Annotated in this window: 53 protein-coding genes, 1 tRNA gene, 1 rRNA gene and 1 pseudogene (1 of these 56 running past the window's edge); 23 read left to right on the forward strand and 33 right to left on the reverse strand. The window is 52.6% G+C overall.

What is annotated here, in order from left to right:
- Nucleotides 1-306: 306 nt before the first annotated feature.
- The 3 genes from CEE36_02380 to CEE36_02390 are packed head-to-tail and all read right to left on the reverse strand — an operon-like array spanning nucleotide 307 to nucleotide 1,306.
- A complete protein-coding gene (locus tag CEE36_02380) occupies nucleotides 307-651 on the reverse strand; it encodes a hypothetical protein (GenBank protein TKJ43986.1) in 345 nt (114 codons plus the stop codon).
- Nucleotides 648-902, reverse strand: coding sequence for a hypothetical protein (locus CEE36_02385; GenBank protein ID TKJ43987.1), 255 nt, complete (start codon nucleotides 900-902; stop codon nucleotides 648-650). Before CEE36_02385 ends, CEE36_02380 begins: the two co-directional genes overlap by 4 nt.
- The gene (locus CEE36_02390; protein TKJ43988.1) at nucleotides 902-1,306 is read right to left on the reverse strand and encodes a hypothetical protein; all 405 of its coding nucleotides are present in this window, start codon (nucleotides 1,304-1,306) and stop codon (nucleotides 902-904) included. Before CEE36_02390 ends, CEE36_02385 begins: the two co-directional genes overlap by 1 nt.
- A gap of 168 nt (nucleotides 1,307-1,474) precedes the next feature.
- Here CEE36_02390 and CEE36_02395 point away from each other — a divergent pair, with 168 nt between their 5' ends.
- From CEE36_02395 to CEE36_02405, 3 genes are all read left to right on the forward strand, one after another.
- Nucleotides 1,475-2,071, forward strand: coding sequence for a hypothetical protein (locus CEE36_02395; GenBank protein TKJ43989.1), 597 nt, complete (start codon nucleotides 1,475-1,477; stop codon nucleotides 2,069-2,071).
- A gap of 211 nt (nucleotides 2,072-2,282) precedes the next feature.
- A complete protein-coding gene (locus CEE36_02400) occupies nucleotides 2,283-3,716 on the forward strand; it encodes a hypothetical protein (protein ID TKJ43990.1) in 1,434 nt (477 codons plus the stop codon).
- Between the two features lie 62 nt (nucleotides 3,717-3,778).
- Complete coding sequence (locus tag CEE36_02405) at nucleotides 3,779-6,121, forward strand: hypothetical protein (protein ID TKJ43991.1); 2,343 nt, start codon at nucleotides 3,779-3,781, stop codon at nucleotides 6,119-6,121.
- A 384-nt stretch (nucleotides 6,122-6,505) separates the two neighbouring features.
- Here CEE36_02405 and CEE36_02410 read toward each other — a convergent pair whose 3' ends face one another.
- Nucleotides 6,506-7,249, reverse strand: a complete 744-nt coding sequence (locus CEE36_02410) for a hypothetical protein (protein TKJ43992.1) — start codon at nucleotides 7,247-7,249, stop codon at nucleotides 6,506-6,508.
- Between the two features lie 101 nt (nucleotides 7,250-7,350).
- On the opposite strand from CEE36_02410, the gene def reads away from it, so the two are divergent.
- A complete protein-coding gene (gene def / locus CEE36_02415; GenBank protein TKJ43993.1) occupies nucleotides 7,351-7,839 on the forward strand; it encodes a peptide deformylase in 489 nt (162 codons plus the stop codon).
- 15 nt (nucleotides 7,840-7,854) lie between these two features.
- Entirely contained in the window at nucleotides 7,855-8,760 is a 906-nt protein-coding gene (gene fabD / locus CEE36_02420; GenBank protein ID TKJ43994.1) for a [acyl-carrier-protein] S-malonyltransferase, read from the forward strand.
- 237 nt (nucleotides 8,761-8,997) lie between these two features.
- Here the strand turns inward: fabD and CEE36_02425 are convergent, their stop codons facing one another.
- The 11 genes from CEE36_02425 to hutU form a co-directional block, all read right to left on the reverse strand.
- Nucleotides 8,998-9,573, reverse strand: a complete 576-nt coding sequence (locus tag CEE36_02425; protein TKJ43995.1) for a gliding-motility protein MglA — start codon at nucleotides 9,571-9,573, stop codon at nucleotides 8,998-9,000.
- A 234-nt stretch (nucleotides 9,574-9,807) separates the two neighbouring features.
- The gene (locus tag CEE36_02430; protein TKJ43996.1) at nucleotides 9,808-10,383 is read right to left on the reverse strand and encodes a gliding-motility protein MglA; all 576 of its coding nucleotides are present in this window, start codon (nucleotides 10,381-10,383) and stop codon (nucleotides 9,808-9,810) included.
- A gap of 168 nt (nucleotides 10,384-10,551) precedes the next feature.
- Complete coding sequence (locus CEE36_02435) at nucleotides 10,552-11,169, reverse strand: gliding-motility protein MglA (protein TKJ43997.1); 618 nt, start codon at nucleotides 11,167-11,169, stop codon at nucleotides 10,552-10,554.
- A gap of 209 nt (nucleotides 11,170-11,378) precedes the next feature.
- Entirely contained in the window at nucleotides 11,379-11,954 is a 576-nt protein-coding gene (locus CEE36_02440) for a gliding-motility protein MglA (GenBank protein ID TKJ43998.1), read from the reverse strand.
- A gap of 6 nt (nucleotides 11,955-11,960) precedes the next feature.
- Nucleotides 11,961-12,455 (reverse strand): dynein regulation protein LC7, encoded by a 495-nt coding sequence (locus CEE36_02445; protein ID TKJ43999.1) that lies wholly within the window; start codon nucleotides 12,453-12,455, stop codon nucleotides 11,961-11,963.
- Nucleotide 12,456: 1 nt separating this feature from the next.
- Nucleotides 12,457-13,389 (reverse strand): pyruvate ferredoxin oxidoreductase, encoded by a 933-nt coding sequence (locus tag CEE36_02450; protein ID TKJ44000.1) that lies wholly within the window; start codon nucleotides 13,387-13,389, stop codon nucleotides 12,457-12,459.
- 1 nt (nucleotide 13,390) lies between these two features.
- The gene (gene porA / locus CEE36_02455; GenBank protein ID TKJ44001.1) at nucleotides 13,391-14,569 is read right to left on the reverse strand and encodes a pyruvate ferredoxin oxidoreductase; all 1,179 of its coding nucleotides are present in this window, start codon (nucleotides 14,567-14,569) and stop codon (nucleotides 13,391-13,393) included.
- Nucleotides 14,566-14,868, reverse strand: a complete 303-nt coding sequence (locus CEE36_02460) for a ferredoxin (protein TKJ44002.1) — start codon at nucleotides 14,866-14,868, stop codon at nucleotides 14,566-14,568. Before CEE36_02460 ends, porA begins: the two co-directional genes overlap by 4 nt.
- Entirely contained in the window at nucleotides 14,865-15,443 is a 579-nt protein-coding gene (locus CEE36_02465) for a pyruvate synthase (GenBank protein TKJ44003.1), read from the reverse strand. The genes CEE36_02460 and CEE36_02465 overlap by 4 nt, the downstream gene beginning before the upstream one ends.
- 379 nt (nucleotides 15,444-15,822) lie before the next feature.
- Nucleotides 15,823-16,914, reverse strand: a complete 1,092-nt coding sequence (locus CEE36_02470) for a hypothetical protein (protein ID TKJ44004.1) — start codon at nucleotides 16,912-16,914, stop codon at nucleotides 15,823-15,825.
- 77 nt (nucleotides 16,915-16,991) lie between these two features.
- The gene (hutU, locus tag CEE36_02475; protein ID TKJ44005.1) at nucleotides 16,992-18,653 is read right to left on the reverse strand and encodes a urocanate hydratase; all 1,662 of its coding nucleotides are present in this window, start codon (nucleotides 18,651-18,653) and stop codon (nucleotides 16,992-16,994) included.
- 473 nt (nucleotides 18,654-19,126) lie between these two features.
- On the opposite strand from hutU, the gene CEE36_02480 reads away from it, so the two are divergent.
- The 3 genes from CEE36_02480 to CEE36_02490 all read left to right on the forward strand — a co-directional run bounded on the left by CEE36_02480 (nucleotide 19,127) and on the right by CEE36_02490 (nucleotide 21,134).
- Complete coding sequence (locus CEE36_02480) at nucleotides 19,127-19,390, forward strand: hypothetical protein (GenBank protein ID TKJ44006.1); 264 nt, start codon at nucleotides 19,127-19,129, stop codon at nucleotides 19,388-19,390.
- Nucleotides 19,391-19,592: 202 nt separating this feature from the next.
- Nucleotides 19,593-20,654, forward strand: coding sequence for a hypothetical protein (locus CEE36_02485; GenBank protein ID TKJ44007.1), 1,062 nt, complete (start codon nucleotides 19,593-19,595; stop codon nucleotides 20,652-20,654).
- A gap of 24 nt (nucleotides 20,655-20,678) precedes the next feature.
- Nucleotides 20,679-21,134, forward strand: coding sequence for a hypothetical protein (locus CEE36_02490; GenBank protein TKJ44008.1), 456 nt, complete (start codon nucleotides 20,679-20,681; stop codon nucleotides 21,132-21,134).
- 113 nt (nucleotides 21,135-21,247) lie between these two features.
- Here CEE36_02490 and CEE36_02495 read toward each other — a convergent pair whose 3' ends face one another.
- A complete protein-coding gene (locus CEE36_02495; GenBank protein ID TKJ44009.1) occupies nucleotides 21,248-21,505 on the reverse strand; it encodes a hypothetical protein in 258 nt (85 codons plus the stop codon).
- 287 nt (nucleotides 21,506-21,792) lie between these two features.
- Between CEE36_02495 and CEE36_02500 the strand changes: the two genes are divergently transcribed.
- Nucleotides 21,793-22,572 carry a methyltransferase type 11 gene (locus CEE36_02500; GenBank protein TKJ44010.1) on the forward strand — a complete coding sequence of 260 codons (780 nt, stop codon included), beginning with the start codon at nucleotides 21,793-21,795 and terminating at the stop codon, nucleotides 22,570-22,572.
- A gap of 78 nt (nucleotides 22,573-22,650) precedes the next feature.
- On the opposite strand, the gene CEE36_02505 is transcribed toward CEE36_02500, so the two are convergent.
- The 13 genes from CEE36_02505 to CEE36_02565 form a co-directional block, all read right to left on the reverse strand.
- A complete protein-coding gene (locus CEE36_02505) occupies nucleotides 22,651-24,066 on the reverse strand; it encodes a hypothetical protein (GenBank protein ID TKJ44011.1) in 1,416 nt (471 codons plus the stop codon).
- Nucleotides 24,059-25,543 carry a peptidase M16 gene (locus CEE36_02510; GenBank protein TKJ44012.1) on the reverse strand — a complete coding sequence of 495 codons (1,485 nt, stop codon included), beginning with the start codon at nucleotides 25,541-25,543 and terminating at the stop codon, nucleotides 24,059-24,061. The genes CEE36_02505 and CEE36_02510 overlap by 8 nt, the downstream gene beginning before the upstream one ends.
- Before the next feature lie 348 nt (nucleotides 25,544-25,891).
- Nucleotides 25,892-26,479 (reverse strand): hypothetical protein, encoded by a 588-nt coding sequence (locus CEE36_02515; GenBank protein TKJ44013.1) that lies wholly within the window; start codon nucleotides 26,477-26,479, stop codon nucleotides 25,892-25,894.
- 19 nt (nucleotides 26,480-26,498) lie between these two features.
- A complete protein-coding gene (locus CEE36_02520; GenBank protein TKJ44014.1) occupies nucleotides 26,499-27,728 on the reverse strand; it encodes a hypothetical protein in 1,230 nt (409 codons plus the stop codon).
- 211 nt (nucleotides 27,729-27,939) lie between these two features.
- Nucleotides 27,940-28,013: transfer RNA gene (locus tag CEE36_02525), tRNA-Met, on the reverse strand.
- Between the two features lie 188 nt (nucleotides 28,014-28,201).
- The gene (locus CEE36_02530; GenBank protein TKJ44015.1) at nucleotides 28,202-29,779 is read right to left on the reverse strand and encodes a hypothetical protein; all 1,578 of its coding nucleotides are present in this window, start codon (nucleotides 29,777-29,779) and stop codon (nucleotides 28,202-28,204) included.
- Between the two features lie 94 nt (nucleotides 29,780-29,873).
- On the reverse strand, nucleotides 29,874-30,446 hold the full coding sequence (locus CEE36_02535; protein TKJ44016.1) for a hypothetical protein: 573 nt from the start codon (nucleotides 30,444-30,446) through the stop codon (nucleotides 29,874-29,876).
- Nucleotides 30,447-30,690: 244 nt separating this feature from the next.
- A 16S ribosomal RNA gene (locus CEE36_02540) occupies nucleotides 30,691-32,260 on the reverse strand.
- A gap of 527 nt (nucleotides 32,261-32,787) precedes the next feature.
- Nucleotides 32,788-33,477 (reverse strand): hypothetical protein, encoded by a 690-nt coding sequence (locus CEE36_02545; GenBank protein ID TKJ44017.1) that lies wholly within the window; start codon nucleotides 33,475-33,477, stop codon nucleotides 32,788-32,790.
- A gap of 378 nt (nucleotides 33,478-33,855) precedes the next feature.
- Nucleotides 33,856-35,004, reverse strand: a complete 1,149-nt coding sequence (locus CEE36_02550; protein TKJ44018.1) for a hypothetical protein — start codon at nucleotides 35,002-35,004, stop codon at nucleotides 33,856-33,858.
- A 357-nt stretch (nucleotides 35,005-35,361) separates the two neighbouring features.
- Nucleotides 35,362-37,320 carry a hypothetical protein gene (locus CEE36_02555; GenBank protein ID TKJ44019.1) on the reverse strand — a complete coding sequence of 653 codons (1,959 nt, stop codon included), beginning with the start codon at nucleotides 37,318-37,320 and terminating at the stop codon, nucleotides 35,362-35,364.
- A 97-nt stretch (nucleotides 37,321-37,417) separates the two neighbouring features.
- Nucleotides 37,418-38,911 carry a bifunctional phosphoribosylaminoimidazolecarboxamide formyltransferase/IMP cyclohydrolase gene (locus tag CEE36_02560; protein ID TKJ44020.1) on the reverse strand — a complete coding sequence of 498 codons (1,494 nt, stop codon included), beginning with the start codon at nucleotides 38,909-38,911 and terminating at the stop codon, nucleotides 37,418-37,420.
- Between the two features lies 1 nt (nucleotide 38,912).
- On the reverse strand, nucleotides 38,913-40,109 hold the full coding sequence (locus CEE36_02565) for a phosphoglycerate mutase (GenBank protein TKJ44021.1): 1,197 nt from the start codon (nucleotides 40,107-40,109) through the stop codon (nucleotides 38,913-38,915).
- A 562-nt stretch (nucleotides 40,110-40,671) separates the two neighbouring features.
- On the opposite strand from CEE36_02565, the gene CEE36_02570 reads away from it, so the two are divergent.
- The 6 genes and pseudogenes from CEE36_02570 to CEE36_02595 all read left to right on the forward strand — a co-directional run bounded on the left by CEE36_02570 (nucleotide 40,672) and on the right by CEE36_02595 (nucleotide 46,050).
- Nucleotides 40,672-40,860, forward strand: a complete 189-nt coding sequence (locus tag CEE36_02570; protein TKJ44022.1) for a hypothetical protein — start codon at nucleotides 40,672-40,674, stop codon at nucleotides 40,858-40,860.
- Between the two features lie 45 nt (nucleotides 40,861-40,905).
- Nucleotides 40,906-41,334 (forward strand): transposase, encoded by a 429-nt coding sequence (locus CEE36_02575; GenBank protein ID TKJ44023.1) that lies wholly within the window; start codon nucleotides 40,906-40,908, stop codon nucleotides 41,332-41,334.
- Nucleotides 41,335-41,576: 242 nt separating this feature from the next.
- Nucleotides 41,577-42,332: a 4Fe-4S ferredoxin gene (locus tag CEE36_02580; GenBank protein ID TKJ44024.1), complete on the forward strand. Its 756-nt coding sequence runs from the start codon at nucleotides 41,577-41,579 to the stop codon at nucleotides 42,330-42,332.
- Nucleotides 42,333-42,340: 8 nt separating this feature from the next.
- Nucleotides 42,341-43,982, forward strand: a pseudogene (locus CEE36_02585) (succinate dehydrogenase/fumarate reductase flavoprotein subunit).
- A gap of 282 nt (nucleotides 43,983-44,264) precedes the next feature.
- The gene (locus CEE36_02590; protein ID TKJ44025.1) at nucleotides 44,265-44,873 is read left to right on the forward strand and encodes a hypothetical protein; all 609 of its coding nucleotides are present in this window, start codon (nucleotides 44,265-44,267) and stop codon (nucleotides 44,871-44,873) included.
- 151 nt (nucleotides 44,874-45,024) lie between these two features.
- Nucleotides 45,025-46,050, forward strand: coding sequence for a hypothetical protein (locus CEE36_02595; protein TKJ44026.1), 1,026 nt, complete (start codon nucleotides 45,025-45,027; stop codon nucleotides 46,048-46,050).
- A 124-nt stretch (nucleotides 46,051-46,174) separates the two neighbouring features.
- On the opposite strand, the gene CEE36_02600 is transcribed toward CEE36_02595, so the two are convergent.
- The 3 genes from CEE36_02600 to CEE36_02610 all read right to left on the reverse strand — a co-directional run bounded on the left by CEE36_02600 (nucleotide 46,175) and on the right by CEE36_02610 (nucleotide 47,908).
- The gene (locus tag CEE36_02600) at nucleotides 46,175-47,059 is read right to left on the reverse strand and encodes a hypothetical protein (GenBank protein TKJ44027.1); all 885 of its coding nucleotides are present in this window, start codon (nucleotides 47,057-47,059) and stop codon (nucleotides 46,175-46,177) included.
- A gap of 86 nt (nucleotides 47,060-47,145) precedes the next feature.
- Nucleotides 47,146-47,355: a hypothetical protein gene (locus CEE36_02605; protein ID TKJ44028.1), complete on the reverse strand. Its 210-nt coding sequence runs from the start codon at nucleotides 47,353-47,355 to the stop codon at nucleotides 47,146-47,148.
- Nucleotides 47,356-47,434: 79 nt separating this feature from the next.
- Nucleotides 47,435-47,908, reverse strand: coding sequence for a cysteine methyltransferase (locus CEE36_02610; protein TKJ44029.1), 474 nt, complete (start codon nucleotides 47,906-47,908; stop codon nucleotides 47,435-47,437).
- 74 nt (nucleotides 47,909-47,982) lie between these two features.
- Between CEE36_02610 and CEE36_02615 the strand changes: the two genes are divergently transcribed.
- Genes CEE36_02615 through CEE36_02645 form a run of 7 tightly spaced genes read left to right on the forward strand, consistent with a single transcriptional unit; the run spans nucleotide 47,983 to nucleotide 54,323 of the window.
- A complete protein-coding gene (locus CEE36_02615; GenBank protein TKJ44030.1) occupies nucleotides 47,983-48,894 on the forward strand; it encodes a 4-hydroxythreonine-4-phosphate dehydrogenase PdxA in 912 nt (303 codons plus the stop codon).
- Entirely contained in the window at nucleotides 48,895-49,749 is an 855-nt protein-coding gene (locus tag CEE36_02620; protein TKJ44031.1) for a transketolase, read from the forward strand. It abuts the gene before it with no gap.
- Nucleotides 49,722-50,672 carry a transketolase gene (locus CEE36_02625; protein TKJ44032.1) on the forward strand — a complete coding sequence of 317 codons (951 nt, stop codon included), beginning with the start codon at nucleotides 49,722-49,724 and terminating at the stop codon, nucleotides 50,670-50,672. Before CEE36_02620 ends, CEE36_02625 begins: the two co-directional genes overlap by 28 nt.
- Nucleotides 50,669-51,319: a cell division ATP-binding protein FtsE gene (locus tag CEE36_02630; protein TKJ44033.1), complete on the forward strand. Its 651-nt coding sequence runs from the start codon at nucleotides 50,669-50,671 to the stop codon at nucleotides 51,317-51,319. The genes CEE36_02625 and CEE36_02630 overlap by 4 nt, the downstream gene beginning before the upstream one ends.
- On the forward strand, nucleotides 51,316-52,173 hold the full coding sequence (locus CEE36_02635; protein TKJ44034.1) for a hypothetical protein: 858 nt from the start codon (nucleotides 51,316-51,318) through the stop codon (nucleotides 52,171-52,173). The genes CEE36_02630 and CEE36_02635 overlap by 4 nt, the downstream gene beginning before the upstream one ends.
- A complete protein-coding gene (locus CEE36_02640) occupies nucleotides 52,170-53,282 on the forward strand; it encodes a hypothetical protein (GenBank protein TKJ44035.1) in 1,113 nt (370 codons plus the stop codon). The genes CEE36_02635 and CEE36_02640 overlap by 4 nt, the downstream gene beginning before the upstream one ends.
- Nucleotides 53,283-54,323, forward strand: coding sequence for a hypothetical protein (locus tag CEE36_02645; GenBank protein ID TKJ44036.1), 1,041 nt, complete (start codon nucleotides 53,283-53,285; stop codon nucleotides 54,321-54,323).
- 113 nt (nucleotides 54,324-54,436) lie between these two features.
- Here the strand turns inward: CEE36_02645 and CEE36_02650 are convergent, their stop codons facing one another.
- Complete coding sequence (locus CEE36_02650) at nucleotides 54,437-57,358, reverse strand: hypothetical protein (GenBank protein TKJ44037.1); 2,922 nt, start codon at nucleotides 57,356-57,358, stop codon at nucleotides 54,437-54,439.
- Between CEE36_02650 and CEE36_02655 the strand changes: the two genes are divergently transcribed.
- A protein-coding gene (locus tag CEE36_02655) for a hypothetical protein (GenBank protein TKJ44038.1) crosses the window boundary here: on the forward strand, nucleotides 57,295-57,671 show its start. Its footprint extends 1,318 nt past the window's final position; only the first 377 of its 1,695 coding nucleotides appear in the window; it begins with the start codon at nucleotides 57,295-57,297; its stop codon lies off the right edge, out of view. The two genes, CEE36_02650 and CEE36_02655, sit on opposite strands and share 64 nt — an antisense overlap.

Below are 57,671 nucleotides of genomic sequence, written 5' to 3' on the forward strand. Positions count from 1 at the left end.
AACCGTGTTGTCGCGATGTCCAATTATTGCAATGACACGGTCATTGCACTCCAAACTTTTCGTTATTTGTCATTGCGAGCCCGCTTGTCTTTTCGGGCCGACTTACGCGAAGTTTCTTTATGGAGTGCGACAACCGTGTTGTCGCGATGTCCAATTATTGCAATGACACGGTCATTGCACTCCAAACGAGTCATTAAACGTAGGGGCTGACGTTCGTAGCGCTTGGCTGCGTGCTTTGCGTCAGGTCCGCCCGATTCTTTTTACTAGTGGACTTTATTTAGAAGCTAGGCCAAGAATATTTCTTATCTAGCCGTAGATTTTCTTCATCAAAGGACGGGGAGCTTTCCCCAGCCTGTCTACTATTCTTTCTAACGACAAAGTGGTGATGAGGTTCGGTCTCGCAACAGATTCCTTGATAAGTCCACATTTAACGCTTTCTTGTGTGCTTATGTGGACATCATAATTATCCATTCGGTCTATACGCGAACTGATAGGAACCACTACAAAAGCAGATTCTCTGGTATTGAATTCTACGGTCGAAATGACTAATACCGGTCTTTCTTTGACAGGAACAGTTTTGATATATCCCTCATGGATGTCCCTGGTATAAGGCACCTTCGCTATAAGGACATCTCCAGGGGATACGTTCATAGGGGTCTGCGTTTTTTGTGGTCAATAATGTCTTCTTCTTCTAGCCAAGACTCATAAGCTTTGCTGCTGATTGAGGCGATAAAAAATTCCTCGTCGGTGGCTTCTTCATAGATAACATCCTGCGAGAGTGTGATGTTGAATTCGCAATACGTTTCTGCTGCTATGTATTGAAGTTCTGACGTTTCTAACCCAGATTCTGGGATCGTTTTGCTGTTCACTAATTGAGTTACAGTCGTTCCCGAAGGAGGCATCACTTTTCCTTTCTTGTGATCTCAATTTTACGTGAACCTACTAATTGATGGGAAACTAAGAACTCGATTGTATACACACCGGGTTTTGGGAAAACCATGCCATTTATAACAAAATTGAGTTCAATTGTGGCGAATTTATCTTGAAAAACAACCGGTTCTTGAATTTGAGCAAGCACGTTTCCCTCTGGATCCAAAAACTTAAGCATCCCTTTTGTCTCTCCTATGTAGTTCGTTAATGAGACATAAACGTGCATACGGGCGTGGCGAGTGGGGAAAGCAGACACTTTAATCGAGTTAAATAGCCCCATCAGAGATAGCTTGCGAGTGTTTTCCTCTCTAATAATATTATCACAAATCACAATCGCCTGGCAAATTGGCGCCATACTGGACTTCTTTTTAGGCATCGTGAAAAAGTATAGTGGCTTCGAGTTCACTGTCAAGCCCCACTTTCATGGCTCAAGAAGCATTCTTTCATGCATGGTTAAAATCTAGTCAAAACCGTGAAGAGTGCAATATAAACCTGACGATTTGTTTCCTATTGACTACAGCCGTTTGCTCCGTAAACTGCGTAAGTGAAGCCTTCGGTTCTTTTAATCAACACCTACAAAGCGGCGGACGATAAACGGATGCCCAACTATGTTACCTGGTTGGAACCTCACTTTGGGGTTACGACCGTTTACGTTGATGAACTTAAATCCCCGGATGTCTCCGAAGACGCCATCGTTGTCACCGGCTCGGAGTGGCAGATTGCGAGCGATCCTATCCCTGAGATAATCACCAAGCTCTATCTTGAGACGCAGAAACCACTCCTCGGCATCTGCTGGGGGCACCAGACCCTTGCTTATGCCTGGGGTGCCAAGGTCATCCGCAAGAACCGCTTCATCGAGCGCGATGAGGTCATCCGGGTCATGAAGACCGAGGAGCTGCTTGAAAACATGGGGCTTTTCTTCACCGCCAACGAGTCGCACTACGAGCACGTGGTGAAGGATAAGAACCTTGCAAAACACTTCGAGGTTTTAGCCTACTCAGACAGCTGCAAGGTTGAGGTCATAAGGCATAAGGAGAGACCTCTTTGGGGGGTGCAGTTTCACCCGGAGCGCTCAGGTGCTACAGGCCGTCGGCTTGCCGCCAACTTTGCGCGGATCGTGGCGAATCCCCTCGGTCTCTAAGGGACAAAGAAACCGCAGATTGAAACTCGTTTCACTCGTTTCCCTTCGGGACGCCGATTACACGGATTGAATTGAATCCTTTTAGTCCTGGATTAATCTGTGTCATCTGTGTACTCCTACGGAGAGAACGACTCCCAGGAGTTCTCATCTGCGGTTAAGAATCAATCTGTGGTTTGCCTTGACACGTCCCAAGGCGCTCATATACTCCCTCATGCGTAAGAAATCAATTCCGTTCGTACTTTTCGTACTTGCCCTCGGTTCACTTGCCTGCGGGGGTAAGCTGGGGATTAAGGATGCACGGATTGCGCCGTCCGAGGACTGGATGGGCATATATATAAATAATGCCAAGATCGGCTACGTCTACTCCAGGCAGGAGATCAAGGGGAATAGCTACCGGTTTACCCAGAAATCCACGATGAGGTTTGAGCTTTTAGGCTCGGACGAGACGTTCGCCACCACACTGGAAGCCGTGACCGATAAGGATCTGAACCTTGAGGAGTTTACCTTTGACATCTCTTCGCGGCAGCACACGTTCTACGCGGAGGGTAAACGCGAAGGCGAGGTGATAAAGGTGAAGATCGAGACCGCTGGACGTGTAGAGACCAAAGAGATTCAGGCAAAATACGCCCTTATCTCGCCTGCGCTTGCCCCCTGGGTGACGACACGCTCGCCAAAGCCCGGGGACAAGCTGACCGTTACCGTATTCGAGCCTACCTTGCTTAAGACCCTGCCTGTCTCGATCAAGGTGATTGCACCAGAGACCCTTCTGCTCGATGGTGTCCGGGTTCCCACCTTGAAGATGGAGATGCGTATGATGGGGCTTTGCTCAGAGGTGTGGCTGGATTCTACAGGTGCGAGTGTGAAGGAGATCCAGCAGCCCGGGATCGTTATGGTGCGCGAGCCTCGCGAGAAGGCGCTTGAAGCTGTCTCCGGCGCTGCAAAGCTTGATCTCTTAAGCTTCTTCGCGGTAAGGTCTGATTCGGCTATCGCGGGCCCGCGTGGTCTGAAGGAGCTTAAGCTGCGAGTCGAGGGTCTAACCCGGCGCGAAGACCTTATAGTCTCTTCAACTACACAGAAGGCAAAATGGATTGAGGAGGGTGTGGAGCTTACCATAACCCGGCCTGATACTGTCAAGATTGGACGATCCAGCATACCCCAGAAGTCGCCTCGTGAGTTCCTTGGCTCCAGCTTCTACATACAAGCAGAGGATCCTCAGATCAAACGAACAGCCAGCCGGATCGTGGGAGATGAAACTGACGCGATGAGTGCTGCTGCAAAGCTAGTGAACTGGGTCTATGCGAATCTCAGAAAGCGCGCCACTGCATCGGTCCCCTCAGCAGTCGAAGTATTAGAAACTCGTGAAGGCGACTGCAACGAGCACGCCATACTTCTGGCCGCCCTAGGAAGAGCCGCAGGAATCCCGACAAAGATCAATGTAGGACTTGTCTATCTTGACGGAGCCTTCTACTACCACGCCTGGAACTCCTTCTGGATCGGCGAGACCTGGGTTCCGGCAGACGCCACCTACGGTCAGTTGCCTGCAGACCCCACCCATGTTCAACTGCACGAGGGCGAGCTGGGCGAGCAGGCACGGGTGCTCTCGGTGGTTGGCGAGATTGAAATAGACGTTATCTCTTACAGGTAGCCTTGGTTCTCATATTCCTTCTCTTTGCTCAGCCTCTGCAAAAACCCGCGAGGCAGGAGGTTGTGAGGGAGGCGGTGGGACGGGACTCGGTTGATCAGGACACGGCTTATCAGGATACGATCAGAGGTGGGGTGTCTCAGGTCAGGTTCAAAGCCGATACGATCATCTTCTACACCGATACAAAGAACGTGCTTCTATTGCATAACGGTGAGGTAACCTATGGCGATTTGACTGTTTACTCCGACTCCATACGGTTTTCAACCCAGAAGAGACTCCTTTCCGCATTCAAGGGAGCAAAGCTTAGATCTTCAAGCGACAGCCTGATAGGCGAGCAGCTGGACTACGCGGTCGAGACCCAGAAAGGGGTAATGACTGAGGGACGCACGCAGATAGAGAAGGGCTACTTCGCAGGTCAAGGCGTCTGGCTTGTCGAGGAGAACACCATCCACATCACCCGCGGCTATTACACGACCTGTGAGCGCTACCCGCCGCACTATGATTTCTATGGCAGCGAGCTTAAGGTGATTTTGAATGATATGGTCATCTCCCGACCTATCATTCTGCGTGTCCGGCGTATCCCGGTGCTGGCCGCACCATTCTGGTATCTACCCATCGGCAATAAGCGTAAATCAGGACTTATGCCCTTCAAGTTCGGTCACAGCGATGAGGAAGGCTGGTTTACCAAGATGATCCGCTACTACTGGGTAACGAACGACTACTCGGATGCCTTGTTTTCGCTTGATATCTTTACTCGCAAGGGATTCAGGCCCGGCGTACTCTTTCAATGGCGCTACGGTCCCAGGGGCGCGGAGTACGCGGCTGGAAGGTTTAGCGCCAATTACATCAACGAAACAGACACCCGGAAGCAGCGCTGGACGCTTGCCTTAAACAACACAAGCTACATCCCCGACGGGACCAAGATTACTGCCGTCATAAACTTCCGCAGCGATCAGAGTTACATCATCGAATATATAGAAGACGAGGACAGCCTGACTATGCTTTTGGATCAAAGGACCCGCTCGGATGTATCAATCTCACGAAAGCTCCTTGGCAGACCTACGACCATTTCTGCGTCCCGCGAGGATGACTTAAGAACAGGCTCCTACACAATGACCTTGCCTATCTTCAACTTCTCATGGCCAACTGCAACGCTCTGGGATTTCTTTACCGTAAATTTTGGAAGCTTCGGCGTCAATAACCAGTACCGTCATGACGTAACCCAGATTATAGACACCCTTGGAGATACGTTGGAGACCATCGAGGATTTTCGAACAACCAGGTTCTCACAACCGCTTACCCTGTCATGGAGCTATAATCTCCTTGGTGCCTACACCTTTGGCCAAACCTGGAACGCAGGGCAGAGCCTTACATGGACTCAGGACAGCCTTATCCGAGAAGCTGACTACTCGCTCTCCAACTCCATGGGGACGGAGCTTTCGCGTATCTTCGGGATATACATCCTTGGGATGAACGGGATGCTGCACTCGATAAGACCCACAATCACACACACGATCACCCCGGCAAAGGGGACGATCCATCCCTGGCTGGTGTACCCGCGTTTTGATACCACCCTTGCCTCTCACAGGGTCAATCTGAATATCGCCCAGTCCTTGCAGGCAAAGTTCCGTGCTCGTGGGGATACAACGAGATTCAGGAAACAGGATCTCCTGACTCTCTCAACAGGCATCGGTTACAATCTTCTTACCGACAGCCTGACACCGGCCACGGCCACTATCTATTTGCCTTCAGGTTTACCTGTTCAGGCCAATGTTAACATGAGTTATAACCTCTATACCGACAGCTTCGCCCTTAAAACCTCAGCCAGCGCCAGTGTTGACAAGCTGCTGTTCCCCTTATTCGGGTTGCGGGAAAGGGGAGTAGTAGAAGAAGATACCATAGCCTGGGACAGTCTGGGGATTGAACGTGGGGATACGGCAGCATTTGACAGCATAATGAGGCTGCAGCCCCCGGATAGTATGGTCATAAGTGAGGATTCCCTTTATCGCCCTTACGAGAAGAAGGAGACGTTCCTGGAACGATTCTCAAAAAGCAAGCTTTCACTTGAGAATAGTTGGGGTATTCGTAGCGACTCCCTGGGAGGGGTGGGCAAGTCCGACCACATGGTATCTGCCAGGACCCAGCTGTTCTTACCGTTTGAGATTGAGTTGAATCTGAGCGTGGCTACGAATCTTACCGAGCCAAAGGCCCGCTGGCAGGACTACATAGCGAGCTACAACCTTTCTCTGGTCAAGGGGTTGCACTGCTGGGAGGCGGTGTTCGAGGTTACGCCAAGGGACGGCTTAAGTATGGCACCGGATAACCTCGAGTGGAATTTTTACGTGCGCGTCAAGGAGCTGCCCGACATCCAGTTCGGCAAAGGCATGCTCAGGCAGCTGGGTGAGTAGATAGCGTTGCCAAGCAACGCCGCGGGAACCCCGAATTCAACACCTCTTTGCCACTGAGTAAAAAATCGCAAAGAAGAAATCTCAAGGCACCGTTGCCAACCAAGAGCGGCCTTGCCTCGTCGGTGCAAACTTTAAACCTTGTAAGATTTACTTCTCGAATAGCGAGGCGAAGGCGCCGGGCAACTCCACTATGAACCCCAGATGCCCCTTGCCATTGGTCTCAAAACCTGCTGAGACTATGCCTTTTAACTGCACGTGACTCATGTGAAAATATAAACCCAGCGCGGCTTTTGTCAAGGACACTGATCACCAGCCTTTTCTTAACACCACCAATCTGGCACCTATAATCAAACCCTATGAGCATAAAGACTTACGGAGAAGGTTTTATCCGTTGGTCGTCTTCATAAAATGGAACGGATCATCGTAGGCATCAATTATTCCCAATTGTCTTTGGCGCTCCAGGATTCTTGTTATCGCCTTGGCGTGTATCCTGTCGTGCCAGATGAATCTCCTAAGCACCTTCTTAAGGGTCCAGAGTTCACCATTCTCCTCAAACATCGCTAGATTGTTGTTTTCCATGTAGAAGGCACCCAGCTTTTCCAGACAGCGCTCTCTCGTATCTGCAAAATCTCCATCCATCTCTTCCGTTATTCCTATCCGGGACAAGTAATAGAATTGACAGTTCCTTACATGGTCAAATATTCGTTGTATGGTCGCAGGGTTGTCTCCGTAGAAGGTCTTTCTGATTCTTGATTCATCTATCCAATCCTTGTGCTGAGTGCTGGTGTAAAGTTTGACGAACGTCTCTTTTGAATATCGAGCCAGATCAGCCAGTCTTTTAAACTCCTCCACTCTAATTTCACCCCTATCCGCCTCCAGCAGGATCGCGGTATCCGCGTCCTCGACCACTGCGTTGCTTTTATGTCTCTGGACGATTCGAATCTCATAATCATGTTTTGGTTCCATTCCCAGCCATTTCAAATACAGATCCACTTCCTTCTTAACCTTGTCGAGGGCTTGCCTTTCGGTCTTCCCTCGCACGAAGGCGCCTGGCAACTCCACTATGAACCCCTGATGCCCCTTGCCATTGGTCTCAAAACCTGCTGAGACTATGCCTTTTAACTGCACGTGACTCATGCGAAAATATAAACCCTGCGCGGCTTTTGTCAAGGACACTGATCGCCAGCCTTTTCTTGACACCACCAATCTGGCACCTATAATCAAACCTCATGAGCATCAAGACTTACGGAGAGGCAATACTTCGCAAGAAGGTCGAGCCGGTGACCTCTTTCGATGGAGAGCTTGCCCACATCGCAGCGCAGATGAAGAAGACGATGCAAGAGGTCAACGGTGTCGGTCTGTCGGCAAACCAGGTTGGTTTCGATAAGGCTCTGTTTATTGTGAAGTTGAGTGATGAGACGTACGCATTCGTAAACCCTGAGCTTACCCCCCTATCAAACGAGACCAATAAGACAGAGGAGGGATGTCTCTCCATCCCCGGGGTGTGGGTTGATGTCGAGCGCTACCTTAAGGTGCGTCTTAGCGCCAAGAACCTTGAGGGCGAAACCATAGAGCTGGAGCTTGAAGGACACCTAGCACGGGTGATACAGCACGAGGTGGATCACCTTGCAGGGGTGTTGATCATTGATCGGATCGGGCCGGACGAGCGGCGTCGCATCGCCGATCAGTTGGAAGAGATCAAGAACAAAGCGTCATAAGATCTTGGAGGGTTGATGGCCAAAGCGTTTCTTTTCCCGGGACAGGGCTCACAATACGTGGGGATGGGTGCCGATCTATACGAGACTAACGAATCACTGAGATCGATATATCACTCAGCAGACCAAGTAAGCGGTCTGGAGATCACAAAAACCATGTTCGAGGGTCCTGAGGAGGCGCTCAGAAAGACCCAGATCACCCAGCCTGCGCTTTATGTGCATTCGCTTGCAGTTTATCGGCTGGTTACAGATAAGGGATTAATCGCGGACGTCTTTGCAGGCCACAGCCTTGGCGAGTTTTCAGCACTTGCTGCGGCAGGGGTGTTTTCGGTGGAAGACGGGATGAAGTTTGTTGCAAAGCGCGGTGCGCTTATGGCCCAAGCCAAAGAGGGCAGTATGGCTGCGATCATAGGGCTATCCGACGATGCAGTTATCTCCATCTGCAGTGAGATAGAGAACATCTGGCCCGCCAACTTCAACTCCCCTGGTCAGGTGGTGATCTCCGGTGCGCCCGAGGGTATCAAGAAAGCGATCGAGAAGGCCAAGGAGGCGAGTGCCAAGCGTGCATTGCCCTTGGCAGTATCCGGTGCGTTCCACACCCCGTTCATGCAGCGAGCGGCCTCCGAGTTCCGCGCCTTTCTTGATCAGTTCGAATTCAAGAAGCCCAAGGGTAAGGTTATACCCAACGTGACAGGCGAGGTAACCAACGATCCTGGCCAGATCAAGGAATTCTTGGCGAAACAGCTTACCTCGCCCGTGCTCTGGGCCAAGACCATGCAGACTTTGACCGCTTTGGGTGTTAGAGAACTCTACGAGCTTGGCTCTGGCAAGGTGCTCTGCGGTCTGGCCAAGAGGGGTATGAGTGATGTAACATGCATCTGGGTCGGCACGGTTGAGGAGATCAACGGGCTATTTAACTCCTAAACAGAGTTTTGATCCCATAGGATTTTTAATGCTCTGTCCGAGATGCAAGATCGGTATGAAAGAAGAGAAGCGCTCCTTCCATAAGAGGCGCAAGTGGATATGCCCACGCTGCGGCAGGGTTAAGATGCAGAGGGTGTGGGCAAGAGGTGAGAGAAAATCCAGACGTAAGGATAAGTCAATAGAGTAGGGGCGACGCATGCGTCGCCCTTTCCATTTGGATCAATATATTCCGGGTGTTTAAAACGCACGGATTATCATCCTGGCGATCTCCTTAAGGGTCTCGAATACGCCGATTCCCTGGTCGGCAACCGCCTCGAAGTACGGCACCTTATCCGGGTTCAGGAGTTCTTCCATCTCAGCTACGGTCATGATATTCGGCAGGTCGCGCTTGTTGTACTGCATCACGTATGGGACATCGGGAAGCCTGAGGTTGAAGGTAGCAAGGTTCTCCTTCAGGTTCTCGAGACTGTCCAGGTTGTCCTCACGCCGCTCACGTTGTGAGTCAGCAACGAATATGATGCCGTCCGCACCTTCCAGGATGATTCTCCGAGAAGCGGTGAGGGCAACATGGGTGGGAACCGTGTAGAGATGGAAGCGCATCTGGAAGCCCCGCACTCGACCCAGATCTACAGGCAGGAAGTCGAAGAACAAGGTTTTGTCCATCTCAGTATCTAAAGTGATCGTCTTTCCTTTTGCATCCGCGTCCAGCCTATCGTAGATCCAACGAAGATTGTCGGTCTTCCCGCCGAGTCCCGGCCCGTAGTATACGATCTTTAGATTGATCTCTTTTGTAGCGTAGTTTATGAGAGCCATGGAGTACTAACCAAACAGCTGATCAAGTTCATCTTCTACATTAAACTCATCTGGGGGACTCTCTAACTTCTTGTCTGCAGGCATTAGTCCTCCTTGGTCTAATCTTATTGTAGTATAACTAATTATAGTCATTATGTCAAGGCTTTATCATGCCCGCACATATGAAGGCTACCTTCTGGGGGCCTGAATCTCTAAATCTCGGAACGTTTCTAGGGGTTTTTAAAACTGAAGTTCTCATAACTTACGGATTACCATCTTGGCGATCTCCTTCAGGGTGTCGAATACACCGATTCCCTGGGTGGCAACCGCCTCGAAGTAGGGCACCCTATCCGGGTTCAGAAGTTCCTCCATCTCGGCGACTGTCATAAGATTGGGGAGGTCGCGCTTGTTGTACTGCATGACGTATGGGACGTCTGAAAGCTTCAGGTTGGGGGTTGCAAGGTCCTCCTTGAGGTTTTTCACACTCTCCACGTTATCCTCACGCCGCTCCCTTTGTGAATCGGCCACGAAGATTAGGCCGTCGGCACCCCTAAGGATGATTCTCCGAGAAGCGGTGAGGGAAACATGGATGGGAACCGTGTAGAGATGGAAGCGCATCTGGAAGCCCCGCACTCGACCCAGATCTACAGGCAGGAAGTCGAAGAACAAGGTTTTGTCCATCTCAGTATCTAAGGTGATCATCTTTCCTTTTGCATCTGCGTCCAGCCTATTGTAGATCCAACGAAGATTGTCAGTCTTGCCACCGAGTGCCGGCCCGTCGTATACGATCTTTAGGTTGATCTCTTTTGTAGCGTAGTTTATGAGAGCCATGGAGTACTAACCAAACAGCTGATCAAGTGCATCTTCTACATGAAGTTCATCTGGAGGCCTCTCTAACTTCTTGGTTACATGCATTAATCCTCCTTGTCTTAAACTCATTGCACTATAACTAATTGTAGTTATCATGTCAAGGCTTTATCATGCCCGCAAATATGAAGGCTACCTTCTGGGGGCTTGAATCTCTATCCCTCGAGGCGTTTTGAAAACTTGCAGGATGACCCTCTTGGCGATCTCCTTCAGGGTCTCGGATATGCCGCTCCCCTGGGTGGCGACCGACTCGAAGTAGGGCACCCTATCCGGATTCAGGAGTTCTTCCATCTCAGCAACGGTCATCAGGTTGGGCAGGTCGCGCTTGTTGTACTGCATGACATATGGGATGTTGGAGAGTTTGAGGTTAAGGGTTGCAAGGTTGTTCTTAAGATTCTGTAGGCTGTTGGTATTGTCCTCACGCCGCTCCCTTTGTGAATCGGCCACGAAGATCAGGCCGTCGACACCACTAAGGATGATCCGCCTCGAGGCGTTATAGAAAACCTGGCCTGGAACCGTGTAGAGATGGAGGCGTACCTGAAAGCCCCGCACTCGATCCAGATTTACAGGCAGGAAGTCGAAGAACAGGGTTCTGTCCATCTCTGTATCGATACTAATCATCTTCCCCTTGGTATTCTCATCGAGTTTTCCGCAGATCCCTCTGAGGGTGGTGGTCTTACCACCTAATCCAGGACCGTAGTATACGATCTTTACGCTGATCTCTTTTGTAGCCAAGTTTATGAAAGCCACGGGGTACTAACCAAACAGCTGATCAAGTGCGCCTTCTACATTAAACTCATCTGGGGGAGTCTCTGGCTTCTTTTCTCCAAGCATTAGTCTTCCTTAATCTTAAATTGATGTTAGTATAGCTAAGTATGATTATTGTGTCAAGTGTTTGCTTGCTCGTTTCAATACAAAGGCCCCCTACGGGGCCTTAACTTTCTAAATCTCGAGGTGTTCTAGAACTTGCGGATGACCGTCTTGGCGATCTCCTTCAGGGTCTCGAATATGCCGATGCCCTGGGTGGCAACCGACTCGAAGTAAGGCACCCTCTGAGGATTTATGAGCATCTCCATCTCGGCAACGGTCATTATGTTCGGCAGATCACGTTTGTTGTACTGCATCACGTATGGTGTGTCGGAGAGCCTGAGGTTGAAGGTAGCAAGGTTATCCTTCAGATTCCGCAGGCTGTCGAGGTTATCCTCACGCCGCTCCCGCTGCGAGTCGGCCACGAAGATCAGGCCGTCGGCACCCCTAAGGATGATCCTCCGCGTGGCGTTGTAGAAGACCTGACCTGGAACCGTGTAGAGACGAAGTCGCGTCTGGAAGCCGCGCACTCGACCCAGATCTACCGGCAGGAAGTCGAAGAACAGGGTTCTGTCCATCTCTGTAGCAAGGGTGATCATCTTCCCCTTGGTATTCTGATCGAGTTCTCCGTAGATCCATCTTAGGTTGGTGGTCTTACCGCCCAGGCCCGGCCCGTAGTATACGATCTTGAAGTTGATCTCTCTGGTTGCATAGTTTATCAGAGTCATCTGGTGCTAGCCAAACAAACGGTCGAGTTCGTCTTCGATATCCTTTGAGATATCCTCGATCCTTGCCTCCTCCTCCGGCGCGAGCTGTTCTTGGCCGCCGAAGATATCCTCAAGTATCTTTGAAAGGGTCTGTGCGGCGTGCTTGACCCGCACGCGGACAAGCCCCAGGGTGGTGCGTTGATCGAAGATTACAGCGATGATGATGTTCTGTGCAAGGGCCTGGAAGTAGAGGTGATCGCGTTCGCCCTGGTGGTAGAGGGTGAGGAACTGCTGCTCGCCGATGAGCTCTGCGAGTTGGGACGTGGCAGCAAAGTCAGCCGCAGCCAGGGTCGCAAACGACTCGAGATCTATCTTCTCGGTCTCGCCAGCGTTCGTAATCAGGTTCCCGTCGCGATCCACCAGAAGAACCGCCTTGGCGTCAGACTGCTGCAGGAGCTTCTCGATGTTCTCCTTGATCGCCTGGAAACCTGACTCGAACAGCTTGATGCGATCTATAAGCATGTTATCCGTTCGTTGCCTGCTCTTTGCGCAACAGGACTTCCCACCGACGATTGACCTCGGCCTGAAGTTCCTCCAAAAGATGCTCGTTACCCGGCTTGAGTAGATGCCGGAAGCGTGCCTGTAGCTTTAGGAAATCAACCAAGGGCTTAGGCTCACGCGGCTTCATGTTGATCTTGTATTTTCCGTCCTGCCACTCGTAGATCGGCCAGAACAGGGTTTCTACAGCAAGCTTGGAGATGTTCATGGTTTGGTTTAGGGGGTAGCCCCAGCCGGGAACGCAGGGCGAGAGGACGTTGATGAACGAGGGGCCGTCAGCGGCAAGTGCCTTCTCCACCTTGCGGATGAGATCCATGTAGTAGCCGGGTGTTGCCTGTGCAGCGTAGGCAGGATCGTGAGCGATGATGATCTCGGTCAGGTCCTTTCGCTTCTGTGGCTTGCCCGGTATCTTGGTTCCGGCAGGAGAGGTGGTGGTGTGCGCGCAGTAGGGGGTAGCTGACGAACGCTGGTAACCGGTGTTCATGTAGGCTTCGTTGTCGTAGCATACGTAAAGCATCTTGTGGCGACGTTCAATCGCTCCTGAGAGAGACTGCAGACCGATGTCGTATGTGCCGCCATCACCGCCGAAGGCGATGAATTGGATCTCGGCATCTATCTTGCCCTTGCGCTTCAGGGCTCGATAGGCCGCTTCCATACCCGATACGGTCGCAGCCGAGTTCTCGAAAGCGTTGTGCACCAGGTTGACGTTCCACGCGGTGTAGGGAAAGATGGTGGTAACCACCTCCATGCATCCGGTACAGATGCCTGTCACCGTTGGTTTGTCGCCTGCGGCCAAGAGTATCTGACGTATGGCGGTTGAAGCCGCGCAGCCTGCACAGGCGCGATGCCCGCCTACCAGACCTTCCGTGCGCTTAGAGAGTTCTTTTAGGCTAGCCATCTCATTCCTCCCCGCGAACGCCGAGGTATGTGATTAACTTATCTATCTTACCTTGCTTTGCTACTTGCTCGATCTCGTCGTAGACCCGTAGGATGTCGGAGATATCTATATTGCGTCCACCCAGACCGTATACGTAGTCTGTGAGAAGGGGTTTTTTCTTTGCGTCGTAGAGAATACCGCGGGTCTCAAGGAAGACCGGGCCGCCGAAATCTGCCATGGTGTCGGAGCGATCCATCACCGCCACCGCCTTGAACTTACCAAGTGCGGCCTTTATCTCCTCAACGGGCAGCGGACGCCACATCCTCATGCGAACAAGGCCCACCTTGCGGCCCTGCTCACGCAGCCCATCCACCACCTCCTTGGCGGTATCCGCGGTGGAGCCAGCGGTAAAGATCGCAACGTCGGCATCGTCGGTCTTGTACTCTTCCAAAGCAGGGTAGTAGCGCCCGGAAAGCTCGGCATACTCCTGGGCTACCTTGTTATAGGTTCCGAGTACCTTGCTGAAGTCATCGATCTGGGCGCGCTTGTGCTCGAAGAAGTAGTCCTGCAGATCAAGTGGTCCGAAGGTTTTGGGATTCTCAAGGTCCAGTGCGGAGAAGCGAGGTTTGTATTCACCGATGAAGCGCTGAACCTCTTCGTCTTCGAGGACCTCCAACCGCTCCATGGCGTGGGAGATGATGAACGCATCGGTGGAGACGATTGCAGGAACAGCCGTTTGCTCCGCTACTTTCAGAGCGATTATTAACGAATCGTATGCCTCCTGGGAGTTGGCGCAGTAAAGCTGCATCCAGCCAGCCTCTCTGGAACCCATGGTGTCCGAGTGGTCGCAGTGGATGTTGATTGGGGCGGAAAGTGAACGGTTCACTAATGCGATAACGATCGGCAGACGGTTGCCTGCAGCGATATAGAGGATCTCATGCATTAATGCTAACCCCTGGGAAGAGGTTGATGTCATAACCCTGCCGCCTGCAATAGAGGCGCCCACGCAAGCCGAAAGTGCGGAGTGCTCACTTTCCACGGCAACGAACTCGGTATCCACCTCGCCGTCGGCCACGTAGTTGGAAAAGATCTGCACGATCTCGGTCGCCGGTGTGATGGGGTACGCTGCTACCACGTCCGGATTGATCTGCTTCATGGCATAGGCCATGGCCTCGTTACCGGTCTTGGCTATTGTCTTCATTTCTCCTCCCGCACCATATCGATAGCCGATGCCTTGGGCGGGCATATCACAGCGCAGATACCGCAGCCCTTGCAGTAGTCGTAGTCTATCCCTGTCATCTTGCCGTCTTGAACTGTGATTGCCGTATCTGGGCAGGTGATCCAGCAGAAAAGACAATGTATACACTTTTCCGCATCCCATAAAGGACGCATACTGCGCCAATCACCGGTCTTGAAGTGAAGGGAGGTTGCCCGTTCGTCTATGAGGCAGCCCGCGGGCAGCTCCTGCCAGGTCATCGGTTTATCAAACTTCATGCTCATGCGACCTCCACCTCGTCGTAGGCGCGTTTGATAGCTTCGACGTTTCCTTCGATGATCTCGGTGCGGCCTCGGAACTTTACTTCGAGCTTTTCCTTGATAGAGGCAAGCGCGGAGTCCCACTCCAAGGCCCCGGTTATCTTTACCATTGCACCCAGCATAACCGTGTTGGGAACGTTTTTCTTTAGGATCTCGACCGCAATCTTGGTGGCATCCACTACGGCAACCTTGGCGTTTGTTACGCGGAGTTTTTCCTTTATGGCTGCCGCCTTCTCCTGGGTATTAACTATGAGCGCACCATTGTCTTTAAGACCTTCGGTCACGTTAATCGACTCCAAAAGGCTTGCGTCAAGCACCACCACAACGTCTGGATTAATTACCTGGGTGTGGATGCGGATCGGCCCGTCTGAGAGACGGTTGAACGCCTTTACCGGCGCACCAGTGCGCTCAGGGCCGTATTCTGGGAATGCCTGAATGTATTTGCCGGTTTCCATGGCCGCTTCGCCGAACAAAAGTGCGGCGGTCTTAGCTCCCTGCCCGCCGCGGCCGTGCCAGCGGACTTCGAAGTATTGTTGCATGTGACCTCCGAACAAAATTGTAACAAAATTCTACGCTAACCGCTGCCATTGTCAAGCGAATAAGGTCTGTACGCGGGGAGATGGGGAGGCCGAATTAAATGCTCCTTTTTATCTTTGAGCACTCAGTGCATTGAGATAAAAAGATCGCAGGGGGAACTAACCGCAGATTGAAACTCGTTTCACTAAAAGATGCTCCTTTTGTGCGTAGCACAAAAGATCGCAGTACCCTCTCCCTTTGGGAGAGGGTTAGGGTGAGGGGTGTCATTGCGAGGACTGAAGACCAAAGGGATGAAGGACGAAGCAATCTCTCCGATCTTTTTGCCGCAGGCAAAAAGGAGGATTAAAGCAGTTCGAAGGTGGGTACGTCCGCAACCGGATGCTAGGGTGCGTTAAATAGTCTTCCGAGAAGGTGTTGGATCAAAGCTATTACGAGTGGAAAGATTAAAGTACCTAATAAAAGGAACAACACGTTCGGTTTCCACGGCAGTATTCTCATCTTTTCGACTTCTCTGTAGTGTTCTCGTAATTGAGTTGTACGGGCATTAATAAGAAGAATTTGATTCGTATCTGTGGTTTTACGGAATTCAGTAAAGGACTTTTCGTATTCTTTGATCCATCCCGATAGATGGAACTCCCGAGTGCGTTTGAGAGTGTGAGCTAAAAATGCTGTTGGAATCGAAAAAGCTGATATTATGATTATTAAATAAATAGCTAAAGGCACAAAGAAAAAAGGTAGATTTGGAGCAATAGATCTAGGTATAATCTGTGCAAAAAAGGGAATAGCCAAGCTCATAGGAATAAGAAACGCAGCTGTAGTTACGCTAAGTCTATTGAAAAACCCGGTGCCTCCCAAACGATCGAAGTGTGTTGGGTTGATATTTGACGGTTCCAGCGATCTAATAATCAAACATTGCCTTGCAGTAGAAGTGGAAACAAGAGCTAAACCTAACCCAGCTAAGTATACTAAGAAGGCACCGACAGCTACCACTATTAGGTAACTTGGTGACCACATATTTGGCACACGGAATATTTGTTGAGCAGCGTCAAACAGTTTGAACGCATAATATAGCTGAAGAAAAGCACCAAGTGATTGGATTGATATTTTCAATATTTTAGTTAGCTTGTTGAACTTAGATATTAAATCCTCGGGAGCTTCTTCACTTTGCCCAAGAAAAGCTGAGAGGTCCGAAAAGAACCTTGGCAAGACTTTCGTTTCATATCTCCATGTTAAATACGGTAGTATAGCTGGCATAAAGAACCCCAAGAAACCAGGGAATAATATGTTAAAGCCGCGAGAGAAGAAAGTGCCCCAATAACCTGTAAGAGAGAAAACTAAAAGGACAAGTCCGCTTGGTAGAAGGTGAAAGAATATAAGCGATGTGAATACTGGTGGGAGCTTTCTCTTTTTCCAGAAATTTATGAATCTAGTAACCCACGAGTAACGGTAGGACGTAGGGATTTTCTTCTTCATGGCCGTAAAGTATATTTATAAGACGTGTTATGTCAAGAACAGGTAGGGCGGCTGACGCCGCCCTTTCATCGTTTTAATTACTTCATCGGTATCTTAACACCCTTCTCTTTAGCCACCTTCTTGGCGATGTCATACCCGGCATCCGCATGCCTGGCAACACCTATGCCAGGGTCGTTCGTCAGCACGCGCTCTATTCTTTTGGCCATTTGCGCGGTGCCGTCGGCCACGGTTACCTGTCCGGCATGAATCGAAAGCCCCATGCCAACGCCGCCGCCGTGGTGCACGCTTACCCACGAAGCGCCCGACGCGGTGTTCAGCAGAGCGTTAAGGATCGGCCAGTCGGCAATGGCGTCCGAGCCGTCCAACATAGCCTCGGTCTCCCGGTTGGGCGATGCCACCGAACCGGTGTCAAGGTGGTCGCGGCCCATCACAATGGGGGCAGTCAACTTGCCGCTCTTGACCATCTTGTTGATCTCAAGGCCAAAGCGGTCGCGCTCGCCGTAGCCCAGCCAGCAGATGCGGCAGGGCAGACCCTGGAACGGCACCTTCTTCTGCGCCATGCGAATCCAGCGGTGCAGAGCCTCATCCTCGGGGAACAGCTTCAGCACCTTCTCGTCGGTGGCGTAGATGTCAGACTTCTTTCCCGAAAGCGCGGCCCAGCGGAACGGTCCCTTGCCCCGGCAGAACAGCGGTCGGATATACAGGGGTACGAACCCCTTGATGTCGAACGCGTTGGCGACGCCTGCTTTCTTGGCCTGACCCCGGATGTTGTTGCCGTAGTCGAACGCCACCGCGCCCGAGCGCTGCATGGCAAGCATCGCCTCCATCTGACGCGCCATGGACTCGAAGCTCTTTTTAATATACGTATCCGGGTCCTTCTTGCGCAGCCGCAGCGCCTCCTTGAACGTCATCCTGCCGGGCACGTAGCCCGAAAGCTCGTCGTGGGCCGAGGTCTGGTCAGTAAGAACGTCGGGGATGATGCCGCGCTTCACCAGTAATGGGTGGATGTCCGACGCGTTACCCACCAGTCCTACGGACAAGGCTTGGCCTTGCTCTCTCGCCTCATCAACCCATTTCAGGGCTTCGTCAAGCTTCGTGGTCATGCGATCGCAGAAGCCCTGATCAACACGCCGCTTGATGCGCGCCGGGTCAACCTCAACGTCCAGGCAGCAGCCGTCGTTCATGGTCACGGCCAGGGGCTGGGCGCCGCTCATACCGCCCATGCCCGCGGTCAGGACCAGCTTCCCCTTAAGGCTTACGCCGAAGTGCTGGCGGGCCAGTTCTGCCAGGGTCTCATAGGTGCCCTGGATGATGCCCTGGGTGCCGATGTAAATCCACGAGCCCGCGGTCATCTGGCCGTACATGATAAGCCCCAGCGCCTCCAGGCGGCGGAACTCGTCCCAGTTGGCCCAGTTGGGCACGAGAAGCGAGTTGGCGATTAAGACGCGCGGCGCGTAGGGATGGGTGCGGAACACCCCCACCGGCTTGCCCGACTGAACTAGTAGGGTTTCATCGTTTTCCATCGATTTCAGCGATTTCACGATCGCCGCAAACGCAGGCCAGTTGCGGGCGGCCTTGCCGGTGCCGCCGTAGACAATTAAATTTTTCGGGTCCTCGGCCACGTCCGGGTCGAGGTTGTTACAAAGCATGCGCAGTGCGGCCTCCTGGTGCCATCCCTTGCAGCGTAACTTACTGCCCCTTGGGGACTTAAGCGGCTTGTACTTAAACTCTTTTGCCATAATTTCCTCCGTAATTTCAGGCGTTTTGACGTATACTACTCAAATCTGACGCGCAGGTCAAGGCAAATAAAGCTGGTCAAAAGATGGACAGAAGCTACCCAAAAGATGGACAAGAACGCGACTTCGTCGCAATTTACTCCGCAAGCGTCGTCCTTCGGTCAAATATCAAATATCAAAATGCAAAGTCAAGGGGCTGACAGCTATCAGCCGTGAGCTGTAAGCTGTTTGCCGTGAGCTCCTAGGGGGGTTAACAGCTGACGGCGAATCGTATGGGTCCCCGGACGGCCGCGCAGTCTTTTTTCTATCCGCAGATTACGCAGATGACACAGATGGCTGAGGGGCGACTTCGTAGCAAACGGTGTGGGGTCTCCGGACGGATGCGAAGCAGATTTGTGGGGTGAAAAAAAGGGGTTGACAAGGGGTAGCTTTAAGCCTATTATTGTGCGAAATTATGACGTTTACGAGGAGGAAAGATGGCAACCGTTGTAGTTTTTGGGATTGAGGTTGACGAAAGATGCGCTGAGTACTTACAACTAGTGGTGAAATATGCGCGATCAGGAGACTCTGACGCGAGACAAGTCCGTCGTCGTGCACTTAAGAATCTTGGCCGTAATCACTGTCGACGAGCATTAATCTATCTTATTGACCGTTATGCTAAATCTGGTGATTCTGATGAACGAGAAGTTAGAAGCATGGCTTTCGAGTACTTGGAGATGATTGATGAGGGTGAACTTTAACTAGAAAGGCTGTCCCGCGCGGAGCCTTTACCGGCTTGTATTGAAACTTCTTTTGAGCCATAATTGCCTCCAAATCTTTGCGTTTTCAATTTTGAAGGATGATATTCAGATGTGAAGACAGGTCAAGTTTGTGCTATGAGATGGTAGAAGGGGTTGACAGGAGGAAGAGATTTATTAAAGTTAATTTATATTGGAGGTTACATTGGGTGATGACGATAGGTTGTACTTCATAAGGAATATGGAGGTATTCGAAGAGAAGGGAGAAGATCTAGAATATTGGGTAACGGAATACGAAGTTGAAGTGGATTCCTTTTTTGGGAGTTTATGTGAATACGGACCCTATCAGTTAGTTCAGTGGGATACCAGCATAGATGCAAAGGGGAGAAAGAGAAGTCTGTGTCTTATCGTAAAAGAAGCGGTTTTTCCTGATGGAAGCAAGGGTTTCAAGACAGCGCACAAAAAAGGGTTCTATCACGGCGGTGGCATAACTCAGGAATTGATTGCACTTGCTTCTCTTTATTTTAGAAAAAGACTCAAACTATTGGGTATGGTTCGTCAGAATGATAAGCCACTTCGCATCAAACTACCGAAACAAAGAATTGATGAAGCGTTGATTTCAGGAGAGAGTCATTTGTTTAAGTTGCGGGAGTGGTTGGAGAAGATCAGAAAATTAGAACCTACTTATCATCAGAGTTATATGTTTGCTGTCAATTTATATTGCCAAGCTCTAAATATTATTGAAGATCGCCCCGATGTAGCTTATCTCAATTTGATATCAACTATTGAGACATTGTGTCAGGATACTGATGTAGGGGAAGTTAAGCTCTCCGATGTGGATTCGGAACTAGCCAAGATGGTTGGTGAAATAAAGGATGAGGATTTAAGGAATCGGCTTGAGAAAGCTATTTGTGAAAAGGAAGGTCTTATTCGAAGAAAATTCGTCAAATTCATTTTAGATCATGTAGAAGGTAACTTCTGGGGGGTATCCAATAGTTATAAAGATGGGGACGTAAGACCTGACGAACTTGAGGATTTACTTAACAAGATCTACAAACAGCGTTCAAGAACCTTACACAACGGGGAACCGTTTCCACCGTACATATTCTCATCGCCTCAGTTTGGAGCCGATATCCCTATGGGGGAGTGGACAGTTGTGGGCGAGAGAAAATGGTTTAAGGAAGATTACATCCCTAATCCTCATTTCTTTGAGCGTCTTGTAAATCATGTTCTTAAAGTTTTTGTTGAAAGACACCAAGTAAAATAATTAGCCATACCGAAAGGAGGAAACATGAATCTGACTCCATTGGCGGTTATACTTTCTTTAGCTGTTATCGCTTCGAGTGTCGTCTCAGTGTTGACTTTCCTTTTTGGAGTATTGCCCCAACGCAGAGTCTCTAAACTAGATGCTGTCATTAAGTATTTCCAACAAGGGGAGACCGTAGAAGCAAAGGGGTACAGGAAAAGGATATACCATTCAGAGCCAGACAGAGTAGACGTCGAGGCAGCTTCAATGGTAATAGGGTTTTTTCATTTCTGGGGATTAATGGTTAAGAGGAAACTTTTACCTATCTGGGTTTTCGATTCGATTTCTGGATACCGAGTGGTTCAACTTTACGGAAAACTTGAGAAACACATCTCGAACGAACGGAAAAAAGCAGCAGAGTATGCGGAGCACTTTGTGTGGCTTGCTGAGGAGATCAAGAGGAGATTTAATATCGAAGTTCAACGTCCCCAATCTCCTTGACTCCCTTCCCCTTAATCCCCCTTTAGTTCCCCCTTACAGAAGGGGGACAATCCCCGCCCCCTTACCCCCTCCACCAGGGGAGGGGGATGTATTGTAATGAAACTTCTCCCATCTTATTCCTCTTCATCCTTCAATTTATAGAGGTTCGAGTATCCTCGTCCCAGTTTCTCGGCTGGCAGGCGCTCCACGAGTCCCAAGGCGCAAAGTTTTGCCAGGGCGCGGCGGATGGTCTTGACCGAGACCTTCTCTTTTGTTTCCTTGCGTATGTCTTTTATCGTTAAAACGTCCCAGCTGTACTCAAATGAATCCAGCACGAGCCTTTGCGAGGATGTTAGTGCCTGGGGAAACTGGTCAGGTGATAGAGATGTCATAGCTAAGTTTAGCGGTGTTCGTGACGAACGCCATTGAAACCTGAGGAATGCTAAATGCTCCTTTTTGCCCTTCGGCCAAAAAGATCGCACCCAGGGCTGGCTTGACATATTCGATCACCTCGCCATAATCACACCATGCGTTACGATCCTTTCACCCCACGGATTCACTTCGTGACTCCGCGGGGACCCCGACCCGTAACACACCTTTCTATGTGGTCTCTTGATCTTTGTTCGAACCGGGTAAATCGTTTTAAAATGACAAGGATTTGTATTGAGGTAGTAGGTTTATGAAATACGACCCCACGAAAGCCGAGATATGGGACAAGTTCTGGGCACAGAGAATGGACCTTGACGTCTATCCGCCGGTTACCGACATCGCGTCCGAGATCGCGGAAGTTGTGCCCGACGTGCGCGGCTGGCGGATAATTGAGATCGGCGCTGGCACTGGCCGAACCTCGATCGAGCTTGCCCGGCGCGGCGCAGATGTAACCATTCTCGACATCTCCCCACAGAGCCTTGAGCTGGCTAAACGCTTCGCGCAAAAAGCCGATCCTGCCACACGCAAGCGCCTGCACTACGTACTGGCCGACGGGCTTGATCCGCCGTTCGAGCCGGAAAGCTTCGACCTTCTGTTTCACCAGGGACTTCTGGAGCACTTCCGCAACCCGTTCCTTCTTTTGGAAGCCAACCGTCGGATTATCAAGAAAGGGGGACTGATTGTTGTTGACGTGCCCCAGACCTTCCATGTCTATACCATCCTCAAACACATCCAGATGCTATTCGGAGGCTGGTTTGCGGGCTGGGAGCGGCAGTTCACGCCTGCGTCCTTAACCAGGATTCTCAAACGAACAGGATTCGAATCCATCCACGCCTACGGCGACTGGGCCAGGCCCTCGCTGGTTTACAGAGTCCTCCGCGGCATCCTGAAAAGAATGGGTATCAGGCTCCCAATGTATCCTCGCATCTCAACCGATTCGGCTTTTTCAAGTCTTGCCGAGCGACTGCGCCGCAAAAGGCTCTTTCTTTGGACGGTGCTTTCCTTTGGGGTGATAGGGCGCAAGGTGTGAGTTTAACCACAATCCTATCTGTGCACTTGAGTTAATTCCGTGATCCCGGCGCGGGCGTGAACCGGATGCGTGGGGTGTCTAGTATACTTCCAGATCGATTATTGTAACCTCACCCAGCTCGGAGAGCGAGCCGTCGAACGCGGTGGAATCGCCAAGGATAACTATGATCAGATCATCAGGCTTGATGAACCCGGCTGCAAAGCTGTTTACATCCTCGCGGGTAAGGGGTTCGATCCGCTCGGGCATGTGGTCCCAGAAATCAATCGGATACTGGTGCGCGGCATAGTTCATGCGATCACGGAGCACCTGCTCGGGCTCGGCGTAGTGCGCAGGGAACGAAGCAAGCCAGCTTTGCTTAGCAAGTTCAAGTTCCCTTTGAGTAATTCCTTCGGTGCGCAAATCTTCCATAACCCCAAGCATCAACCGTGTGGCCTGGAGTGTGCTCTCCGACTTGGTCAAACAGACCGTACCAAAAATCCCCGGCTCTTCAAAGTCGCTGGATACGTGACCTGAGACCACATAGGCAAGCCCGTGCTCCACGCGTATTGCTTTGCGCAGCCGCGCGTACCAGCTGCCGCCGTAGACCTCGGAGAACAAACGCGACGCAGCGTAGTTCGGATCGTCCCGCAGCAGGCCCTTATGTGACATATATATCCCACTCTGCACCGAACCAGGCCACGGAACAAGGTAGACCCCAGGGGAGGCGGGATCTGTGTATAAGGGAGCCTCCTCCGGTAGTTCCACCTCAGGCTCATGCCAGTCGCCCAGACAGCGCTCAAGCTCATCAAGCATAACCTTTGGATCGAAATCACCTGACACGCCTATCATGGTTAAGGAGGGACGGTAGCAGGTCTGATGGAATTTCGTAAGGCTCTCAAGGTCTATACGATCAAGCGTGGCAGGCGTTGTCTCACGAGCCGAAGGACTGTCCTTGCCGTAGCAGAGTTTATAGGCTACCCTTGCAGTGACGGCTATAGGCTCCAGGTTTCGGGCTTGGTAAGAGGTAAGTCGCTGATTTTTGTTGATCTCAAGCTGCTGGCTTGGAAGCATCGGCTCGCGGATCGCACCCACCACAAGCGGAAGCAGATATGGGATATGTTCGGAGAGAAGATGCAGGGTGAATGAGGCCTGCTTGGGGCCGGCGGATCCCCTGAAGGAGGCGCCGAAACGCTCCAGGCTGTCCTGAAACACTCGCTTGGGAACCGCCTTACTTCCGCCCTCCGCCACGAGATCGGCAAGTATATCGGCCAATCCTGCCTGCTCTGCATCAACCCGGCGTTCACCCGCATCTATTCTAAACACGACATCTACCAGCGGGAACTCGTGATCCTGGATAAAGAAGACCTCTATCCCGTTGGATAGGGTGAAGCGCTCAACCTGGGGAGGTATAAACCCCAGGCGCGCAGGGAACTCCATCGTGCGCGGGTCTTTAAGTTTTGCGGCCGAAAGCAAGGAGAGGAGAGATAAGATAAGTGGAACGATTTTTCTAGTCATTTGCCACCTCCATTAGTCCAACCGATCTTTTATCGGGATCAATATAGCGCTCAGCAGCATCCATCAAATCCTGTGGAGTGATCTTTTCAGCCCTTTCAGGTATCCTGAATATATCCTGCCATCCTGTGTTGCCCTGATCACCCTGTGCCAGCATATAGCCCATCCCCAGGTTCGAGGAGAGGTAGGTGTAAATCCTGACCTTCCAACGGGCGCGCGCCGCGTCAAGCTCTTCCTCTGTTATGGGGTTCTCCTTCAACTCAGCCAGTTCCCCAAGCACCGCCTGCTCGAGCTCGGCTGCAGTCACTGTCTCTATGGGAGTACCTGAAAAGCCGAGTTGTCCAGCATAGAGCATGGTAGTGTGTCCGGCACGAACTGAGGAAGCGAGCTTGCGCTCCTCAACCAACGCGCGGTATAGCCGCGAGGTGCGACCTTGCCCGAGCACACTTGCCAGTAAATCAAGGGCAAGTTCGTCTTCATGACCTTCGGAAACTGTAGGAAATCCCATATATAGGCGAGGCTGACGACCTATCTGCATCTGGACACGTCTCACTCCCGGTTGTTCGGGTTCCTTTGTTATAAGCTCTGGTGGGTTCGGTCTCTTGGGGATCCTGCCGAAGTATTTATCAATCAATGGGATGATCTCTTCTGCATTTACGTCACCCACGATGGCAGCAGTCATGTGTTGCGGAACGTAATAGGTCTCGTAGAACGCTCGCACGTCTTTGCGGGAAAGGTTTTCCATATCGCTGAGATGTCCGATGATCGGATGACCGTAGGGATGAGCCTTGTATGAAACGCTGCGGAACTCCTCATAGAAGAGACCTCTGGGGCTGTTATCGGTGCGCATACGGCGCTCCTCGAGGATAACGTCGCGCTCGGAGTAGAACTCGCGGAACACCGGGTTGGCCATACGGTCGGATTCCATGGCGCACCAGAGCTCGAAACGGTTGGATGGCAAGGTGATTATGTAGGTGGTGTAATCGTAGCCGGTTGATGCGTTGAAACGTGTGGCACCGTTGCGGTCGTATATCTCCGAGAGCTCGCCCTGCACGATGTAGGATGACGCCCGCTCCTGCCTTTGCTTGAACTCGGCGTAAAGCGTCTCAAGGACCTCGGAATCAGCGCCTTCCTGCTCGGCTTTGTGATAGGCCTTGAAGGCGGCATCGAGCTCCTCTAAAGCCTTGCGCTCGGCCTTGTAGTTCGTGGTGCCGATCCTCTGGGTGCCTTTGAATGCCAGATGTTCAAGGAAGTGGGCAAGGCCGGTCTTGTTGGTGACCTCGTTAACCGCCCCTGCCTTAACCGCAATCACCATACTCACGAGCGGCGCCTCGTGACGCTCAAAGATCAAAAACCGCATCCCGTTGGCAAGTTGGTGTTCGACCACGCGCTCCTCAATCTCGGCGTAGGTGCCTGAAACACCTATAATGGGAATCGATCCTGCGAAGATCGCAAAAAGAATCTTTGGTAACCTTCTCATTGATATCTCCTTTTTACCATAATAATAATCAGGTTTCGGAGATTGTAAAGCCTTTGATCTTCCTCAAAAATAATCCGGTAGGGTCACGGCATGCCGTGCCCCTACGATACCTCGCAAGGATCCACTGCCGTTTCTTAAGACAAAAGGCCCTCACTTGAGGGCCTTAAAATAGCGGGGGCTCGCGACTTGTTGTATCAAATACCCCAGAGGGTGAGTCTTAGGGTGAGATTGAGGTAAAAATTAGAGGGTGGAGGCCGAGATATTTCACTATTATAAGCGGCCGTGATAGTCCTCCTTCTTGATGCCGTTGTTAGCTTTTAATTTTTGTAGAATTCACCTACCTCACCGTCAATCAGTCCTACTTTCATTTGACACCCGTAACACCGTAACACCCCCCAGCCAGAGGTCCACGCCAAGGCCTACACCTATCAGGTGGTAGAGGCTACAGAACCTCCGGTACTCGCCCTGAACGCCAATGGTCAGCGTAGGGGTCGCTCTCAGGCCAACCCCGATACGCCCGTTCAAAACCAGATTGGATGCCGCCGATGATGGCGCGCCGTTCAGGAAGGCGTAGAAATAGCCGGCTCCGCCTGAAAGGTACGCTTCAAACCGCCTCCAGAATGTCAGGCGCAGCTCTGCAGTTGGCTCAGCCGAAATCACAGAGAGCGACCCAAGATTCCCCAGATCATCATGTTGCAGCCGTCCCAGGTGATAGTTAACTGCCAGACCCGCAGAAAGAGGCGTAAAGAATGGGAACGCGTAGCTCCCGCTCACCGCTGCACCTGCGCCAGGCTGGAACAGATTCGGATCAGGTGGCAGAGGAATGTCGGCTTCGGGTTTGATTGAAACTAAAACCGAGCGGTATTGCTCCTGAGCTGTAGCTAATCCAGGAGCAAAAACACCGAGCAGTAAAGCTACCAAAGCAATTCTTTTCATGTTGGACTCCACCTGCCCGTCACTGGCTAGGCAGGGATTTGATGAACTTGCCCACCACATTGTTGATCGCCCCTTCGTATTTCCATCCTGCCCCAGCTGGCAGATCGTACAACGGATCAGCGGTAGTAACGATAATCATGTCGAGCTCGTCCAGCAGGATAATATAATTCCCGCCATGACCGGCCGCGTAGTCGAAATGATGATCGCCTGCCCTGGCGGACCACCACTGGTAACCGTACCCGATATCGCGAAAGATTCCGTATCTGCTGGTTATCCACCCTCCTATTATGATATCCTCCGAGTACCTTTGCAGTGATTGGCTGACCCAGTCGGCAGAGACGATCTGGTTCCCCTCGTATTCACCGTCGCCCAGATATAGGAGGCCGAACTTGGCCATATCACGAGCCGTAACGTAGATTTCCATGCTGCCGAAGTTGTAGTTATCTGCATCGGCGGTCCAATCGCCCACCTCCGCGTTAATCGGCGAGAAAAGATGCTCCTGACCGTATGACATGAGATCCGTAGTACACGCTCGTGCCACAATGACCCCCAGGAGATGGGACGTCAGATTGCTGTAATTGAACTCGGTTCCCGGATCGCTCGTGAGAGGAAAATCAACGATGTGGGGCAGCCAGTGCCAGTTGTCGCTGAAAAAGAGAATATCAAAATAGGGAGGCGTGCGCTCCTCATCGGGATATCCGGCGCGCATCTGCAACAGGTCCCGGATCGTGATCTGCTCCTTCCTCGGATCAGTTATTTGTTCGGCGAACTCCGGGAAGAAATCCATCATCTTCTGATCCACGCTTTCGAGATAGCCTTGATCCAGCGCAATCCCGACCAATGCCGATGTAAAACTCTTCGTCGCCGATTGCCGGCCGGACAACTGATCAACCGACCCTTCATTGAAGTACCCTTCAGCTATCAGATAGCCGTTCTTAATAACCAGCAGCCCATAGAGGGTCTCCAATTTGGCCGCATTGAAATACAGCTGGGCCACAAGCATCGAATCCAGCCCCTGCTCTTCGGGCGTCGACACCTTCCAGTCATCACCGGGCAGCGGCGTGTAATCAACCACATCGAGTTTCCACGTTGTGCATCCACATCCCACCAGACTTGCCAAGATTAGGATCACGCTGGTGAATAAGAGGAAAGAATGCTGACGCCTCTTAGAGCGGGACAAGGGGCAGCGCACGATATGTTCCGGCAGGTCCAGCCTCAGCGTGTCGTTGTCTTTGCGCGTAGCGTACATAATGTCAGTCCTCCTTTCATGCGGGGTCCCACATCGCGAATCGGAGAGGGGGAACCCGATATTTTTCCGGCAGGCTAACGCCTTGTTGAGCGTAGGCCTTTACTGTAAAGCATTCAGGCTATCTTGTCAACCCTAAAAAATGCGTACGGATTCCACGGGTACTAACCTTATCCTTATAACAAAAAAAGGCCCCTCGGGGGGCCTTTTTAAGTAGCGGGGGCTGGATTTGAACCAGCGACCTTGAGGTTATGAGCCTCACGAGCTACCAGACTGCTCCACCCCGCAGTAAGCGGATAGTCTACTCAGAGAATTGATGTTGTCAAGTTTTGGGCTAAACAAAGAGAAAGTAGGGGCCGGTCTCAGCGTGCCCCCTTCGGGCATTAGACCGGCCCGGATATTATTAGCGGGCCGACTTAAAAGTCGGCCCCTACGACTTAATGAATTTCAGATGTCAAGCCACCCCTACGGGAACTTCACCGTAGCAGCACAACCTTCTGCGCCCGGACCGCTCCCTGAGTTTCAGGCACGATGAAGTAAACGCCGGGTGAGAAACCATCACCCCATTCAACCGTGCCGCCCGTCAGGGTTGAGTGCAGCTCGTCAACCTTCTGCCCGGCGGCGTTGAAGACGGAAGCGTGAAAGCCCTGAGGGCTGTCAGCATACCTCAGCACAATCTGACGTCCGACCGACATTGTGATCTGCCAGTGTGTTACGGGTGTTACGGGTACAGGCGGCTGCTCCGCTACCCCTACCCCCATGTCCCAGTCGGTGATCATGGCAAAGGCCTCGAAGATGGTGTCGGTGTTAAGACGCGAATACACCCACACGAGGCGATCATCGCAGCAGGCCACCGCAGGAGGCTGAGTGCGAGGATAGTTGTTGATAATGCTATTGATAGTATCCGCTCCCAACGGCGGGGTGTACTCAAACAGGTTAGTCCAGCGTATCGGCTCGTTGTTTTGTATATATCCCAGTATCCCTCCATCATGCTCCCAGGTACGCAGTTTTTCATCAGGATAGTCATAGTGGGTTCTTATGTGCGTGTAGGCAAAGCTGTCGTTAGGCGAAACAGCCGTAGAATACCAGCCTTCTGGACCGCCATGGGCAAGCCGCAAGGAATCTATCCATATCAGCCAGCGTATGGGATGGCGCGTCAGGCCACGATCGCTGAACACCCGACCCGCAGGATGCGAAGGTTCAGGGTAGCCAGTCCTACAATCTATCCAGAACACCACGAAACGGTCGTTATCAAGCCAATAGACTTCAGGCCTGTCGCCGTTGTAGAGCTCCCCACCGTCATCCACACGATGCCCCATCGGCTCCCAGGGCAGGATAGGCTCATCCTCGGCATCAAACACCTGGAACCTGGGATAACCTTCCCCGCTCTTGTGACCTTCATGCCAGGTTACCACCAGGTCGCCGGCATCGCTCAGCGCCACACAAGGATAGTGGGAGCAGACACGATCAGGGAGATCGCCGTGAACCCTGAAGGGGTCACCCTGTGGACCGCCCTCGAAAGAATAACGTCTGGCGCAAAGCAGCCCTCCCGTATCCCAGGTCCAGGCTATGGCAAACTCGCCCTGGTTGCTAAGACTCAACCCAACCGCTCTGTTGGAGGTGCTGATATATCCCTGATGGTCTGTCTGAGGGGAACCCAGAGGATTGCCGCTGCTTTCAAAAAGTTGTAAACGTAAAAGCACCTCATTAGTAGGAACCAGCTCAGGATTTTCTGTCCAGATCAGGACGGTGTTGCCTGCCGAATCCATGTCAAGATGGGAACCGCAGATCCGGTTGGTGTCCACAGCCTTGGTTATCTTGTAGGCTTCGGTTGAGGGGTCGCCGTCCGGGTCAAAGAAACGTATATATAGGTCCCCCTGCTCATACGAAGTTATCCATGGGTGGTCTATCCATGCTACGGCAAAACGCCCATCAGAGGCCATTGCTGTGCGAAGGCACCCCTGATGATGACCAGGCTCAGCCTCGGCTATGCGGAAGGGTTCAACAAGCGTCCCAGCGCATAGGGTTAAAGCTAAAAGGCTTATATTAAGCATTACTGCCTCCTTTTGTCTCAGTATAAGCGGTTCTCCGGCAATGTCAAGGCCAGAAGAGGAGGGGGCAAGCCCCTCCTCTAATCGTTCAGGTTACTTACTCTTCGTAGTATATCCGGTCGCCTGCACTGCCGCCTTTTCCTCCTGTAATGCCCCAGGGGACACTGTAGCTTACAATCCAGTGTGCGCTATAGGTAGGCGTAGCAGGCGGACATGGACACATAGTGTAGTCGAAGTAGTCGTTAGGGGCACGTGTATTCCAGGTGCCTACGACGGTGAAGGTATCAATCTTTGGGGGGTTTGGGGGCGGCTGGGGGATTATGCGAATCGCATTACCTGACCATTCAGCTTCATCGACTTGCTTTTGGCCTTCTTGACCTGTGTCTTTCGAGCCGCTGGGCGTAGTCACCCAAAGCTTGATGGTGTAGCCAGTCCTGGTGCAGGTGAAAATGCCAGGGGTTACAGTGTTGATGTAAAACGAATCGACGGAACCAAAGGTGCGGTCCTCAAGTATGCCTTCACCTGACACATAGTCATAGGTGTCGCCAAGGTAGATGAGGTATCCTGAGTTAAACCAACCGTCCCAGGCTTCCCAATAGCCGTAAGCGCTGGTGGCGGCCACGAGCATCACCGCAACCGCGGCGATGAGGAGTAGTTTTTTGTTGCGCATCTCGTACCTCCTTTAGATTTGCGGGGGGGCTTTATTGTCCTCCCTGTATGAATTTATTATAGGTGCTAGGGGGGGTATGTCAAGGTGGTTTTGATTAATTAGGCTAAATAGTATCACTAAGTAAGGTTAACCAGCGGCAGTATCGCTGTAAGCGAAAAGGAGCAAAAAAAGACCCCCTCCACGCGGGAGGGGGTCAAGGAATTCCATCCAGTTGCCCTGGTGAGCCTGTCGCATTGTTCTACAATCCGTAGAAAGGAGGTGATCCAGCCGCACGTTCCCGTACGGCTACCTTGTTACGACTTCGCCCCAGTTACCGAGTTCACCCTCAACACAGGTCCTCACGAGGTTAGACTCCGCGTCTTCAGGCGCCCACGACTTCCATGGCGTGACGGGCGGTGTGTACAAGCCCCGAGAACGCATTCACCACAGCATTGCTGATCTGCGATTACTAGCGATTCCACCTTCATGCAGGCGAGTTGCAGCCTGCAATCCGAACCATGGCCGCTTTTACGGGATTAGCTCCACTTCGCAGTGTGGCAACCCTCTGTAACGGCCACTGTATGACGCGTGTAGCCCTGGGCATAAAGGCCACGATGACTTGACGTCGTCCCCACCTTCCTCCCGGTTGACCCGGGCAGTCCCGATAGAGTGCCCAGCATAACCTGATGGCAACTATCGGCAGGGGTTGCGCTCGTTGCGGGACTTAACCCAACACCTCACGGCACGAGCTGACGACAGCCGTGCAGCACCTGTGTACGCTCCGGGGAAAACCCCGGTCCTTCACCTTTCGGATCCGTACCACGTACATGTCAAGCCCAGGTAAGGTTCTTCGCGTAGCAACGAATTAAACCGCATCATCCACCGCTTGTGCGGGGCCCCGTCAATTCCTTTGAGTTTTAGCCTTGCGGCCGTAGTCCCCAGGCGGTACACTTAATGCGTTAGCTCCGGCACTGACTGATGCCAATACCTAGTGTACATCGTTTACGGCTAGGACTACCCGGGTATCTAATCCGGTTTGCTACCCTAGCTTTCGTACATCAGCGTCAGGAACATCCCAGAGAGCTGCCTTCGCCATCGGCCTTCCTCCTGATATCCACGCATTTTACCGCTACACCAGGAGTTCCGCTCTCCTCTTCTGTCCTCTAGACCGGCAGTATCGACCGCAGTTTCCGGGTTGAGCCCGGAGATTTCACAGCAGACTTACCAATCCGCCTACGCACCCTTTACGCCCAGTGAATCCGGGCAACGCTTGCACCCTACGTATTACCGCGGCTGCTGGCACGTAGTTAGCCGGTGCTTTCTTCCGGGATACCGTCAAAGCGCATACGTATTGGGTATACGCCCCATCGTCTCCCGGGACAGCGGTTTACATCCCGAAGGACTTCATCCCGCACGCGGCGTCGCTGCGTCAGGCTTGCGCCCATTGCGCAATTTTCTAGACTGCTGCCTCCCGTAGGAGTCGGGCCCGTGTCGCAGTGCCCGTGTGGCCGATCACCCTCTCAGGCCGGCTACCCGTCTGTGCCTTGGTGAGCCGTTACCTCACCAACAAGCTGATAGGCCAGGAGCTCATCCCAGAGTGGTAGCTTGCAAGCAGAGGCCACCTTTCCTCCTCTGCACTATGTACAGTGGAGCGTATGGGGAATTAGCCCCGATTTCTCGAAGTTGTTCCCCGCTCCAGGGTAGATTACCCCAGTATTACTCACCCGTTCGCCACTAACCTTCCCTACGTATTGCTACACAAGGAAGGTCCGTACGACTTGCATGTCTAAGACACGCCGCCAGCGTTAGCCCTGAGCCAGGATCAAACCCTCCAAGCAATTAAATTCTTGAAGGTTGATGCGCCAAAACTCATTAGGGGCTGGAGGAGTTCCAAATTTCCCAAAGAGCTAAGAGAGGAAAGTATAACCTCCCTCTCTCTCTTGTCAAGTCCTTTGTTGTTTAAAGAACAATCCTAAACCTGTAATTATCCTCTTTCAGTTTGATTATAGGGATATGGATAGGTTTGTCAAGTGGATATACCCCAACCAAACACTTTGTGTTTGGCTTGGGACCCCGAATTAAATGCTCCTTTTGACCAAGGGTCAAAAGATCGCAGGAAGTTTTATCTGGAGTGCATCAACCGTGTTGATGCGGCAATGACACGGTCATTGCACTCCATAGGTTTTCCTCCCCCTCCCTGGTGGACTCAGCGTGCCCCTGTCGGGTGCTCTAGTCCGTTCAATAATATCGGCACAGGCTGGAGAGCCTGTGCTACATACCTTCAATATCTCCCCTTGATGGGGCAGTGTGCCCCTTGGGATACTGCGTATCCCATAGGGTAGAGGATAGAGGTGAGGGTGCCTCAGCCCTTGGGCCTGTAAACCACGCTAACGCCCAGGGTGGTTGTGTGGAAACGGGTTGGCTCGCTGTAAAGATTGGAATAACTCGCGGCTTTGTAGGGGATTATTTCGGGCCTTATGCGCCAGTCTCCGGCCCCGACATCAAGCGTCAAACCCAGACCTCCATATAGATTTAAAAATTGCATCTCCTGCGCGCCTTCCCATTGTATCTGTCGGATGTAGTAGGAAATAATCCCTTTACACGAGACAACTGCTCGCAGCCACGGGGCGATCTTGTATCCCAAAGCTAAGGTAGGATAACCGTCCAGTATATAAAAGCAGGTTAGCGAGCTATCCGGCGGTAGGGGCTTAGTGTAGTGCAGATAACCGAAGCCCAATGAGCCGGTGAGCTCGACACGTCCGGCTTCAAAACCGCCGCACGCATCCAACACCATCGCATGGGGTGAAGAGTATTTGATACCGAGTTCCATATGGGGTAGAACTCCTATGCGAAACAGGAGATCAAATGTGCGTACGTCGTAGCCTCCGGCGTTTGGGCACCACATAAAGAAGTTTGAGGTTCCGAAGCCGATCTCGCCCTTGCCTGGTGCGAGCAGTTCTGTTGAGGAGTAGTTGGTGTAGGTAGGGACAGTGTACCACCCGAAGTCAATGAGCCTTGGCTCGGCCCCAAGAGACAGGGTGAAAGAAATCATGAGCAAGACAAAAGACGTTCGGTTCACAAGCGAGTTTATCACAAATATAGGGGGAAGTCAAGACGTCGAAAAGTTGACGTTGCGATCGGGGGGCACCCTCTTCAGGTGTTTTTAATATGTAGCACAGGGTGGAGAGCCTGTGCTACATACCTTCAATATCTCCCCCTTGACGGGGCAGTGTGCCCCTTGGGATACGCAGTATCCCATAGGGTAGAGGATAAAGGTGGAAGTGATTCACCCTCCCCTTAATCCCCTCCCGTCGAGGGAGGGGTAACTCGGGGTGCACCTCCAGAATCTCCCCCTTGATGGGGGAGGTTTACCTATATTCCCCCTCCCTGGTGGAGGGGGACGACGCTTGCGTCGGGGGGAGGGGAATTATTATTCCGGCTTGATGATTATTGTCTGGACGGTATCAACGCGCGACTGGTATATTGTATCTACACGTGAAGCGTCAGGCGGTGGTCTGAGTGATTCCGGCGTGATAAACAATAGCGCGATTGTTATCGCAAACCACACAGCAAAAGCTCCGATAGCCACCCAGAAGCCTCTCTTTAAGTTCTCCCTTCGATCGTCCCTCCCAAAGATCATGGACAAAAGGATGATGATACCTGTAGTCACAATCGCCAGCCCGGCCAGGGCTACGGGTATGCTTGCCCCGCCCATCCGCACCGCCGTTGGAACGATGGTCACAATAAACGCAATTATCGCCGCGAAGATTCCGATGATTTGTACGAAATTGCGCGTCATGCGTTGCTCGTTGTCTTTGGCAATTTCGACTTTTTTGTCAAGCTCTTCAGTTTCTTTTTTTACTTTCTCAAAACGGCTTTCAAGTGGTTTAATTACTTCTTTCTCGAGTTGCGCTTGCGCTAACTTGTTTTGGGCTTGCGCTTTATAATTTAAGCCTTTTGAAGTCAGATCCCAGTTTAACGCACCCAATTTTTCAAGAACACTCCCGATCAGATATAATTTTCCGACATCTTTCTCACCCCAACCTAAACCATCAAGCCACATAAAACATTGTTTATATCTATCATCGGCTTCATAAGTGGCCCTGATTTGCTCCGAGCCTATACCATTAAGTATTTTAAGTAGCAATAAATCGGCGGCTTCAGGTTCGTCTGCTTTTTCCTTAGACAAATACCAAGCATTAAATAGGATTAGTAATTTTTTATGGGTTGTATCTGCATAATCAAAGTAATGAGAGAGTGAACGTGTGCAAATTTCCACGAGCCTTGAACAAGTTACTCTCTCAAGTGAGCGAAACGAAACGGTTTTCATTTTTACATTGTGGATATCTTGTTCCTTCAAATAATCGTCACAGGCTTTTGCTTTTGCGTCTTCGCAATTCAGGTTTTCAAAAGTTATTCTTTCGAATAGATTTTTTAGGGTTTCAAGTATTGCTTTCTCGTTTTTACTTTCATGCAAAATCTCTGCGGATTGATCCAACGCAGAAACTAACCAAGGTTGGAGACGATCAGGTATTACAAACAAATCTTCTTCAACCTTTTTGCTCTTACCGGTCTTCATCATTCCTCCTACGGCACATATTACGCCGGGGGTGCGGGAAAGTCAATAGATGGAGGACACCCTCTCCAGGGTGTCCGGACAGGCTGGAGAGCCTGTCCTACACGCTCATCATTCCTCCTTGCGGACATGTTATATGTTAGAACAAAAAAAGTCAAGGGCTTATCCCCTCCCCCTTCATCCCCCTCCACCAGGGAGGGGGACATTACGAACAACGTGATAACAACATATTACCTCCCCCTCGACGGGGCAGTGTGCCCCTTGGGATACTGCGTATCCCATAGGGTAGAGGATAAAGGTGGGGGTGAAATATCCACCCCACAAAATCGCTCCGCGCTTTCGCTGGGACCCCGGAAAACCTTACTTTCCAGCAAGCACCAGTCGGTTTCTTCCGCCGGTTTTGGCCGCATACAGAGCTGAGTCGGCGGCGCGGATTAAATCCTCGCGCGTGCGTGCGTCTTTGGAGTAGATGGCTCCACCTACGCTTGCCGTAACCTGGATGGTTCCCTCAGGGATGCGAACCATGGCACGGCGGATAGCGGCCAGTATCTCCTCTCCCCTGCCGATCATCTGCCGGGAGGGGATGTTGGGAATAATGAGCGCGAACTCCTCGCCCCCATAACGGGCAGCAATGCCTTTATCCTTGATAACCTCGGCTATTTTGGCAAGCACCATATCACCCACCGGATGACCGTAGGTATCGTTGATGCGCTTGAAGTGGTCTATGTCTATTATGAACACCGCCACCGTGCCTGATTTCTTGAGACACTCGATAAGTTCTTCTTGGAACGCACGGTGATTGAGAAGTCCGGTGAGACCGTCCAGGCGAGCAAGGCGAGCAAGCTCCTCGTGGTAGCGCACGCGCAGGAACGCGGCGGAAAGCAATGCGGCGGTAAACCCCAGTATCTTACCCTCACGTCCGCTGTAGGCGTCAGCCTCTTGTTTCTCCAGCCAGAGCACCCCGTGGGTCTTTTCGTCCTCTTCAAAACCGATGCCCAGGAAGGTTTTGTTAACGGCAGGCTTCTCACCAGGCCCAAGCCGGTAGAGGCCGGGCTTTGTCATGTCGCGCTGCTTTAAGAAACCTTTGTGCTTGGCGGTCATGGCCACCAGGCTGCGTTCCGGATCGAACCGAAACCCTTTATCAAATCCGTTCGTTCCTTCGTATCGCAGAACCTTTGCACCCTCCTTCTCACGCAGGCGTGCAAAACCTATGGCGTCCGGCGCAAAAAGGTCACGCACCAGTTCAAAGCTTCGGTCTATGAGTCCTTCCTCAGATAGACCGGTTAAGAGGTTACCTGCAAGTTCGTAGAGGCCGGAGAATCTAAGTGCCTCGCGGTGGCGCTCCTCGTAGGCGCGAGCAATCTGGATATCCCTTGCCAGAAGCGAACCCAGCCGAACAAGAAACGTCTGATCATACTCCGTAAACATTCGCCTAGCGTCGGCCACAAGGATGCCGTAGTTTGTCTCCCCGCTTTTGATGGGTACGGTGAGAAGCGAGTTAACCTCAACCTTGCCAGTGTAGTAGCCGAGCCTGTCCATATCAGCACCCAGATCGCTAAGCAACGAGGGCTTTTGCTCACGCGCAAGGTAGCCGATCAATCCCTCACCTAGCTCAAAGGAGACGTCATCCTTGATGCGATCGCTGTGCGAGCGTGCCGCGACAAGGTGCAACCGATTCCCACTGATCAGGAAAAGGGCCGCGGTGTGAACGTTCAGGGTCTCGAACCCCAGATTGACGAATCCCTTGTAGAGGATGTCGGCGTCAACGGAGTAGGTCTTCTCTTTGAGTGCTGCAAGACGCTGGGAGCGAGGGCTTACCAAAGGATCAAGCCAATGGTACTTGGCGCGCTCCCGATCAAGGCTCAGCTCAAGAGCCTGTCTGTGTCTCTCTTCACGACGCAGGAAGAGATAGGCTAAAGCGGCAAAGCCGACAAAAGCAGCCAGAGGGCCGAAGGGGAACGATGTATCCTCGAGGTGGAAGAGCGCTGAGCCCGCCTCGAGTGTAACTATTGCTCCAACCGCAAAGAAGTAACGCCAGGAGCTGGTGCGAAGGCCTTCTACGAAAAGCAAAAGGAAGTAGAAGAAAAAGAGCTGGGAGCCGCTACCTCCGGTAAGCTGAACAGCCGCGTTTGTTGCGGCGAGAGAGGCAATAAAGAGCCATAGGTTACGGGATAGGAGAAGCACGAGTGCAGCAGCTACAGGTAATGCTATAAGATAGAGGGGGTTTACTTGTAGCAGGAGTTGACCCGTAAAGCTGAAGTAGGCGTATGCAAGGAACGGCAGAAATGTAAGCAGTTTAAGGATATTGCGTCCGCCCATCGCCCTAGCACTCCTCAGACACTCTTGATAACATTTTTAGCGTGTGCAGATGTCTGAAGGTGTGATAGATAGTCGAAGCCCACGCGTTGCAAGCCTCCTACCAGTGTGCGAAGTGGCGCACTCCGGTAAAGACCATAACCAGGTTCTCGGCGTCTGCTGCTGCGATAACCTCCTGGTCGCGCATGGCCCCGCCCGGCTGGATGACCGCGGTGACGCCGGAGCCTTTGAGTTCCTGGATGGAGTCAGCAAAGGGAAAGAGCCCGTCCGAGGCGCAGACCCGGACACCTTCATACTTCTGCTCTGCGGCCAGTCGCAGGGCTCGGCGCGCAGAATCCACCCGGTTGGGCAGACCGCCACCTATACCAAGACTCACATCCTTGCCCGTGATCACCACCGAGTTGGACCGGGTGTGCTTTGTCACCTTCCAGGCGAAGAGGAGTGCGGCCTTCTCCTCATCTGTGGGTGTACGTTTCGTGACCACCTTCCACTGCTCTGAGGTTTCAATCCGGGTATCACGATCCTGAACAAGAACCCCGCCGAGGGTGGAGCGGATTGTTACCTCAGGCATCTTACCGGAGTATTGAACGAGACGAAGTTTGCGCTTCTTGGCAAAGAGCGGCATAAGTTCTTCGGGGACGTGGGAAGCGGCCATCACCTCGACGAACTTGCCCGAAAGGAACTTTACGACCCCCTCAGTCAAAGGTCGGTTAAGGGCGATTACCCCGCCCCAGGCCGAAAGCGAATCGGCGTTGTAGGCTCTGGCGAACGTCTCGGCATAATCCTCTCCCTGGCGTTGCTCAGCCACCCCGCATGGGTTGGCGTGCTTGGTTATCACTGCCGCCGGACGCTCGAACTCCTGAACGGTAAGGATCGCCGCTTCAAGATCCATAAGGTTGTTGTAGGAGATGGGATGCCCAAGAAGTTCTTTGAACTTGAGATCTGCAAGGGGGTAGCGGTAGTAGATACCTTTCTGATGAGGGTTCTCTCCGTATTTGAGCTCCATCGGATCATTGGCATATAGCCCTACCGCCCAGTGGGTAGAGGCGATCCCTACGGATGAGGATTCGGAAAGATAGGATGTCACTGCGGCATCGTAGATAGCGGTGCGCTGGAAAGCTGCCCGTGCAAAGCGAGCGCGCAGTTCAGCTGAGGTCTCAGTATTGGTCTTTATCTCTGAAATCAACTCATCGTACTGGTCAGGTGAGGAGACGACGGTGACGTAGGCAAAGTTCTTGGCAGCGCCGCGAAGCAGGGTTACCCCGCCGATGTCTATAAACTCAATCATCTCCTCGAGGCTTAAGCTCTCCTTCATCTTCTGCTCGAATGGATAGAGGTTGACCACCACGATCTGGATACCCGCGGGCCTGCCGAGGATATCGGTGTAAAGTTTTGTGTGCAGGGTCTTGACGCGGCCGTCCTGGGTCTGGGTAAAGCCTGTGTAATCCGAGATCTCTATCACCCCGATCCCGGCACGCTCAAGGAAGGCGGCCGTGCCTGAGGTGGAAAGTATCTCGTAGCCGGAATCAACCAGCACCCGTGCCAGCTTATCAATACCGGTCTTGTCCGACACTGATATCAAGGCTTTCTTCATGTTAAGCTCCAAACTTTTTCAAACGCCTGGCATGGGCCAAGAGAATGGGCATCACGTCCAGGCTGTTAAAGTGTCCTAGAACCCCACGCGCACAGCACCGTTCAGAAAATCCCGACTCTCCTTCTGTGCGGGCAGTCTGGGGGGCATAAAGCAGGAAAGGGTTGGGGTGCCAGGAGTGACTCTCAAGCATCGCCGGGGTGGAGTGGTCAGAGGTGATGGCAACCACGTCGAAGTTCAGCTTCAAGAGCCTCGGCAAGAGCCCATCGAAACGCTCTATAAGCTGGACCTTCTTTTCGAAGTTGCCGTCTTCACCGGCGGCGTCTATCTCCTTGAAGTGCACGAAGAAGTAGTCGAACCCCTTCCGATTCTTGCTGAGTGTGGAGAGTTCCTCCTCCCATGTTGATCCTGTCTCAAGGACTTGCATGCCGACAAGCCGGGCAAGCCCCCGATACATGGGATAGGTCGCAATTGCCCCGGCCGCAAGACCGAACCGCTCAGGGAAGGGTATAAGATCAGGAAGCGACGCAAAGCCACGCAAAAGTAGGCTGTTAGCGCGTTCCTCGGTCTGCAGCATCTCCTGAGCCTGGATAATGAAACGGTTGACTATCCGTGCGGTTTTACCCGCGTCACTGGCCAGTGGTTTTATAACCGCCGGAGGGCTGCCTTCCTTTTGAGGATCGGACTCTGAGAGCTCGTGGCTTAGGCCTTCGCCGTCGAGGACAAGCACAAACCGGTGTCCCTTGCCCGGCCGGATATGGATCTTTACGTCCTCTATCTCGCTGATCTCAGCACTCAACCGCTTGCAGATGCGTTTATTCTCCTGGGTGGAGATGCGCCCTGCCCTGCGGTCAATGATAACCCCGTCCTTTATGGCGGCAAAGTTGCCGCGAGCTGCCACGTCGCCGCGCTTTAAGGGGTAGTCTATCCCCAGCGCCTCAAGCACCCCGCGACCGATCTCGTACTCCAACGGATCGTAGCCGAAAAGCGCCAGGTGCGCCGGACCTGAACCCGGTGTGATACCGGCATCAACCGGGGTGGTGAGACCCAGTGAGCTTTTGGCAGCCAAGGCGTCGAGATTCGGCGTCTTAGCGATCTCAAGCTCGGTCTTGCCGTTACGCTGTAGTCCTCCAAGCCCGTCCGCAACCAAAAGAAGGATCTTTGTTTCTCCAGGAACAACTAAATCACTCAAGAATTCCATCGGGCCTCCATTTGGAAGCCATATTATAAAGGAAATCGGACGAACGTCAACGCCTCGAGCACTTGACTTTCTCATCTCTTCCTAATAGGCTCGGTTATGAAACCAACCTTCTTTATCTCCTCACTGCTCTTTGTGACCGCCTCGCTTTGGGCACAGCCGCACTTTACGCGGCCAAAACCGGCGGAAGAAACAGGTTGGTGCTCGCTAGTAAGTAAGAATTATTCCAATACCTATTGTCTGGACAGCATGTAGTGCGAACCTTTAGGTTCGCTTGATGTTGAACTGAGTGGGGCTTTGGTCAAAAGGAGGTATGTAGCACAGGCTCTCCAGCCTGTGCCGATATTATTGAACGGACTAGAGCACCCGACAGGGGCACGCTGTCCACCAGGGAAGGGGATTAAGGGGAAGGTGAAGTTTTGTCTATGAGATTGCTTCGCTCCCTTCGGTCGCTCGCAATGACGGAGTGTTCTTCAATCCGTCCTTCGGGGCCCCCGCGGAGTCACGCAGTGAATCCGTGGGGTGAAACTATTGACATAATCCCGCTTCAAGGTATAGTTTTGGGATGGGTTTCATCGATTGGTTATACGACTGGGCTCGGCTAATCGGAGCGGTTGGTGGCCTTATTGGAGGGATTGGTGCGCTGATAGCTGTCTTTTTCCTTTGGCGTAATTTGGTTCAGATGAAAAAACAACTCAGGGAGATGCGGGAGCAGAAAGTATCTCGTAGGGGCGGACTTTTAAGTCCGCCCTAAAGAAAGAATGACCAATAGATTGCCGAATAGAAAACTTTCAACCCTCTGAAATTCTTCAGCTACAAAGGTCCCTATGCTTACTCGGTTACTATTTGTACCTGTGAAAAATCGCCGATTTTCAAAATACCGAAGGCTGTTAAAACAATTTTAGATTTACTTAAGGAAATATCAACCAGATACGGTTTTCGACTGGTTGCTTATTGCTTTATGCCGGATCACCTTCATTTGCTTGTGGCTGGAGATAAAGACAGTAATCTGCTTAAGTTTATTCAAACCTTTAAACAGGTTTCATCGTGTCGATTTCGGAAAAACTTTGGCGAAAGACTCTGGCAGCGGGGGTACTACGAGCATGTGCTCCGGGCTGAAGAGAATCCGGAGAAGGTGGCGCGATACATCTGGGGCAACCCGGTGAGGAAGGGTTTGGTTGAGCATGAGGAGGAGTATCCATTTTCCGGGCCGGAAGTTATATTATGAAGGGCGCACCTGAAGCTAAGCCCTTAATGCTCCTTTTCTCCTTCGGAGAAAAGATCGCAGGGAATAGATTGCTTCGCTCCCTATGGTCGCTCGCAATGACGTTTTTCTCGGGGTCCCCGCGACATGAAATGACGACGCTTGCGGAGTAAATTGCGAAGCAAGTTCGTGGGGTGCTAATTCCCCTTCCCTGGTGGAAGGGGACTTTGGTTGACAATCCACGTACCCCGCCTATCATTATGGCTATGGAAGAAAAGGAAGTAGAAGTTAAAGCGCCTGAGGCGGACGCAGAGCCTTCCTGTCCAGACGAGAGCCCGAAAGAAAATCTAATCCCGGTCTTCATCATGGGTAAGCGGTTCTTTGTGCCCGAAAGCTTCACCATCATCACCGCGATGGAGTATGTGGGTTTTCAGTTCAAGAATGCAGTTGGCTGCCGCGAGGGTTTCTGCGGGGCGTGCGCAACCATCTATAGATTGGAAGGCGACTACAAGCTACGCACCGGTCTTGCCTGCCAGACCGTTGTTGAACCCAACATGCACCTTGTGCAGATCCCCTTTACCCCGGCGGTCAAGGCCGTCTACGACATCTCAAAGCTTAAGCCGGAACTCGTATCCATACAGCGCTACTACCCGGAGGTGTTCCGGTGCGTTGCCTGCAACTCCTGCACCAAGGCGTGTCCGCAGGAGATCGAGGTCATGGACTACATCCAGGCGGTCAAGCGAGGCGACCTTGAGACCGCGGCCGACCTCTCGTTCGACTGCATCATGTGCGGTCTGTGTGCGGTGCGTTGCCCTGCGGAGATGGTTCAGCATAACATCGCACTTTTAGCGCGCCGCCTTACTGGCCGCTACCTCTTACCTCGTTCGCATCACCTTGAAGAGCGGCTGGCCGAACAGAGGGAAGGTTCCTACGAGAAGGATATTGAGGAACTTATGGGACTTTCGCGCAAAGGGCTAACCAAGCGCTATACCGAGCGCGACCTTGACTTCGAGGTCTTCTAGGAGCCCAGATGAGCGGTTATCCTGAATACATGCAAGCCTCCCTGAAGAAAGTCGCCGCGACCCGGCCAGCACGTCTTGAGAAGGCGAGAGAGGGCCGTGAGGTGGTCAAGGCGATGACATTAGCCGAGCGTGAGGAGGTCCTTAACAAATTTCACCCCGACTACCTGCCTGACGCGCGCAAACCCGTTCGTGTCGGTCCCAACAATGGCGAGGAGATGACCTCGCGCGTTGTTGATCTTCTTGAGAGCTACCCCCGCATCAACACTGATGATTTCGATCTTAGTGAGCCTGATTACGATACTGACGTATTGATCATCGGCGGAGGCGGCGGCGGATGCATGGCTGCAATCCAGGTGGCAAACGCAGGCATGAACGCCGTTCTTGCCACCAAGCTGCGCGTTGGTGACTCAAACTCCATGATGTCGCAGGGCGGGATGCAGGCCGCGGTGAACCCGCACGACTCGCCTACCATCCACTACCTTGACGCGATAGGCGGCGGCCATTTCGACAACAACCCGGAGCTGGTCCAGGCTATGACCATGGATGCGCCCAGGATCGCGGCTTACCTTGAGGAACTCGGTGTGATGTGGGACAAGGACTCAGAAGGACGCCTTATGACCGAGTCGGGCGGCGGAACGTCTCGACGCAGGATGCTCTCCTGCCGCGACTACACCGGTGCCGAGATACAGCGGGTCCTGCGCGACGAGGTCAAGAACCATCCTGATAAGATTACCATCGTTGAGTACTCGCCGGCAGTCGAGTTGCTTTTGGACGAGGCAGGAGAGGCTGCTGGTGCGCTCCTCTACAACATGGAGACCGGGGAGTATAACGTTGTGCGTGCCCGCTCGGTGATCATGTCCACCGGAGGATACGGCCGTCTGCACATCAAGGGTTTTGCCACAACCAATCACTACGGCGCGACAGCCGACGGTCTGGTGATGGCCTATCACGCCGGGGCCAAGCTTTTATACATGGACTCGGTGCAGTTCCATCCCACCGGTGCCGCATACCCTGAGCAGATCGTGGGCTTTTTGATTACCGAGAAGGTGCGAGGACTTGGTGGTCAGCCGGTCAACAAGGAAGGTGAGCTGTTCGTTTTTCCCCTGGAGCCACGCGACGTTGAGGCTGCGTCATTTATACGCGAGTCAACCGAGCGCTCTCTTGGGATCGAGACCCCTACCGGTCGGGTCGGGGTGTGGCTCGATTCGCCCATCGTTAATCTCTTGAACGGTCCTGGCACAATCCAGGCCGCGCTTCCTGCCATGGTGCGGCAGCTCAAGCGCTTCGGGATAGATATGACTTCCGAACCCATGCTTGTCTATCCTACCCTGCACTACCAGAACGGCGGCATCGAGATCAACGCTGATACCCAGACCACCCTTGCCGGTCTTTACGCGGCAGGCGAGATCTCGGGCGGGGTGCACGGCCGCAACCGTTTGATGGGTAACTCGGTTCTGGACTACAACGTGTTCGGACGCAGGGCAGGTCATGCGGCGGTCGAACGGACCAAAGCTCTGGCCGATCGTCCACCCGCACGTCTTAATCTCGATCACGTGCACGCCTACCGCGCCGAGCTTGAGGAGGCAGGAATCCCCGAGACTTCTCACGCACCGATCCTTCTCCCCGAATACCGCAACCCCGAGGTCTTAAAGAAACACCGCAAGGACTACGATCCGTTCCTGGGCGAGTTCATCTAGAGCCGCTTCTACTCGATCGAGGTGTTCAGGGTGCGGGGCTTAAGTAGGTACCTATTTTACCTCTAAAAGTCAAAACATACTTAACAGGAAACTATTTATATATTACAAGAGATGTAGAGTTAGGGCGGTCAACACTGTCCGTCCGGTTATCTCCTTTTGGGCTCTACAAGGCTTGACGAGCTAATCTTTTTCACTAAAATAGGGCAACCAAAACCAACCTTGAGAGGAGGTTGCAGTGAGTCCTATAGAGTATCCCGTTCATTATAAAGTGGACCATCCTGAGAAGCTCTCGCGTGGTCTTCTTTTCCTGCGTTTGTTTCTAGCGTGGATCTACGTTGGGATCCCGCACGGCTTCCTGCTTTTCTTCATCGGTATCGCGGCTTTTGTGGTTATGATCATCGCGTGGTTCGCGGTTCTTTTTACCGCCAAGTACCCGAAGTGGGCGTTCAACTTCGTGCTCTTCTATTGGCGCTGGCAACTGCGTGTCCTAGCTTACCTTTATTATATGACCGATGTGTATCCTCCCTTCACAGGCAAGGAGATCGAGGGTCACCCGGTTCACTTCTCCATTGACTACCCTGAGAGGCTCTCGCGTGGTCTTTTGTTCCTCAGGCTTTTCCTCGGCTGGGCCTACATCTGGATCCCTCACTATCTTATACTCTGGCCGCTTTTAATGGCGGTGAGCTTCATCGTAAGTGCTTCCTGGTGGGTAATCCTCTTTACGGGTCGCTATCCGCGGAATATGTTCAACCTCATTGTGGGCGTCTATCGTTGGTATCTGCGAGTGATGGCCTACTCTGGCTTCATGACCGACAGGTACCCGCCCTTCACCGACGAGGAATAAGATCTAAATAGAGAGCCAAAAGATTAATGAGGCCGGACGACCGGCCTCTATTCTTTATTGAGGGGTTACATCAATCACTTGACTTCCTTTGTGAAATGTGTATAGTCTGCCCGTACGGTAGAACGTAGAGGATAAGCCAAAAGGAGGAGATATGCATAAACTCAAGCTCTGCAGCTACAACATAAAGTGGATGGCGCACCTTTTTAAAAAGAAGGGTGTTGAGCCATTAACCGGCTCCTCGGAGGAGGCCGAGCGTAGCAAAGCCATTGCTTATGTGATTAAGGCCGTAGATCCGGATATCTTGGGTATATGCGAAGCACCAAATTCACCCCAGCATCTTGAGAACTGGGTTCGAGAGTTCTTGTCAGACGCAGGTTACAACGTGGTAATGGCGGAGGAGGGGTTTCTTTCCCGTGGACAACAGGAGCTTGCCGTCCTTTACAAATCTGAGAAGGTGCACGTTGGGGTGGCACATGAACGCAACGCGAAACGCGACCCATTCAACGGCAGATTTGAGTTCGACACAGACGACGACAGGATAGAGGAGATACATAGGTTTTATAGGCCACCTCTGGAGGCCTTGATAACTACCCCTGACGGTAATCGGGAGCTGGCGATGCTTATGGTTACCCACACGAAATCCAAGGGGATCTTCAACGCCGTTGATCTGTTGACCTACGAACGTTCCTCCAGACGTAACAGGTTAAAGCTTTTGGCGCAGTGCTCCTGGATTCGCAAGAGGGTCGATCAGTGGATGAATGAGGACGGCTGCCAGGTTATTGTTATGGGTGACTTCAACGACGGACCTGAGATGGATTACGATGAGCGTCGCCTTTGCAAGAGTGCGGTTGAGATCGTTATGGGCTCGATCTGGGAACCTTCTGGGGTTCTGCAAAACGCGGTCGAAAAGCCTGGATGGAGATGGAGCAGAAACAGGAAGAAAGCCGGTTGGATGCCAGCCTCGGCGTGCTTCAAGGATCGCTTCACCGAAGATTACGTAAATGTACTTATCGATCACGTACTCTTCTCGCAAGGAATCAAGATCTCAGAGCCCGGATGCGGTCGTGTATGGAACCCCTACCAGAACGAGAAGGAGATCGGTGATAAAAAACTGAGAGAAGCACTTGATAAGGCATCCGACCACTATCCCGTCTCGGTGGAGGTGGAGATAGAATAGTAGTTACAGCGTTTTTCAGGGATTCGTGAGGAGGGCAACAAAAGCCCCGGACTGGGGGCCGGGGCTTTATCTCTTCTCGTGTGAGACACTCCATGTGGGTTACGGGATCAAAATTCCATCGTGATCAGTTTTTTGCCTTATCCCGCTTACGTTTCCGGATGATGCAGACAACCACTCGTTCGATCCCCCAACCTATCAGGGCCAGAGGGACGACAAGAATCACAAGCACGAGTAAAATCCCCACCAGTATCTTTACAAGCACGCGCGTGGTATTTACTACTCCCCTCCAGACATTACTCCAATAACGCGAAGGCACGCGTCTGGGAGTGACCTTGCTGCACAGGGTTAGGTTGATGGTGGATTCAGCAGCCATCGTCTCAAGATATTTTATGCGGCCCTTGATCCGGTTGACGTTGCCATCCACACGCTGAAGCTCGTGTTCGACCTTGATGATCTCTTCTACATTACGCGCCCTATTCAGGTGTCCGAAAAGGCGTTTGCGCAGTTCAAGCTGGGTCTGGAGCTGAGCCTCGAGATCGTAGTACTCCTCGGTTACGTCCTGGCCCGAGATCTGCTTTCGTTGTACCACACCCAGTTCTTCGAAAGCGCTGATAAGATGGATGAACCCTCCAGGCGCTACCTTGACGGTAAGTTCTGCTCGTGCGCCTTCGGTTTCAGAGATGGTGCTGCTTTGAACATATCCGCCACTCTCCTCGGTCAGCTGGACAGCGCGGGTATAGGCGGCATCCACGTCCTTTACCCTGATGGAGAGCGACGCTCGCTTGATGATCATACGGGTTGAGGGGAGGCTGAGGATATCGGCTTTGCCTCCTGCCATTTCTGCCATTTGAGCACCGGACGCAGCTTTACTCTGGAACGACACATCCCCTCTGGATAAGGTCATGGGTGCTCCCTCATCATACTTTGGCTCCGCCGACCCCTTGCCGCGGCAACCGAGCAATCCCCCAAGAGCTAAAAGGACTACTAAAAAAGAAATCCAGCGCTTCATAGGAACCTCCTTGGTAACCGATTCAATAGGTAATACACGCTCCCCCTTGCTTTATTCCATCCGATTTGATGGCTAATGTTACTGGATCAGTCTATGTCGCACTCTACCTTGATGGGAATCAAGGGGATCTTGGTTGACTCGATATCCTCGATCTCGCCTTTGTCGTAGAGCTCCACTTTAATCTCGTTCGTGTCAAGGGTTATCTTCTGGACCCAGGCTTCTACATGATCACCCTTCGGATCCACTTCAATCAGGTATTCTTCAGGGGCGAAACCTTGGATATCCGAGGTATCCACAATGCTGCTTGAGTAGGCGATGTCAACTGTTACCCCAAAAGCCCCCGACTCTGCAAGGAAGTCGAGGCAATGCGCAACGTCATCGGCTGGAAATCATCCCTTTTTCCAACTCAAGCAGGCGGGCCTTGAGACCCAATCCGCCGCCGAAACCGGTGAGCGAGCCGTTCGAGCCGATCACCCGGTGGCACGGTATCACTAGAGGGAAGGGGTTGCGAGCCATCACCCTGCCTACCGCTCTGGCTGCCTTCGGGTTGCCTGCACGCCTGGCAAGCTCTGCGTAGGAGAGCATCTGGCCGCAGCGCGTCCTTGCCAATGCCTTCGATACCTTTCTTGCAAAGGGCGTCAACCTTTCCCAGTTAATCGGTAGACTAAAACTCACCTCCTTGCCAGCCAGATAATCGCCGAGCTGTGCAAAGAATCTTTCGACTTCTGGTGGCGGGTTTTCGTTCGATATGCCTGGCCGGGCAGGGTTTATGAGTATCTCGTGCGCCTTGCCGTCTTTCCATCGTACCGCAACCCGGAGCGTACCTGAGGTAAAGAGGAACGTCTGCATCAGATTAGTATAGGTAGCGATCCGTTAACGTCAATTAGTCTTGCCCTCGGCTCGAAAATGATTACAATACCGGTGTGGCGAGAATCGGGATAACCCTCGGTGATCCAGCAGGTATAGGCCCGGAGATTGTGGTCAAAGCCTTAGCCAAACTGCGCAAGGAACCGATTCACTTGACAATCATAGGTTCCGTAAGTATCCTTACCGCGGCTCAGATGATGCTTAAGACGAACTTCCCCTTGCCCCGAGTAGCCGATACCGGCGAGGTGGATTTTGAGTTCTCTCGTGTGCAGCCCTCGGCGGGTAAAGCAGCGCTCGAAGCAATAAAGAAAGCCGTCAAACTCCTCAAGGAGGGCGAGATAGACGCATTGGTTACCGCTCCTGTGAGTAAAGAAGCCATCGGGCTTTCCGAGCCTGGCTTCACCGGCCACACCGAGTTCCTTGCCTCCGAGTTTGGAACCGGTGAGGTGCTTATGGTCGCTCACTCGCCCTACGCATCCTTTGCGTTTGTGACAACCCACCACCCGCTTCAAGACGTGCCAGGACTCATCACGACCGACCGCGTTTTACACAAGCTTGAGCTCTACAACGATTTTCTCGTGACCCTTCATGGCCGCGAGGTCAGCATAGCAGTTCTCGCACTTAACCCACACTCTGAAGAGTTTTCGTATGGAGAGGAGAAAAAGATAGCAGACGCCGTCTCCGCAGCCAACAAGGAGGGACTTGATGTTCAAGGTCCCTATCCCGCAGACACGTTTCATCGTCATATACAAGAGGTGGACGGCTTTCTTACCCAGTATCATGATCAGGGGATGATACCTGCCAAGCTGCTGTCACGCGGCGAAGGCGTCAACGTCACCTGGGGACTGGGGTTCGTGCGCACCTCACCGTTGCACGGCACGGCCTTCGATATTGCAGGCAAGGGTGAGGCCGATCCATCAAGTATGATAGCGGCCATCCGCATGGCAGATTACCTGACAAGGAGCTAGATGGAAAAAGAAGGTTTTGATTTCAAACCTATCCAGCCGCCTGAGGAGTTAATCGGCAAGTTGACTGCCAAAGCGCGTCGGTTGCGTAAAGATGTGCTCGTGATGCTTGCGAAGGCTGGCTCAGGACACACCGGCGGCTCGCTTTCGGCCGTAGACATACTCACCACCCTTTACTATCACGTTCTGCGCCACAGACCTCACGAGCCTGGCTGGCCGGACCGAGACCGCTTCGTGCTCTCCAAGGGACACGCCGCACCCTCGCTTTACGCCGTGCTTGCTGACTGCGGATACTTCCCGGCCAAGCACCTTAAGACCCTGCGAAGGTTGGGTTCGCCCCTGCAAGGCCATCCCTGTCTGTGCACCCCGGGTGTGGAGATATGCACCGGTTCTCTTGGGCACGGTCTCTCGCTTGCCAACGGGATGGCGTTAGGTCTTCGTATTGACCGTAAAGATTCACGCGTCTACGCGCTTCTTGGCGACGGCGAGTGCGAGGAGGGCGAGGTTTGGGAGGCGGCTATGAGCTCTGCACACTTCAAGCTTTCAAACCTTACGGCGATTGTAGACAAGAACAGGCTGCAGATCGACGGCCCAACCTCGGAGGTGATGAACATAGATCCCCTGGATGAGAAGTTCCGTTCATTCGGCTGGCAGGCGCTTGTGGTCGACGGGCACGACTTCAAGCAGTTACTTTCCGCGTTTCGTTTCGCCGCACAGGAACGACGCTGCCCCACCGTTATCATTGCAAACACCGTCAAGGGCAAAGGGGTATCCTTCATGGAAAACAACCTTGAGTTCCACGGTCGTGCGCCAACCGAAGAGGAGTTGAAATGGGCTCTGGCAGAACTGGGCGAGTAGAGCGCTTCTCCCTGCGCAATGCGTACGGAGAGGCGCTTTTGGAGTTGGGCCGCAGGCGCAAGAACGTGGTGGTGCTGGATGCCGATCTAGCTTTATCTACGCAAACCGCTCGTTTCCGCAAGGCCTTCCCAGACCGCTTCTTCGACATGGGGATAGCCGAGGCCGATATGATAGATACCGCTGTAGGACTGGCAACCACAGGCAAGCTTGTCTTCGTCTCGACCTTCGCCATGTTCGCGGTGGGCAAGCCCTGGGAGCAGATACGCAACTCGGCCGCCTACTCCGGGGTAACGCTTAACATCGTTGCGACCCATTCCGGAATCTCTGTAGGCGAAGACGGCTCCTCCCATCAATGCATAGAGGATATGGCGCTCATGCGGATCATCCCAGGGACAACAATCATAGCACCTGCAGACGACATCGCTACCTACGCACTGGTAATGAAACTTGCTGATCACGAGGGCCTTTCCTACATGAGATTGTCCCGTCCTGATCTGCCCCGGATATACGCCGAGGGCGAGTCCTTCGAGATAGGTAAGGCCAAGGTGCTCAAAAAGGGAACTCAAGGCACTATAATTGCCACAGGCTCACTTGTTTGGCCTTCGCTCGAAGCCGCGGACATTCTGGCCTCGGAAGGGATCTCCCTGGGTGTAATTGACATGCACACGGTAAAACCACTTGATGAGCAGCCTGTTCTTGAAGCGGCAAAGCGAACCGGCTTCATCATTACCGCCGAGGAGCACACCGTTATCGGAGGGTTGGGCGAGGCTGTTTCATCGCTTCTTTCAGAGTGCTGTCCTACCCGAGTCAAGCGGATCGGTATCCAGGACCGCTTCGGCGAGTCAGGCTCCTGCGACGAGCTGATGGATTTCTTCGGATTTACCCCTGAAGCTATAGCTAAGGAAATCAAGGAAGCGCTATGATCCGACTGGAGGGTGTGTCCAAGAGCTTTGCTCCGGATAGGGAGGTCTTTAAGGAGATCAATCTTCACGTAAAGAAGGGTGAGTGGGTGTGGTTCCTGGGAGCCACCGGGGTAGGCAAAAGCGTTCTTATGAAGATAGTCTATGGTGCCTTGCCTCCCAGCCAGGGCAAGATTTTTGTTCTTAACGAGGATGTCAGCTCGCTCAACGAGACAGCACTATCCAGGCTGCGTCGGAGGATGGGGATTGTTTTTCAGGATATACGCCTGCTTGACGACCGGCCGGTTATGGAGAATATCGTTCTTATCCTAGAGGCTTTGGGCAGATCAGGGCGCGAGGCTCACGAGCGCGCCGAGCATTGGCTCTCAATGGTAGGGATGAGCGATCACTCCTCCCGCTGCCCCTATGAACTCTCAATAGGCCAACAACAGAAGGTGGCCCTGGCAAGGGCACTTGCCAAGGAACCCGAGCTCCTTCTGTTGGACGAACCCTTCTCATCCCTTGACGAGAAGGAAGAGAGGGAGGTGCTCAAGCTATTGGGCAAGATAAATCATGAAGGAACCACGATACTTGCGGCAAGCCACGTGCACGAGGTACTGCATTTCCTTCCAGGAAGGGTACTTCAGTTGACCGCGGGTGGCATAGAGTGAGCACCGGTTTTGTTTTGAAGGAAGGTTCCAAGCTCTTCTTCAGAGGCAGGCGTATCTCGTTTGCAGCGGCTGCGATCTTCGCCGTTGTCCTTTCGATCGTAGGGGTTTTTGCACTCGGGACGTTCTATCTTCTTTCGTTCAAGAACGAGATCGAGAGCCGGCTTGAGGTCGTTGCCTTCCTTTCCCCTGATGCAGACTCAGAGGAACTCATCGGTGAGTTTTCAACCCTTGAGGGGATCGTTTCCGGTTCTGCGGTGTCAAGCCAGGAGGCGCTTGAGGAGTTTCGCCGCGACCTGGGAGAGGACGCAGAGCTTCTGGATATACTGGATGAGAACCCGCTCCCTCCATCAATCAGATTAAAGCTCACGCCGGAATACCGATCACGCGCCCAGCTGGATGCCCTTGAGGAGAAGCTACTTTTATTCGAGGGGGTCGATGAGGTATGGGTAGACCGAAATCTTTTGGACAGGCTGAACAAGTTCCTCTACATCCTCCTGGGTGCGGACGCGTTCGTGCTTCTTCTGGTTGGATTATCCGCAGTTCTCGTGACCATGCTGGCCACACGCTTTGCAATCCTTGACCGCAGGCGAATCATAGACCTTTACTGGTTGATGGGTGTGCATCCGCGCACACTCAGAGCGCCTTACGTGATCGAGGGGCTTTTTGAGGGCCTGTTCGGCAGCATCGTGGCATACGGAATCGTCTTTGCCCTTCACCTCATACTTTACTCGCTCGTAGGTTCGATGGGCTTTCCTGCTTGGAAGCTTGCCGCAGTCCTTCTGGGTTTAGGTCTTCTCTTCGGCTGGCTCGGTTCAGGCCTTGCAATAGACGCATTCAAGCTTAAGAGAACGTGAAGCGAATCCTGCCCTGGCTTCTGGTTATTCTCGTTCCGTTTATTATGCTTCCACAGCCCAAGGCCGAGCGTCAAAGGGAGCTTACAAAGATTCGCTCCCGCCTCTCAGCGGTCAAGAAAGAGATCAGCGCATTCAAAAAACAGGAGAAGGGCATAGCCAGGGAGATTGATCTTCTCCAGGAGCAGGTCTCTCTGACCAAACGGCTTATCTCCGAGCTCAGGCGTTCGCAGCTCTCAACCCAGGCAGGGATAGACTCGCTTCAGGAAGCGATCGATTCGCTGGGGACCCAGCTTGAGGGAAGCAAGGAGAATCTGCGCAAAAGGCTTGTTTCACTTTACAAGCGGGGGCAGTTCTACGATCTGGAGCTAGTATTCGGCGCCAGCTCGGTTGCAGAGATATACGACCGCATCTACTTTACACGCTACGCGGCGCGCGCCGAGGAGCGGCTATTTGAAAATCTGCTTGACGCAAAAGCCAAGGTGGAGCAAAAGAAGGACAGCCTACAGCTCTTCAACAATGAACTTTCAGCGCTTCTTGGAGAACAAAAAGCGGCCAAGGATTCGCTTACTTCCGCAAAACGAAGCAAACAGAAGAGGTTGAACAAGATCCAGACCTCAAAGAAGTCGAAGGAGAAACTCAGGAAAGAGCTGGAGGCGCGCAGGCACGAGCTGGAGAGACTGATCGCTTCCATGGATCAAAGACCCCAGCCCAAACCCACCGGAACGGTTATAGAGAAGGGACGAGGCAATCTCCCATGGCCTGTGGCAACGAGGAAGGTCCTGGCAAGCTTCGGAACCATCGTTCACCCGCGCTACAAGACCAGGACCTTTAACGACGGCATTGATATAGACTGTTCGGGCACCAAGACGGTCAAGGCGATTCATAAAGGGGAGGTTTCTTACGCTGCACATCTTACAGGTTATGGTCTGTTGGTAATTATAGATCATCAGGACGGCTACTACACAATCTACAGCAATCTGGATAAGATAAGCGTAAAGACAGGCCAAACCGTATCGCAGGGGCAGACCTTGGGGACGGCCTCAGATTACCTCCATTTTGGGGTCAATAAAGGTGGAAAGTTCCTCAACCCCATAAACTACCTGAAGTAGATGACATCGCTAAACCAGGATGTACTTGATATACTCAAGGGACAACCGCACGCGGTTGAGTTTTTAGAGAAGGCCGCAGAGAACCCTCAGGGCGGTTACATCTTCTTCGGGCCAGACGGGGTAGGCAAGCGCACCGCAGCCATCCTTTTTGCCGCAGCAATCAACCCGCCTTCGTTCAGCGAGACGATATTCTCACTTTCGCACCCCGACATAGCGCCGCTTTTCCCGTTCAAGGCCGAGCCTGCAACCGGACGGGAGAAGTGGCTCGAGGAGTGGGGCAAGGAACGTGAAAACTACATGCTTGATAAGCTCTCACCGGACCCTAACCCTTCCTGGGTCATCTCGATCGACAGGATACGCGATCTACGCAGGGAGATGAAGTACCCGCCGCGCATCCTGCACCACAGGGCAGCACTTCTATTTGACTTCGACCGGATCAGGGAGGAGGGCGCCAACGCGTTCCTTAAAACACTTGAGGAGCCGCAGGCACAGACCGTGCTTGTGCTTACCACCTCCCGCCCCTTTGCCCTGCCTGCAACGATCCGCTCGCGCTGCAAGCTCGTTAGATTCAAAGCCCTTGAAGATGAGGTGATCAAGGATAAGCTTTTAAATGACGGTTACCCTGAAGAAGAGGTAGACGTCGCTGTGGACGTCGCCTTTGGCAGCCTCAAGCAGGCATACCTTTATCTTGATGATAAGGAGAGTCTTATCTCCGAGGAGGTGTTTTCGTATCTCCAACATCCTGTCTCCTCAGATCTGGATCTGGTGCGGCTGATAGAGCGGCTCAGCTACCAGGTAGGTCTTGATAAGGTCCTTTCATCCTTTAGCCTTGTTTTTCGGTGGGTGATGCGTGCCCGTTCAGGCAGACGCCCAAGCTGGAAACGCTTGGCAAAACTCGTGGACGCCCTTTCTGCACGGATCTCACGAACTGCCCTTGTTCATAACATCCTTGCAACCGAGCGGATGTCGGGCAGGGTGTCGCTCAACCCCACGCCATCACTCTTTCTCTATCAGTTTCTTTCTTCCCTAAGGTTTGATTGAGACTTCACGTCGATATTAGATGTTGTTTACGCCGTCGTAGGCGTGTTACGGGTTCGGCTCAGTCTGGGACACCCAACGGCGGCACACTGAGTCAGTGCTACACTGAATGGTTTTTAATCCACAACCACCAGGCGCGCGGTGTGAGAGCCGCGGCTGGTCTTTAAGGCTACGAAGTAGACACCTGAGGACAGTGCGCTGGTTGGTATCTCGATCGCATGATTACCTCGATTAAGGGTTCCAAGCGATTTTCCGCTCACCCTGCACCCCAGAGCATCGTAGAGGACAAGTTCTACCTTCTGGGACTCGGCAAGTGATATGTACATAACGGCTGCATCCCCGGCGCGAACAACCGGAGACAGTATCTCGATCCCCCAGACAGAAGGTCTGGAAGGCTGCTCCGCGATACCCAGATCGTAGCCGAACCAGCGAAGAACTCGTCCCATGAACGCCTCCTTGGAGAGCACCATGTAAGGATTCCCTGTAAGCCCCTCGAAAGGAAAGGCAAGATATGCAAGCTGGTATGTGTCGTTCTCAAAAGCTATAGCAGCGGCGTTGCCGTCGGAGTAGAGAAGGATGGGAAACGCATCGCCGGTGGCAGAGATACCGTCCTTTGACGTGCCATATGCGGCCGAGACCGCCACCAGCTCATCCTCCCCTACAATGGGATTATTCCCGGCGCCATTGATTACGATCTCGCTTTGATTCGGGGTTTCAAACTGTGCGTGCAGGAAGTCGCGGTAGAAACTTGAGCCTGTCCTGTCCTCGCCCAGGTTCTGGCTGGAAATGACGAGTTTACCGCCACTTGCAAGAAAGTTCTGCAGGAGTCCTTCTTCTGATTCACTCAAGGTAGCGCTTTCCTGGCCGGTAAACCAGACAAGGACCGAATCGTGCGTTCCTTGGGCGAGCAGCATATCCTCAAGCGATGTCAGGTCCTCTGCGGTGGCCTGCTCATGGGGGACTTCCAGGTTGTCCAGAACCTCGTCATAGATCAGGCTCAGTCCCTCATCTGCAACGTCGTTAACCACAAGCAGCCCTGGCCAGCCCAGCATCAGAGCAAAGCTGAAGGTCTGTTCGAAACCGGTCGTTGTTTCTCGCAGGGTAAGCCTTGCTTCAGTCTCAAGACAACCCGGGACTTCGGGAGAGAGAGCCAGGGTAAACGGATCGGATGCGTTGGAAGCAACCCCCTCCTCGGCGACCGCACCAAACGAAACCTCAGGTTTTGTGACGGTTACCGCTTTGCTGTTGACAAACAGCTCACCCTCTACGTTGTCAGCAGCCCCCCAGAGATTTTCAATGGTTACCACGAGTGTTCCCTTCTCGCCCGGTTCGATCCTGGCGTTGCCCCCGCCTGACTGCCTGATTGAAACCAAGCGGAAGTATGGAAGATGCTTGCCCACATCAAGATGGGCATATATCACGCTGTCAGAGTCGGTTATGTCAAGCACACCGACTCTCGTATCTTCCTCAAAGTAGTCTCTGCTTGTGGGATATGGCAGGTGGGTGTAGAACTCCCTGCGCCTCCATGTGCCGGGGAAGGGATCGCCCGGATCCCCAGAGCTCAAGTTGCGTTCAAGATCAAACTTCCCGTCCGCCTGCTCGACTGCCACGCGGTAGTGATGATACGCTGAGTGCTCCCCGGGTATATACTGGTTGTTGTTGTTGTGTTTTGCCTCGTCCACGTGATATACGAGGAGTCCTTCGCCGGGAAGTTTAGCGTCAAATAGACCCAACTTCCGGCGGTTCTCAACGAGGAAGTACTGCCTGCCCACTGTATCTCCATCTGTCCAGAGACGGTAGACTACAGGGGTAAACTCTACCGCCGCAAGTTCCGCGTTGATCTTGTAATCGGTTACGCGAACAGGCTGCACCCATCCCAGCCTGGATTTGCACCAGGCGTCAAAATGGGCAGGCGAGGCACCGCCGCCGTTCCATGAACCACCGGCCATCAGGCTCCAGCGGCCTACACCTCGAGAATCGTAGTCGTAGTCGTAAAGATCGGGCAATCCCAGGATATGACCGTACTCGTGAGCAAAAACCCCAATGTTGATGAGCGAGCCGGCACAGTGTTCCTCGGGCTGAACCGAGTAGCGCTCAAGTCGAATCTTCCCGCCGTTTGCAGACGCATCGTTGGTTTCGTAGTACGTTACCGACATGTGAGACCAAATCCTGCCGCAGTGGTTCTCCTCGTATCCCGGTCCGGCGTGAACAACGTACACCGCATCTATCGCACCGTCGTCGTCCCCTGAGTTCGGGATACCATCAGGGCCGTCGTTATCGAAGCGAGCGAAATCAACGTAAGGGTCGGCCGCCTTGACCGCCTCCTCGGCCAGTTCAGCGGAGTGTTCAAAACCGTAGTATTCTGACCAATAGTCGTAGCTGCCAGCAAGACGGTGCCAGGCGCGTCTGCTCGAAGGATAAGGGGAGACCTCGCCTGAGAACTCAAACTGGCCGTAGGAGTTCTCGATGTAAAAATCCTTCATGCTGCCGGTCTTCTTGAGGCCTACGCTGAAGAGCAGGGTGTCGTAGGCAGCAGGTGGGTGATGGAAGGTGTCCGCCTTGTTATCATAGAAATCCACAAGTATGGCTATACCTGAACCTGAGGTCACAGGTTCTGCAGGCATGGGGATTGAGTGGAGGGCTGCTTGTGCATTGAAAGCCTTCCAGGCCTGGGCCACCTTTTTAAGTTCACCTGTGGCGCGTAACTCTTCTACCATGTCGGGATGCAACGGCATGGGGATAATCGGCCCTTGAGCGAGACGCTCGCTTGCTGAAAGCCCAGCAGCGAACAAAATTGATAGCAAGATTGTATTCATAGATGTAAGTCTAGCCTGCGGAGACGCTATGTCAAGGTGTGGACGATGAGGATCTGGCGTGTTGAGAAGGTGAGGACGGGTGAAATCTTTTGAGAAATTAATTAGATACTTGACAAGCCCAGAGTTGGGACTATATTTTATAAAAGGAGGAAAATAAAATGAAGTTTTTAACTCTGTTCGCGCTAATGCTTCTTGCATGGAGCAATGGGGTAGAGGGTGCATTGAAGTTTACCGGTGTCTGCTACGGACCCTACAGGGACAACGAAGCCCCGGCGTTTTATCCCACTGTTGAGGAGATAAGAGAGGACATCCACTTTATTAAGAACCTCACAAATTCGATTCGCATCTACAATATAGACTGCAGTTTGGGCGAAATACCACGCATCTGTGAAGCAGAGACCCTCGATTGTTACCCAGGGGTTTGGATCTCAGGACAGAGAAAGCTAGATAGTATGAGAATTCAAGAATTGATCATGCTAGCGAAGGAGAATCTGAGTTGTGTAAAGGGCCTTATAGTGGGTAACGAGGTTTTGCT

This window comes from candidate division TA06 bacterium B3_TA06 (assembly GCA_005223075.1).
In the GTDB taxonomy this organism is placed as follows: Bacteria; Hydrothermota; Tepidihabitantia; order B3-TA06; family B3-TA06; genus B3-TA06.

Excerpts from the sequence above, each read along its gene's own strand:
- CEE36_02595 (TKJ44026.1), top strand. The coding sequence starts at position 45,025 with ATGCATAAACTCAAGCTCTGCAGCTACAACATAAAGTGGATGGCGCAC.
- CEE36_02650 (TKJ44037.1), bottom strand. The coding sequence starts at position 57,358 with ATGCACCCTCTACCCCATTGCTCCATGCAAGAAGCATTAGCGCGAACA.
- CEE36_02470 (TKJ44004.1), bottom strand. The coding sequence starts at position 16,914 with ATGAAGAAGAAAATCCCTACGTCCTACCGTTACTCGTGGGTTACTAGA.
- CEE36_02495 (TKJ44009.1), bottom strand. The coding sequence starts at position 21,505 with ATGACATCTCTATCACCTGACCAGTTTCCCCAGGCACTAACATCCTCG.
- CEE36_02530 (TKJ44015.1), bottom strand. The coding sequence starts at position 29,779 with ATGCTTAATATAAGCCTTTTAGCTTTAACCCTATGCGCTGGGACGCTT.
- CEE36_02460 (TKJ44002.1), bottom strand. The coding sequence starts at position 14,868 with ATGAGCATGAAGTTTGATAAACCGATGACCTGGCAGGAGCTGCCCGCG.
- porA (TKJ44001.1), bottom strand. The coding sequence starts at position 14,569 with ATGAAGACAATAGCCAAGACCGGTAACGAGGCCATGGCCTATGCCATG.
- CEE36_02600 (TKJ44027.1), bottom strand. The coding sequence starts at position 47,059 with ATGAAGCGCTGGATTTCTTTTTTAGTAGTCCTTTTAGCTCTTGGGGGA.
- CEE36_02380 (TKJ43986.1), bottom strand. The coding sequence starts at position 651 with ATGAACGTATCCCCTGGAGATGTCCTTATAGCGAAGGTGCCTTATACC.
- CEE36_02490 (TKJ44008.1), top strand. The coding sequence starts at position 20,679 with ATGAATCTGACTCCATTGGCGGTTATACTTTCTTTAGCTGTTATCGCT.
- CEE36_02535 (TKJ44016.1), bottom strand. The coding sequence starts at position 30,446 with ATGCGCAACAAAAAACTACTCCTCATCGCCGCGGTTGCGGTGATGCTC.
- CEE36_02425 (TKJ43995.1), bottom strand. The coding sequence starts at position 9,573 with ATGGCTCTCATAAACTACGCTACAAAAGAGATCAATCTAAAGATCGTA.
- CEE36_02610 (TKJ44029.1), bottom strand. The coding sequence starts at position 47,908 with ATGCAGACGTTCCTCTTTACCTCAGGTACGCTCCGGGTTGCGGTACGA.
- CEE36_02620 (TKJ44031.1), top strand. The coding sequence starts at position 48,895 with ATGGAAAAAGAAGGTTTTGATTTCAAACCTATCCAGCCGCCTGAGGAG.
- CEE36_02480 (TKJ44006.1), top strand. The coding sequence starts at position 19,127 with ATGGCAACCGTTGTAGTTTTTGGGATTGAGGTTGACGAAAGATGCGCT.
- CEE36_02555 (TKJ44019.1), bottom strand. The coding sequence starts at position 37,320 with ATGGGCGGACGCAATATCCTTAAACTGCTTACATTTCTGCCGTTCCTT.
- CEE36_02520 (TKJ44014.1), bottom strand. The coding sequence starts at position 27,728 with ATGTACGCTACGCGCAAAGACAACGACACGCTGAGGCTGGACCTGCCG.
- CEE36_02580 (TKJ44024.1), top strand. The coding sequence starts at position 41,577 with ATGGAAGAAAAGGAAGTAGAAGTTAAAGCGCCTGAGGCGGACGCAGAG.
- CEE36_02390 (TKJ43988.1), bottom strand. The coding sequence starts at position 1,306 with ATGCCTAAAAAGAAGTCCAGTATGGCGCCAATTTGCCAGGCGATTGTG.
- CEE36_02500 (TKJ44010.1), top strand. The coding sequence starts at position 21,793 with ATGAAATACGACCCCACGAAAGCCGAGATATGGGACAAGTTCTGGGCA.
- CEE36_02510 (TKJ44012.1), bottom strand. The coding sequence starts at position 25,543 with ATGAGAAGGTTACCAAAGATTCTTTTTGCGATCTTCGCAGGATCGATT.
- CEE36_02560 (TKJ44020.1), bottom strand. The coding sequence starts at position 38,911 with ATGAAGAAAGCCTTGATATCAGTGTCGGACAAGACCGGTATTGATAAG.
- CEE36_02430 (TKJ43996.1), bottom strand. The coding sequence starts at position 10,383 with ATGGCTCTCATAAACTACGCTACAAAAGAGATCAACCTAAAGATCGTA.
- CEE36_02630 (TKJ44033.1), top strand. The coding sequence starts at position 50,669 with ATGATCCGACTGGAGGGTGTGTCCAAGAGCTTTGCTCCGGATAGGGAG.
- CEE36_02645 (TKJ44036.1), top strand. The coding sequence starts at position 53,283 with ATGACATCGCTAAACCAGGATGTACTTGATATACTCAAGGGACAACCG.
- CEE36_02440 (TKJ43998.1), bottom strand. The coding sequence starts at position 11,954 with ATGACTCTGATAAACTATGCAACCAGAGAGATCAACTTCAAGATCGTA.
- CEE36_02625 (TKJ44032.1), top strand. The coding sequence starts at position 49,722 with ATGGGCTCTGGCAGAACTGGGCGAGTAGAGCGCTTCTCCCTGCGCAAT.
- CEE36_02445 (TKJ43999.1), bottom strand. The coding sequence starts at position 12,455 with ATGCTTATAGATCGCATCAAGCTGTTCGAGTCAGGTTTCCAGGCGATC.
- CEE36_02385 (TKJ43987.1), bottom strand. The coding sequence starts at position 902 with ATGCCTCCTTCGGGAACGACTGTAACTCAATTAGTGAACAGCAAAACG.
- def (TKJ43993.1), top strand. The coding sequence starts at position 7,351 with ATGAGCATCAAGACTTACGGAGAGGCAATACTTCGCAAGAAGGTCGAG.
- CEE36_02515 (TKJ44013.1), bottom strand. The coding sequence starts at position 26,479 with ATGAAAAGAATTGCTTTGGTAGCTTTACTGCTCGGTGTTTTTGCTCCT.
- CEE36_02450 (TKJ44000.1), bottom strand. The coding sequence starts at position 13,389 with ATGGCTAGCCTAAAAGAACTCTCTAAGCGCACGGAAGGTCTGGTAGGC.
- CEE36_02505 (TKJ44011.1), bottom strand. The coding sequence starts at position 24,066 with ATGACTAGAAAAATCGTTCCACTTATCTTATCTCTCCTCTCCTTGCTT.
- hutU (TKJ44005.1), bottom strand. The coding sequence starts at position 18,653 with ATGGCAAAAGAGTTTAAGTACAAGCCGCTTAAGTCCCCAAGGGGCAGT.
- CEE36_02465 (TKJ44003.1), bottom strand. The coding sequence starts at position 15,443 with ATGCAACAATACTTCGAAGTCCGCTGGCACGGCCGCGGCGGGCAGGGA.
- CEE36_02550 (TKJ44018.1), bottom strand. The coding sequence starts at position 35,004 with ATGAAGACCGGTAAGAGCAAAAAGGTTGAAGAAGATTTGTTTGTAATA.
- CEE36_02545 (TKJ44017.1), bottom strand. The coding sequence starts at position 33,477 with ATGATTTCTTTCACCCTGTCTCTTGGGGCCGAGCCAAGGCTCATTGAC.
- CEE36_02565 (TKJ44021.1), bottom strand. The coding sequence starts at position 40,109 with ATGGAATTCTTGAGTGATTTAGTTGTTCCTGGAGAAACAAAGATCCTT.
- CEE36_02570 (TKJ44022.1), top strand. The coding sequence starts at position 40,672 with ATGGGTTTCATCGATTGGTTATACGACTGGGCTCGGCTAATCGGAGCG.
- fabD (TKJ43994.1), top strand. The coding sequence starts at position 7,855 with ATGGCCAAAGCGTTTCTTTTCCCGGGACAGGGCTCACAATACGTGGGG.
- CEE36_02400 (TKJ43990.1), top strand. The coding sequence starts at position 2,283 with ATGCGTAAGAAATCAATTCCGTTCGTACTTTTCGTACTTGCCCTCGGT.